Genomic DNA, 57,671 nt, shown 5'->3' with positions numbered 1-57,671 from the left:
CGTAAAAACGAACTCGTAAGGCCTCCGATTGCCAATATTGACCAAGCGATATTAATTTTTTCTTCGTCAGAGCCCGAATTTAGTCCTTTATTGCTGGACCGTTTCCTCTGTATCGTCGAATCAAGGGAAATACTACCGATTATTTGTGTAACGAAAGCAGATTTATTATCCGAAACTGAGAGATTACATGTTAACAGTTATTTAGAAAATTATCGCTCTATTGGATATGAAGTTATATTACTATCAGCAAAATCGGAAGAAGGGATTAACCAGTTACTCCCTTTATTATCTGGAAAAACGAGTGTATTCGCTGGACAATCCGGTGTGGGGAAGTCATCATTATTAAATGCTCTAAATTCTGATTTAGAATTAAGGACGGATGAAATATCAACTCACCTTGGCAGAGGTAAACATACAACTCGTCATGTAGAATTAATTGATGTATGTGGTGGGCTTGTAGCAGATACTCCAGGATTTAGTTCACTTGATTTTACCGAAATTGAAGCAGAAGATTTAGCACATACATTCCCAGAAATCTCAAAAAAAAGTAAAGAATGTAAATTTCGCGGCTGCCTTCACGTAAATGAACCAAAATGCGCTGTAAAATCAGCTGTAGAAAAAAATGAGATCTCAACTGAACGATATGAGCATTATCTTCAATTTTTACAGGAAATAAAAGAGAGAAAGCCGAGGTATTGAGGATGATCAAAATTGCTCCATCCATATTGGCTGCTGATTTTTCCAAATTGGCTGAGGAGGTCAAAGACGTTGAAAAAGGGGGAGCGGATTATATCCATATTGATGTTATGGATGGCCATTTCGTCCCGAATATTTCGATGGGACCATTCATAGTCGAGGCTGTTAGAAAAGGAACAGATTTGCCTCTTGATGTGCACCTCATGATTGATAATCCTGACCAATATGTAAAAGCATTTGCAGATGCGGGAGCTGATATTATTACGGTCCATGTTGAAGCAACTCCTCATTTACATCGTACTCTGCAAGCCATCAGGAGTCTAGGAGTCAAATCAGGTGTTGTTTTAAATCCTGCCACTCCGGCATCCATGATTGAAAATGTATTGGAAGAAACGGATATGGTCTTGCTAATGACAGTTAATCCCGGTTTTGGCGGCCAAGCTTTTATTGAAGCAGTCTTGCCGAAAATCAGTGAAGTCCGATCGATGATTAAAGCTAAAGGCTTATCCATTGATATTGAGGTGGATGGAGGAATTCATGAAGGTACGATAAAAGCATGTCATGAAGCAGGTGCAAATGTATTTGTTGCCGGTTCTGCCATTTTCAGTAGAAAGGATCGACAGGCGGCTATTCAGGAAATCCGCTCTAAGCTGGAATAGTAAATGACTGAACAGAAAAAGATCATTCATATTATGGCGGGGGGGCCGCCCGAACTGATCCCCGATATAACACGATTTTCCGAAAATGTAATTTGGATTGGTGTAGATAGAGGTGTTTTTTATTTATTGGAAAAAGGAATTACACCGGATTTCTCTGTAGGAGACTTTGATTCTATTTCTAATGAGGAATGGTTGATTATCGAAAAAAAAGCACCTAATATTAAAACATTTCTCCCTGAAAAAGATGAAACAGATATGGAACTAGCTATGATATGGGCAGTGGATCAAAATCCGGATCTCATTTATATATTTGGTGCTTCAGGTGGAAGATTAGACCATTTTATGGCCAACGCTCTGATGCTTTCTCATTATCAAAATAAGAATCCCTTCATAAAAATTAAAATGATAGACAAACAAAATTCCTTATCCGTTTTCTATCCAGGTCATTATCCAATTGAAAAGGACATCGCAAAAAAATACATATCATTTATCCCGCTTACGGAGGAAGTCGTACATCTCTCATTAAATGGATTTAAATACCCATTATTTAATCGGACTGTAAATTTTGGTTCATCATTATGTATAAGTAATGAACTTATTAAACAATCTGGTAATTTTTCTTTTGAAAAAGGCATATTAATGATGATAAGAAGTACTGATTAACAATCGGCCCATTTTTCGATCGGGCGCGTACTTATCCATACATGGCGAATATAATACAATTGGGTGAATGGCGGGTATTTTAGATTAGGAGGGAATTTTAATGAGGTTTTATACAATTAAACTCCCTAGATTCTTGGGAGGAATCGTAAGGGCGATGTTAGGTACATTTAAAAAGGGTTAATATTAAAAATGGAAAAGGCACCTATGTATAGGCGCCTTTTTGTTTCGATTTAAATTACACTCTTTCAACTTTTCCAGATTTAAGTGCTCGAGCGGATACCCATGCACGCTTTGGTTTACCGTCTACGAGAATGCGTACCTTTTGAAGATTAGCTCCCCAAGTACGTTTATTTGCGTTCATCGCGTGTGAACGTTTGTTTCCAGTACTTGTTTTGCGGCCGGTAATAACACATTGTTTTGCCATATTAAATTCCCTCCCGTCGCTGAAGTAATACTATTAGTTGGTTCATCACTTCAATATTCCCTTAGTAAAAATCTACCTTTAATAATTTATCATACATGCCTTTATAATGCAATACTGCACGATTTTGAGTTTACGGATTTTCGTAAGACAGTCAGCTTTTTGAAGATCCTTCCACCTTCTAAATTAGAACCCTAACATCATTTTGTAATATGTGAATCAATTCCATAATTACTTTTTCAAAAAACTAAAGATAAACAGAATTTCCTGAAATTCACTTTAAAAACCATTGCACACTTTGAGTTAGGTTGCCCGCAGTCCGAATACACTTCGCTTTCCGCGGGCAAGTGTCAAGCCTCCTCGGGCTACGCCCTGTGGGGTCTCGACATTCTTGCACTTCCCGCGACGGACAGGACGTCCTAGTGTCGGCGATGGGCACAGGACGTGGCCGTCATTAGCCGACCAAGAGTCTACGTGTATTCGGACTGCTCAGCATATATCAACTGTGTTTTTCCCTAAGAACAATCTTCCATCACTGGATTATTATAAGGAGTATAGAGCATAAGAAAAGGACTTTTAGCATTATTAACGAATAAATAATTTAAGGTATTTTAATAATGAAAATTGAATTAGCGATGTGTAAGATCCGAATCAGTCAAGGTGCTTTTGAAAAGGAGGAAAAGACTTGCCACATAAAATTACAGTAATTAATAGGGAATAGATTATGAAGAATAGCTTAAATAGTAAAGTGTGTCGATTAATTTCTCTGATATCTAAAGACGCAAGGGATTATGTTAATAATGCTTTTAATAATCAAACTGTAAAACTTGTCCATTATGAAGAGTCACATCTAAATCATGGTGTATTTTGTATCGTTGAAAACGAAGATTGTATCATCGCATTCGCGGCCTTTACTCGTTACAGCCATGATGAATCCCTGCTAAATCTTATGGCGAAGCAGCTTAGTGGACATCTTAGCCCGAATGAAACAAAAGAAGTCTGTTTTAACGTATACGGAAAAAATAAGGACCTAGTTCAGTTTGTAAAAGAACTTGGCTTTGTGACCGATATGGAAGGCTTTCAGCTTCAGTATGATTTTAGCAAGGAGATGAAGATGCCTGCGATGTTTCCGCTTGTAGAGAAAGTAATTACCCCGGAAATGCTAAGTAACTTTATACAGTTATTTGAGAATGCTTATTATGACTTGAATGTTGAAAATGGCTGGAGAACAGATACATATCAAAAAGCTCAAGATAATTTCTTAAATTCCCTACAAAATTATGAATCCGCGGAACGAGTAAGATCTTTTTGGATTGATGGCAAATTGATTGGAGCCTATATTATAACCGGTGAATATATTCAAGATTTTGTTATACATCCTGAATACCAGAACCGCGGGTATGGAAGCATGATGTTGAAAAATTGTATTTATAGAATGACGGAACAGTTGGGAATAAAGAATATACTGCTGCGTGTTGCTCAATCAAATAGCGGTGCCAAGAGATTTTACGAAAGAAACAATTTTATTGAGCTTGCCAATTTCGCTGAGCATACTTTTGTATCAAGAACCTCTTAACTGATGACTTATCAACATTATTTTAGGAAGGTAAGGGGAACTTTCCGCGTGTAGATGAAAGCCTAGTTGATTGAAGTGGAAGGCGGCGACTCCGAGGGGATCAGCGTGACAGGTGAGACCCCGCAGGGCGCGAAGCGACCGAGGAGGCTTACCGCACGCCCCCCGGAAAGCGCGCGCCTGGAACCGAAATCAACGGTTTCTAACCTCAAATTTTGTGTGGTGGTTAATCTTCTCCCAATATAGATATACACATGAAGTAAAACTTTAAAAAACTTATATAGTATAGTAAAATAGCCTTATCTATGTTATGAAGGCGATAACAAATTGTATTACATATTTTCATGGATATTTCGACCAATAAGGAGGAAATTACATGTCTATTGAAATGAAAACGAGGTTTGGCCAGATTGATATATCCAATGATGTCATTGCGACTATTGCGGGTGGAGCTGCGGTGGATTGTTATGGCATCGTAGGGATGGCTTCGAAAAACCAAATAAAAGATGGTTTAACTGATATTTTGCGCAAGGAAAACTTTACACGAGGCATTATAATCCGGCAGGAAGATCAAGCATTGCACATAGACATGTATATTATTGTGAGCTACGGTACAAAAATTTCAGAGGTTGCCCATAATGTGCAATCCAAGGTAAAATACACACTTGAACAGACTATTGGTATATCTGCCGATACAGTTAATATTTTTGTTCAAGGGGTTCGTGTCACGAATCCGTGACGGAGGAGGAAAAGTACGTGTCTATTACATCATTAGATGGAAATCAGTTTGCCGAGATGATCATAATAGGAGCCAATCATTTATCAGCAAATGCAAAAATGGTTGACGCATTAAATGTATTTCCGGTACCTGATGGAGATACTGGAACAAATATGAACCTTTCGATGTCGTCAGGCTCGAAAGAAGTACAAAATAATAGGCAAGAACATATAGGCAAGGTTGCCGCCGCTTTATCAAAAGGTTTATTAATGGGAGCGCGTGGTAATTCAGGAGTTATTTTATCTCAGCTTTTTCGTGGATTTGCAAAAGATATTGAAGCAAAACCATTTCTTTCCGCAGAAGAATTTGCACATGCCCTCGAGGCAGGGGTAAATACAGCATATAAGGCTGTCATGAAGCCTGTAGAAGGAACGATTTTGACTGTTGCAAAAGATTCTGCGAAGAAAGCCGTCGAAATAGCAAAAAATGAGTCGAACATCGTCATAATTATGGAAAACACATTGCAAGAGGCAAAAGCCTCTCTACAAAGAACTCCTGATTTGCTTCCTGTCTTAAAAGAAGTTGGAGTTGTTGATAGTGGAGGGCAAGGTTTAGTTTGTGTGTATGAAGGGTTTTTAGCTGTATTAAAAGGTGAAAAGCTGCCTGACACGCCTTTACTCGCACCTTCAATGGACGAGCTGGTAAGTGCCCAGCACCATCAAAGTGTACAAAGCTTTATGAATACAGAGGATATTGAATACGGCTACTGCACAGAATTTATGGTGAAATTTGAAAAGGATAAAAAAGCATTTTCCGAAATTGATTTCCAAAAGGATTTAAGTGAGTTTGGAGATTCTTTACTCGTTATTTCTGATGAAGATGTCGTAAAGGTTCATATTCATGCTGAGCATCCGGGTGAAGTTTTATCGTATGGTCAACAATATGGAAGCTTAATTAATATGAAAATCGAGAATATGAGAGAACAGCATAGTTCTATTGTAGATCAAGATCATCATGTTGATGCTAAAACTAATTCTAAAGAAAAACAGGAATATGCCATTATTGCCGTATCAATGGGTTCAGGCATTGCGAGTCTTTTCAAAAGCATCGGCGCCACTGAAGTGATTGAAGGCGGGCAAACAATGAATCCGAGTACGGAAGATATCATGAAGGCAATAAAGGCAGCGAATGCTAATAAGGTCATTATCCTGCCAAACAATAAAAATATTATTATGGCTGCTGAACAAGCTGCCGAAATTGCAGAAGAAGAAGTGATAGTTGTACCAACAAAAACAGTGCCCCAAGGTCTAGCCGCTGTTTTGGCATTCAATCCGACTCAAACTTTAGAAAAAAATGGACAAGGTATGAAGGAAGCCATTTCAGCAATCAAAACAGGGCAAGTTACTTTTGCCGTTCGTGATACAATGATCGATGGCCTTCAAATTGCTAAAGATGATTATATGGGCATAAATGATGGGAAAATCGTTGGAACCAATAAAGATTTAGTTAAGGCAGCATATCATCTGTTAACAAATATGATTGATGAAGATTCAGAAATCCTTACCATTATATATGGTGAAGATACGAAGCAGGATGAACTTAATCAACTCTTGGATTTAATAAATGAACAATACGAAGACATCGAAATTGAAGTTCATAATGGTAAACAACCTTTATATAACTTTATTTTTTCAGTTGAATAAACATAAATAAGAAAAAGAAATAGAAGGGTCAATCCCTTCTATTTCCTTGTAAAAAGGAAGGTATCAATGAAATATAAAAGCGTCTTTGATATCATAGGTCCAATTATGATTGGTCCTTCCAGCTCCCATACAGCAGGTGCAGCTAGGATTGGAAGAGTTGCACGCAGCTTGTTTGGAAGAGAGCCAGAGTGGGCTAAAATTTCTTTTTATGAATCTTTTGCCAAAACATATAAAGGACACGGAACAGATGTAGCAATCGTTGGTGGACTCCTTGATTTTGATACAGATGATAAGAGGATTATTCAAGCCCTTGAAATTGCCAAGGATCGGAATATTCATATTGAATTTGTTGAAGAGTCGGCAAATGCCGAACACCCTAATACAGCACGTATCCAAATTGGCGATGAAAAAGGTGAACTGGAGCTTGTAGGAATCTCCATCGGTGGTGGTAAAATAGAAATTACCGAGCTAAATGGTTTTCACTTAAAATTATCCGGTCATCATCCCGCCATTCTCGTAGTTCATGATGATCGTTTTGGAGCAATTGCGGCTGTATCTAATATTCTCGGATCTCATGAAATAAATATTGGTCATATGGAAGTTTCCAGGAAGGAAAAAGGCAAAATGGCTCTTATGACGATAGAAGTGGATCAGAATATTAATGAGTCAATTATTCAAGAAATCAGCAAACTTCCAAATATTACACAAGTGGCTAGAGTAGTCGATTAGATAACAGCAAAGAGCTTTTTAGGGAGGCTTGAGAACATGTTTAAAAATGTTGCGGAATTAGTCCATCTTGCGGAATCGCAAAACAAACAAATATCGGAAATCATGATTGAACAAGAAATAGAGGTTACGAATCGAGCACGTGAAGAAATTTTGGCGCAAATGGATAAAAGCCTGACTGTGATGGAAGAAGCAGTAGAGCGTGGTATAAAAGGAGTTACATCTCATTCGGGCCTTACGGGCGGAGATGCCGTTCTTTTACAAAATTACATTAAAAAAGGCACTTTCCTATCAGGAGAAACAATCCTTGATGCAGTCAGTAAAGCAGTTGCAACGAACGAAGTTAATGCTGCAATGGGAACGATTTGTGCAACGCCAACAGCGGGATCGGCTGGTGTAGTTCCAGGGACATTATTTGCTGTCCGCGATAAATTAAACCCGACAAGAGAGCAAATGGTTAAGTTTTTATTTACATCCGGAGCTTTCGGGTTTGTAGTAGCTAATAATGCATCGATTTCAGGTGCAGCAGGTGGCTGTCAAGCAGAAGTAGGTTCAGCTGCAGGTATGGCTGCGGCTGCTATTGTAGAAATGGCGGGTGGTACTCCTTCCCAATGTGCAGAAGCGATGGCTATTACTTTAAAAAATATGTTAGGACTTGTTTGTGATCCTGTCGCTGGTCTTGTTGAGGTACCATGCATAAAAAGAAATGCGATGGGTGCTGCTAATGCAATGGTTGCGGCAGATATGGCCCTTGCCGGCATTACAAGTCGAATCCCTTGTGATGAAGTCATTGATGCCATGTATCGAATCGGCCAACAAATGCCTAAATCTTTAAGAGAAACTGCTGAAGGAGGGTTGGCGGCTACTCCAACGGGTAAAATGCTTGAAGCTAAAATTTTTGGGGTCCCGCGTGTAAAACGTGACTAACTCTTTAGAACAGCCTACAACAATTTTAAAAGGTGTAGGCGAAGAAACTGCTGAAAACCTTATAGCTATGGGTATATATAATATTGATGATTTGCTGCAATATCTTCCATTCCGATATGATGACGTCAGGCTCCGGGATTTAGCAGACGTATCGCATGATGAAAAAATAACTGTAGAAGGAAAAGTCCACAGTGAGCCTTCAGTCATGTATTATGGCAGGAAAAAAAATAGAATTACCATCCATCTCTTAGTTGACCGCTATTTAATCAAAGTTACATTCTTTAATAGAGCTTATTTAAAAGGGCAATTATCCCCCCAAGATGTAATCACCGTTACTGGAAAATGGGACAAGCATCGGCAAACAATTACGGGGCAGGATATAAAAATTGGTCCCCAATCACAATCTGCTGATTATGAACCAGTATACCCTGTAAAATCCCCTATTACTGTAAAGGCTCTTCGCAGATACATCATTCAGGCTTTTAATGAATATGGTGATGAAGTAGAAGAAACATTGCCTTTTCATCTTCTTAAGCAATATAAATTACCAGCAAAAAAAGAAGCATTAAGGATCATGCATTTCCCTCATTCACCAGACGACGTTAAACAAGCTAGACGCAGGTTTGTATATGAGGAATTTCTTTATTTTCAGTTGAAAATGCAAGCCTTTCGTAAGCTGGAAAGAGAACAGTCTAAAGGTGTATCCCAACACTATGATTTAAATAAAATTAAAAATTTTATTTCTTCTCTTCCATTTCAACTGACCAATGCCCAGAAAAAGGTTGTAAATGAAATATGTGCGGATTTGAAATCTCCTATAAGAATGAATCGACTCCTTCAAGGTGATGTAGGCTCGGGGAAAACAGCTGTGGCAGCCATTTCCCTATTTGCTAGTGTAACTGCAGGATATCAAGGTGCGTTAATGGTACCTACTGAAATTCTTGCAGAGCAGCATTTTCAATCACTGAAAAACTTACTCTCACAAACAGACGTAAACATTGAACTGCTTACGAGCTCTGTTAAAGGTAAAAGGCGGAAAGACATTTTGGAGCGACTGAAAAAAGCTGAGATTCATATATTAATAGGGACACATGCTCTTATTCAGGATGATGTAGATTTTCAAAAACTAGGTCTTGTTATAACGGATGAACAGCATCGATTCGGTGTGGAACAGAGAAGAATTCTCCGTGAAAAAGGAGAAAGTCCGGATGTACTTTTTATGACTGCTACCCCGATTCCGAGGACGCTTGCGATTACGGTGTTTGGTGAAATGGATGTGTCCATTATTGATGAGATGCCATCAGGACGAAAAACAATTGAAACACATTGGGCGAAGCATAATATGTTGGATAGAATATTAGACTTCGTTGAAAAGGAATTAAGTAAAGGAAGACAGGCTTATATTATTTGCCCATTAATAGAAGAATCAGATAAACTTGACTTTCAAAACGCAATAGATGCATATGACCTCCTATCCAATTACTTTCAAGGTAAATTCAAAATTGGACTCATGCACGGCAGGCTGCCTGCGTCTGAAAAAGAAGAAATTATGCGTGAATTTAGTGAAAATCATATACAACTCCTTGTTTCCACAACGGTCGTAGAGGTTGGGGTCAATGTTCCGAATGCAACGGTTATGATCGTGTATGATGCTGAAAGGTTCGGGCTGTCGCAGCTGCATCAGCTAAGAGGTCGGGTAGGTCGCGGAAGTGAACAATCTTATTGTATTTTATTAGCAGATCCTAAAACAGACATAGGGAAAGAACGAATGCGCATTATGACCGAAACGAATGACGGTTTTGTTTTAAGTGAAAGGGATCTGGAGCTTCGAGGGCCAGGAGACTTTTTTGGTAAGAAACAAAGTGGGCTGCCAGAGTTTAGAGTTGCCGATATGGTTCACGATTATCGTGCTTTGGAAACAGCAAGAAATGATGCAATAAAATTAATTGAACAAAAAGAGTTTTGGAATGACATAGAATACTCGCATATGCGAAAATATCTTCATGATTCCGGAGCGTTGTCCGGTGAAAAATTAGATTGATATACTCTTTTTTTTAGGAGTAAATCTGCAGAATTTCCAAAAAAATTAGGAATTAAGCTTTATTGAATATTTGGAATTCGTTTTCTAAACCTTTAAAATGAATACATGCCAAAGTAGCGTCACATATTAGTTTTTTTTAAAGGATACTTTTATCAACATTGTTCTAACAAAGGTAGTGCATGGTTGATTTCCGCTACAGTTGCTCGCTTTCCGCGGGGCGGGCGGTGAGCCTCCTCGGCGTAAACGCCTGTGGGGTCTCACCTGTCCCGCTGATCCCGCAGGAGTCTCGCACTTTCGCTCCAATCAACCTTCAAAGAATTTTGTTTAAAAGAAACAATATCATAGAAAGCGTATTTAAAAATTTGGAATGATCTTTTTAATAGCCAAGATTGTAAGTTCCTAAGGTATATTTTCATCATTCCATCCACGATGCTCGTAAATTTATGTAATTTAAATCGAACTGTAATATACCAGATTGCGGCATAAAAAATTTGGGTAATCTTAAAATTATTTACGAATTTATGTCCTGATGATCAAAAATAAAAACAAGTATTTTGATTCTTTATGATCAAAATATTTTTTTATGCTTCTTAATTCAATTTTTATAGAATAATTTATTCAACAAGAATTGAATATTGTCTTTTTATTAGTTATAATGCTCTCAAACGAGGAAACATGCAACTAAAATAGCATATGATTCGTACCCGAATTGACAGTGGAAAAAGCAATAAAAAATGCTCAGGCATAATTAAACCTGGGCATTTTTTCTTGTCCTATCATTCGTTCTACAATCGCGCCAGTTTGCAGCAGATAACAGCACTATATTATCTTTGTGAAAAGTTGACTTTCTTTCTAAAAAGAAAATTACTTAGGATATAAAATAATGTAATGATGATTGCACTGACAATTGGATAACCGATATTAACTACCAAGCCCGTATGCTCAACTAAACTAAATTCTCCCCATTCAAGCCATAAACGCCAACCCATTCCTAGGCTGTTTAAGAATATACAAATCATAAAAACAAACCATATCCTATCTTTAAATAAACCTACAAATATGTTTGCCGCAATGAAATACATTAATAATGTCAAAACCATAAAAATCAAACTAAACCCTTTCAGTCCTGGAATTACAAACGTAAATGATATTCCTGAAAAGAAAAGAATGTTAATGGTGGCGAATATCAAAAAAGTATTTCGCGATTTTCCTATCTGATTATAGAACTGTTCCCCTGACAAGGGCTTCCCTCCATTGTATTCACATTTTTTATGGTTAATATATGTTTGGAACCTGTTTAACAAACATTAAATTATTGTTCCGTTAAATGGTCCGATAATAAAAATTTGGGGCGCCTCCTTCTTCGGTTAAAGCCCGTTACTTTAATAAAAAACCTTCCACAGAAACGTAGAAAATAAAAATGGCAACAATAATACTGATAATACCCATTTTCTTTCGCGATTCTTTGATTTCGACTATGCCCATAACTAAAAACATTGCTCCCATAAAAAACATCATATATGGCATTGTTTCGTGGTTACCAGATATCAAGCTATATCCTGCTAAAACCATAATAATGATCGATAATACAATTCTAAGTATTTTTAGCAATATGTTCACTCCCTGTCGCCCAACATTACATTTACTCCATAAAATGGCCCGTTTGCTGATCAAGCTGTCTTCTTATATCTCTATTTTAGCACAAAATCTTTTGTTCCCTTTAATGTCTTCAGATATTTCTAAAACACTTTCTCAACCTTCAATCAACAATCTTATTAGCAGTGCAATTGGCAGAGGCACATAAATTTATGTGCTGTTGTTAATTGGTTTACCAATTGCATTGCTATTTTCTATCCAAAATTTCCTTAAACATTGATATAGAACAAAAATGGGAACGCCAATTCAAGTGTGAATTGTGTCTCCATTTGCTATGCTTTTTAACATTTTCTCCCCGTGTACCGAACCCGTCATTAATGAGCATATAGGGGTGGCTGGCATCTTTTTTTACCATAAGCAAAAGAATATCCCAGTTGGCGACTCCTGGGGGATTAGCGTGACAGGTGAGACCCCGCAAGGCGCGAAGCGACTGAGGAGGCTCACCGCACGCCCCCCGGAACGCGTCCGCCTGGAACGGAAGTAGGACACATTTTATGTGACTACTTATCTCATTCACTACAGAACGGGTAATTCTACTAATTAAAGTAACTACCCCTCTATTCAAAGTAGGTGGAGACATAAGAAAATGGCTTAAGAAAATCTGGCACCACATCAACTAATTTGTTTAATGTTTATAATCTGTACACATGGAAGAAGTGGCGTTATTTGTTGCGCTAAACTCCTTATTTTTATATACTACTGTTAATACCTAGTCTTAATATCGTGAATGGTGATGATAAATATGAGACCGTCAAAAAAAGATCGCCAAAGAATGTTGAGCCAAACAATTAATGAAAATCCTTTTATAACAGACGATGAATTAGCAGAAAAATTTTCAGTTAGTGTACAAACAATCCGGCTTGACCGAATGGAATTGGCGATACCTGAATTAAGAGAGCGAATCAAAACTGTGGCAGAAAAGCATGTTACCGATGAAGTCAAGGCTCTGCCCATCGATGAAGTAATTGGTGAAATTATAGATATTGAACTTGACCAAACTGCCATATCAATATTGGATGTTCAGCAAGAACATGTATTTAAACGAAATTCAATTGCGAGGGGGCATCATTTATTTGCTCAAGCTAATTCCCTAGCTGTAGCTGTCATTGATGATGAACTTGCTCTTACTGTAAAAGTAAATATTCATTTTACCCGACCTGTTAAAGCCGGGGAAAGGGTTGTAGCGAAAGCTAAGGTGCGAAATACTGATTGGCCATCTGATAGGACCATCGTAGACGTCATGAGCTATGTTGGCAAAGAATTAGTGTTTAAAGGAGAGTTTGAAATGTTTCGATCAAGTCTTAAAGAAGGTGGACCAAAATGAAAATAGCAATTGATGCTATGGGCGGCGATCATGCACCAGAACAGATCGTACTTGGAATAAATAGGGCAGTACAAGATTTTTCCGATACTGAATTTTTATTATTTGGTGATGAGGAAAAAATAAAAAGATATTTATCCACTGACAAAAACGTTCAGATCATACATACTACTGAAAAAATAGAAGCCACCGATGAACCTGTAAAGGCTATCCGGAGAAAGAAAAATGCTTCTATGGTTATGATGGCGCAAGCTGTTAAAAATAAAGAAGCGGATGCATGTATCTCTGCAGGAAATACGGGTGCGCTGATGGCTGCAGGGTTATTCATTGTTGGGAGAATTAAAGGGATTGATCGGCCTGCTTTAGCTCCTACATTACCTACCTTGGATGGAAAAGGCTTTGTCATGCTTGATCTTGGAGCGAATGCGGATGCGAAAGCAGAACATTTACTGCAGTATGCAATTATGGGGAATATTTATGCTGAAAAAGTAAGAGGGATAAAATCACCTAAAGTGGCTTTGTTGAATATTGGCTCCGAAGAAAACAAAGGAAATGATCTGACTAAGAAGACATTTGAATTATTAAAATCCACTGATTTGAATTTCATTGGAAATATAGAATCCCGCGACTTATTAGATGGACATGCCGATGTCGTCGTAACTGACGGTTTTACTGGAAATGTTGTATTAAAATCAATCGAAGGAACGGCGTCAGCGGTGTTTTCCATGCTTAAAAGTGTGTTGACAGGAAGCCTTAAAAATAAACTTGCAGCAAGCTTAATTATGTCCGATCTTAAAGGCTTAAAAAGTATGATGGATTATACAGAATATGGTGGAGCGTGTTTATTTGGACTGGATGCGCCTGTGATCAAAGCTCACGGTTCATCAAATGCAAATGCAATATATCACGCTATACGCCAAACTCGAGAAATGGTAAAACATCAAATATCTGAAACGATTAAGAATGCTGTAGATGAGGAGAGATCATAAATATGGGAAAAATAGCATTTGTTTTTCCAGGGCAAGGCTCGCAAACGGTAGGAATGGGTTTAGCCGCTGCCAACGAAAACGAACAATCCAAGGAAATATTTGAGATGGCGGATAAGCGTTTAGGCAGGGAGCTTTCCTCGATTATTTTTTCTGGACCACAAGATTTGCTCACTAAGACAGTGAACGCTCAACCCGCTCTTTTAACAACGAGTATTGCTTTATTGGAATATTTGAAAGAAGCAGGAATAACACCTGATTACACTGCCGGACATAGTCTTGGAGAATATTCTGCACTTGTGGCGAGCGGTGCCATAGAATTTACAGATGCCGTTTATGCTGTGGCAAAACGCGGTGAATTCATGGAGGCAGCCGTTCCAAACGGTGAAGGGACGATGGCAGCAGTATTAGGGTTAGATAGGAACATTCTAAAAGAAATTACTGATACCGTTACGAACGAAGGCCATTCTGTTCAATTGGCGAATTTAAATTGTCCTGGACAAATTGTTATTTCCGGAACTGTAGCTGGAGTAGAAAAAGCCGGGGAACTCGCGAAGGAAAACGGGGCAAAGAGAGTATTGCCATTAAACGTAAGCGGTCCTTTTCATTCTGAATTAATGAAGCCGGCAGCAGAGAAATTCACTTCCATATTAGATGAAATAACAATAAATAATGCCTTAATTCCCGTGATTGCAAATGTTACTGCAAGTCCAATCGATAAAAAAGATGAAATAAAGGAAAAATTAATCGAACAGCTCTATTCACCGGTACTATGGGAAGATTCAGTCGAGAAACTGATTGAACTTGGAGTTGATACATTTGTTGAAATTGGTCCAGGAAAAGTATTATCCGGTCTTATCAAAAAAGTAAATAAAAATGTACGTATTTTTTCAGTACAAGACCCAGAAAGTTGTAATGCAGCTTTAAATGCACTCGGAGGTGAAGAGGTATGAAGCTAGAAGGGAAAATAGCAATCGTGACAGGTGCTTCACGTGGCATTGGCAAAGAAATCGCAATTGCATTCGCAAGAGAAGGTGCAGATGTCGTTGTAAACTATGCTGGAAGTGAAGAAAAAGCGAAAGAAACTGTAAAAGAAATAATGAACCTAGGTAGAAGAGCATTCGCATACAAATGTAATATTTCAAATAGTGAAGCGGTCCAAGATATGGTTAAAGAAACCATTCAGCAATTTGGAAAATTGGACATCTTAGTGAATAATGCAGGCATTACCCGTGATAACTTACTTATGAGAATGAAGGAAGATGAATGGGATGATGTAATCAATACAAACTTAAAAGGTGTTTTTCTTTGCACGAAAGCTGTATCGAGGCAAATGATGAAACAAAGAGCTGGAAGAATTATTAATGTATCATCGATTGTAGGAGTAAGCGGCAACCCTGGGCAAGCTAATTATGTCGCCGCAAAAGCTGGTGTTATTGGCTTGACGAAAACAAGCGCTATGGAGCTCGCTCCAAGAGGTATTACTGTAAATGCTATTGCTCCAGGTTTCATTACGACAGATATGACTGATCAGCTTCATGAGGATGTAAAAGAATCCATGCTAAAGCAAATTCCACTTGGGCGTTTTGGTGAAGCTGAAGATATTGCAAAATTAGCGATTTACCTCGCTTCAGATGACTCAAAATATATGACAGGACAAACGCTTCATGTTAACGGCGGAATGTTCATGTAAATACGATTATTCACTTTACTATAAAATTTCTTATAGGCTTGTTTATCTTTAATAGGATATCCTATATAATGTTTTGAGGGGAGGTGAATCAAATGGCAGATACACTTGAACGCGTAACAAAGATTATTGTTGACCGTTTGGGCGTCGAAGAATCTAAAGTAACGCTTGAAGCTTCTTTTAAAGATGACTTAGGAGCGGATTCCCTAGATGTTGTGGAACTTGTCATGGAATTTGAAGATGAATTTGATATGGAAATTTCCGATGATGATGCAGAAAAAATTGCAACAGTAGGCGACGCTGTCAATTACATAGAAAGTAAATAACTAGTCGCTTAAGTAAGAAGATGTCCCGCCTGAAAGCAGACGGGGCATTTCTGCTTTAAATAAGGCTTTTTTCTTAAACTTTGTTATATTCGGTTTTTTGAAAATCTAACAATCTTTGCGAAAAAAGCTTTGAATAATAAGTAAGGTGGATAGCATATGCGGAAATCATATCGTGAAAAAAACCCAAAGAATAAAATGATTCGTAACTTTAAGGAGTTCCAAACAAAAAACGATCTGCATTTCAAAAATGAAAAATTATTAATGCAGGCTTTTACTCATTCATCCTATGTGAATGAGCATCGAAAAAAACCATATGAGGATAATGAAAGATTGGAATTTTTGGGTGACGCAGTGTTGGAACTATCGGTTTCACAATTTTTATATAGAAAATTTCCTATGATGAGTGAAGGAGAAATGACCAAACTAAGAGCGGCAATCGTTTGTGAACCTGCATTGGTCGGATTTGCGAATGAGTTGAATTTTGGTGAATTCGTTTTACTCGGAAAAGGCGAAGAAATGACTGGTGGTCGCTCGCGGCCTGCTCTTCTCGCTGATGCATTTGAAGCTTTTATAGGAGCTTTATTCCTTGACCAAGGATTGGAAACCGTTATTTCATTTCTAGATAAAGTTATTTTCCCAAAAGTTGATTTAGGAGCTTTTTCTCATGTGATGGATTTTAAAAGTCAATTGCAAGAATATGTCCAACGAGATGGTTCGGGTGCCTTGGAGTATACAATACTTCAGGAGGAAGGCCCTGCTCATAACCGTATATTTGTATCGCAAGTCTCCCTTAACAACGAGGTACTAGGAGAAGGTTCTGGACGCTCTAAAAAAGAAGCCGAACAGCATGCTGCCCAAATGGCTTTAGGAAAATTAGAAGAATAAGAATCTAATCAGTTTCTTAGGGAGTGATGCTAATGTACCTTAAACAACTAGACATTATCGGATTTAAATCATTTGCCGAAAAAGTTACGATTGAGTTTGTTCCTGGCGTCACAGCTGTAGTAGGTCCAAATGGAAGCGGCAAAAGCAATATAACTGATGCCATTCGCTGGGTTCTCGGTGAGCAATCGGCAAAATCATTGCGCGGCGGCAAAATGGAAGATGTTATTTTCGCCGGAAGTGATTCTAGAAAACAGCTAAATTTTGCTGAAGTGGCTTTGACATTAAATAATGAGGATGAGGCTTTACCAATTGATTTTAATGAAGTTTGTGTAGCTAGGAGGGTATTCAGGTCAGGGGATAGCGAGTATTCCCTAAATGGACAAAACTGCAGGCTGAAAGATATCATCGATCTTTTTATGGATTCAGGGCTCGGAAAAGAAGCTTTTTCTATTATAAGCCAAGGAAAAGTTGAAGAAATCTTAAATAGTAAGCCGGAAGAAAGACGGACTATTTTTGAAGAAGCGGCTGGTGTATTAAAATATAAGACGCGCAAAAAGAAAGCGGAGGTTAAGCTTGCTGAAACAAGTGAAAATCTCAATCGTGTAAATGATATCCTCCATGAACTCGAAAGCCAAATTGAGCCGCTAAAAATTCAAGCATCGATCGCAAAAGAATATCTTGAAAAGAAAAAAGAACTTGAAAATCATGAGGTTGCGCTCACAGTTTACGAGATCGGGGCCTTACATGAAAATTGGGAGACCTCTAAACAAGAATTAACAAAATTGCTAAGCCGAGAAGCAGAACTGTCAAAGAATATACAAACTTATGAATCAAAACTGGAAAATGAAAGAAATGATCTTTCTTTATACGATGAAAGAATTGCAAACTTACAATCCGAGTTGCTAAATGCAACTAAGGACTTGGAGAAACTTGAAGGAAGACGTGAAGTTTTAAAAGAAAGAAAACGGAATGCATCACAGAATACTGAACAATTGAAAAAAAACATCTACGATGCGATTGCAAAAGTTGGCCAAATTACTGAAAAATGCAATCAAACTAAAAATGAAGTGAGCCAAAAAGAAGCGGAAGTACGGAAATTACAAAGAGAACTCGATGAGAAAAGAAAAAAACTAAGTGAATTAGATGACACGATTGAAGACACGATTGAATCTTTAAAAAGTGACTATATTGAAGTACTGAATGAGCAAGCGTCTGCAAAAAATGAAATGCATTATTTAGAACAACAGTTAAATCAGCAAATAGCCCGCAGTAATCGTTTAGATGGCGAAAATGAGAAATATATTGCGGAAAGAACTAATATCGCAGGGCAGCTGAAAGAAAAGCTTGAGGAAGTACAGCTTCTTGAAAAAGATATATCAGATCAATTAGTTCAATTTAAAGAAACGAAGAGTAATATTGATTCTTTAACACTAAATTTGGAAAAACAAACGGCTATGCTGAATCAAGCAAATCAGTTTATCCAAAAGGCGCAGTCTCGCAAAGAGGCCTTGGAAGAAATGGAAGATGAGTATACCGGATTTTTCCAAGGTGTTAAAGAAGTTTTAAAAGCGAAAGACAATACTCTTCAAGGCATTGAAGGGGCAATTCTTGAATTAATTCAAGTACCAAAGGAATACGCTAAAGCAATCGAAACGGCACTTGGAGGCTCAATGCAAAACATTGTTGTCAAAACTGAGAAAGATGCCAGGGAAGCCATTCAGTTTCTGAAAAGAAAACAATATGGAAGGGCGACTTTTTTACCTTTAAATACGATAAAAGAAAAAAGTGTACAGCCCAGTCAGGAAGCAATCATCGCCTCACACCCTTCATTCATCGGAATAGCCGCATCCCTTGTAGAATATAAAAGTGAGCATACTCCTGCAGTAAGGAGCCTCCTTGGGAATATCATTATCTCAAGGGATTTAGCTGGTGCTAACGAGCTGGCTAAATTACTTCAATTTCGATTTAGAATTGTTAGTTTAGATGGTGATGTAGTCAATCCAGGTGGCTCAATGACGGGTGGTGCTTCAAAACAATCAACCAGTTCCTTACTCGGGCGTAAAAGTGAGCTGGAGGATTTAAGAAATAAGCTAGAAGATATGAGGGAAAAAACAACCACACTTCAGGAATCTTGGGAAATGGCGAAAAACAATTTGACGAGCGAGGAGAAGCTACTTGAATCGATTCGATCAAAAGGTGAGGAGCTTCGGATTAAACAAAGAGAAGTTGAGTCTTCTCTAGTTCAAATTGAGATGAATAAAAAGAATGTCGATGATCGACTAGCTGTTTATGATCTTGAAACATCGGAACTAAAAACGGAAAAAAACAAAATTAACGATAGAATAAAGGCGCTCTCTGAGATTATTTCCACTTGTGAGGGGAAAATTCATTCTTTAAACGAGAGAATCGAACGATTAACTGCGCAGCGAAATGATGAGAGGCAATCAAAAGATTCGTTGGCAAAAGAGATATCTGACCTTTCCTCGTTGTTTGCAGTTGCAAAAGAACAACTATCGTCTACCCGCAATCATTTCCAAATGTTAAATAATGAATTAACTGAATGGGAAGCGCAAAAAAATGCTTTAATGGAAGACCTTCAATGGCTTGAAAATGAAATGACAGGCCACCATTCAAGTGAAGACGAGCTTGTAGGGGAGACGGAGAAGAGAAAAGAAGAAAAAGAAAGTATTGAAAAAAAACTAGCTGTTCAAAGAGAAAAAAGACTTCAATTACAAATCTCCATTGAACAAAGGGAAGCGGAACTGAAAGAGTTCAAAAGAATATATAGCGGAATTAATGTCATGCTTAAAAATGAAGAGGTAAAGAGCAATCGTCTTGATGTTGAACTCGATAATCTTCTGAATAAATTAAGAGAAGAGTATACATTGACTTATGAAGGTGCAAAGGAAAAATATCAATTATCTTTATCTGCTGAAGAAACGCGAACGAAGGTAAAGCTTATAAAGATTGAAATTACCGAGCTAGGTACTGTAAATATGGGTGCAATCGAAGAATATGATAGGGTTTATGAACGGTATCATTTTCTTGAGGAGCAACGAACAGACTTGTCGAGTGCTAAAGACCATCTATTCCAGGTCATGGATGAAATGGATAGTGAAATGGAAAAAAGGTTTAGTATCACTTTCTTCGATATTCAAAGTGAATTTGAAGGTGTCTTTCAAGCATTATTTGGTGGCGGAAGGGCGGAATTAACGCTCACAAATCCAAATGATATGTTAAATACAGGTGTTGATATTGTCGCTCAGCCCCCCGGGAAGAAACTGCAAAATTTAAGTCTTCTCTCAGGAGGAGAACGTTCTTTAACAGCAATCGCCTTGTTATTTTCGATTTTAAAAATTCGCCCCGTTCCTTTCTGCGTACTTGATGAAGTTGAAGCTGCATTAGATGAAGCAAATGTTCAAAGATTTAGCCACTACCTTCAAGAATTCAGCAAGGAAACACAGTTTATTGTCATCACCCATAGACAAGGGACAATGCAGGGAGCAGATGTTTTATACGGTGTTACGATGCAAGAATCTGGTGTTTCGAAAATTGTTTCAGTCAAGCTGGAAAAAACAAATGAAATAGTGCAAATATAATGAATCGAGGTTGTGTATTGTGAGTTTTTTTAAGAAATTAAAAGAGAAATTCACCTCTTCTTCTGATCAAGTCTCTAACAAATTTAAAGATGGGTTGGCAAAAACAAGAAATCAGTTCTCCGGAAAAATAAATGATCTTGTATCTCGTTATCGAAAAGTGGATGAAGATTTTTTTGAGGAACTTGAAGAAATCTTAATTCAAGCTGATGTTGGGTTTGAAACGGTTATGGAGATTGTCGAACAGCTGAAAATTGAGGTAAAGAGAAGAAATATTAAAGATCCTGTGGAAGTTCAATCCGTCATCTCAGAAAAGTTAGTCGAAATTTATGAATCTGGAGAAGAAAAATCAAATAAGTTAAATTTACAGGACGAGGGTTTAACCGTCATTTTAGTAGTTGGAGTAAATGGGGTAGGAAAAACAACTACGATTGGGAAACTCGCCCATAAGCTTAAACTAGATGGGAAAAAAGTGATGCTTGCGGCAGGTGATACGTTTCGTGCCGGTGCAATTGAGCAATTAGAGGTTTGGGGAGAACGGGTAGGGGTGGATGTGATCAAGCAAGCCGAGGGCTCTGATCCCGCTGCAGTTATGTATGATGCATTACAAGCGGCAAAATCACGAAAAGTAGATGTGCTCCTTTGTGATACAGCTGGAAGACTACAAAATAAAGTTAATTTAATGAAAGAATTAGAAAAGGTAAAGCGTGTAATTGAAAGAGAAGTTCCAGGAGCCCCCCATGAAGTGCTATTAGTCTTAGATGCAACAACAGGTCAAAATGCATTAATTCAAGCTAAAACCTTTAAAGAGGCAGTTCGAGTAAGTGGGATTGTTTTGTCTAAGCTTGATGGTACAGCTAAAGGCGGAATCGTCCTAGCTATTCGCAATGAATTGCAAATTCCTGTAAAGTTTGTTGGTCTAGGTGAAAAAATGGATGACCTTCAACAGTTTGATGCCGAAAAATATGTGTATGGACTTTTTTCAGATGCAATTGAATCATCTGAAAACCTTGATTAAGTAAATGGGAGTTTTTGTTTCATATCATATGGATGTTGACTTTTTTAATTGAGATATGTATGATTTGTGTGTAAAGGATTTTAACTTAACAAGGGGGATTAATATGACAATGCTAGAGAAAACAACGCGCATGAATTATTTAATCGATTTTTATCAAGCGTTGTTGACTCCTAAGCAACGTAGTTATATGTCCCTATACTATCTGGATGATCTTTCACTTGGGGAAATTGCAGATGAATATGAAGTAAGCCGCCAAGCGGTGTACGATAATATTAAACGGACGGAAGCCATGTTGGAGGAATATGAAGATAAACTGCGATTGTTTCAAAGGTTTCTTGCGCGCGGTAAAATTATCGAGCAAATGGAAGAATGTATGGCTGTTGGGAAATTGGACAGTCCTAAGCTGGAACAATTTTTAGTATTGCTTAAGGAATTGGATTAGGGGGCGGCAATATGGCATTTGAAGGATTAGCCGACCGGTTGCAGGCGACAATGCAAAAAATCCGGGGAAAAGGAAAAGTGACGGAAGCTGACGTGAAAGCAATGATGCGTGAAGTTCGTCTCGCATTGCTTGAAGCGGATGTTAATTTCAAGGTCGTTAAGCAATTTATTTCAAAAGTTAGTGAAAGAGCAGTCGGTCAAGAGGTAATGAAGAGCCTTACACCTGGCCAGCAAGTCATTAAGGTTGTAAAGGAAGAGCTGACAGAATTGATGGGTGGCGAACAAAGCAAAATTGCTGTAGCAAATCGTCCACCAACCGTCATTATGATGTCAGGGCTTCAAGGTGCCGGTAAAACAACGACAACGGGAAAATTGGCCAATTTATTGAGAAAAAAATACAATAGAAAACCATTGCTTGTTGCCGCTGATATTTATCGTCCTGCTGCGATTAAACAGTTGGAGACAATTGGAAAACAATTAGACTTACCTGTTTTTTCTTTAGGGGATAAAGTGAGCCCTGTAGAAATTGCTCGACAGGCCATCGAGAAAGCAAAGGAAGACCATCATGATTACGTTCTCATTGATACAGCTGGAAGACTTCATATTGATGAAGAACTAATGGATGAACTGAAAGAAATTAAGGAAGTCGCAAAACCTGATGAGATCTTCCTTGTGGTCGATGCCATGACCGGACAAGATGCGGTGAATGTTGCACAAAGTTTTAATGAGATGCTTGAAATCACCGGAGTTGTTTTAACAAAGCTTGACGGTGATACTCGAGGAGGTGCAGCATTATCGATTCGTTCGGTTGCTGAAAAACCGATTAAGTTTGTAGGTATGGGCGAGAAAATGGATGCATTAGAGCCTTTCCATCCTGAGCGAATGGCTTCAAGGATACTTGGAATGGGTGACATGCTTACATTAATAGAAAAGGCACAAGCGAATGTAGATGAAGAGAAAGCAAAAGAGCTAGAGCAAAAATTCCGTACTGCTTCATTTTCATTGGATGATTTTCTCGATCAATTAGGGCAAGTAAGAAATATGGGACCACTTGACGAGTTATTAAAAATGATGCCGGGTGCCAATAAAATTAAAGGCATGAACAATCTGCAAGTCGATGAAAAGCAAATTGGCCATGTTGAAGCCATCATTCGTTCGATGACATCGAAAGAAAAAGAACAGCCAGAAATCATTAATGCAGGAAGACGCCGCCGCATTGCAAAAGGAAGCGGTACAACTGTACAGGATGTAAATCGTCTTCTAAAGCAATTTGATGAGATGAAAAAAATGATGAAACAAATGACAGGCATGCAGCAAAAAGGAAAGAAGAGAGGCGGCTTTAAGCTCCCTTTCATGTAAAAAAATTAGACTGTAAAGAAAAAACACTTTACAAACAAAGCAAACATTTGATATTATACTATCTTGTGTGAAACTATTCGGAGGTGCTATTAAAATGGCAGTAAAAATTCGCTTAAAACGTATGGGAGCAAAAAAATCTCCTTTCTATCGTATCGTAGTAGCTGATGCTCGTTCACCACGTGATGGCCGCATCATCGAGGAAATTGGAACATATAATCCAATCTCTCAACCAGCTCTAGTAGCAATTAATGAAGAAACAGCATTAAAATGGCTACAAGATGGTGCAAAACCATCTGACACTGTTCGTAACTTATTTTCTAAGCAAGGTATCATGGAAAAATTCCATAACGCAAAGAATAGTAAGTAATAGTGATAGTCATGAAAAAACTTATTTTGTCGATTGTAAAGCCGATTGTTGATTATCCCGATGAGGTTCGGGTACGTGAAGTAGAAGAAGATCAGCGTATTACTTATCATCTTTCCGTTCATGAAAGAGATATAGGAAAAGTGATTGGAAGACATGGTAGAGTTGCAAAAGCAATAAGGACAGTAGTCTATGCCGCAGCAGGATTAAAACAACATAAGAAGGTTTACATGGAAATCGACGAATAGGGAGGCTTAAACACCTCCCTTTTTTGTTTATAAATACATAGACTCTTGGAATTTCGTGGGATACATCTGCTGAATTTCCTAAGACCTACTGGGAAATGAGTTTTATTGAAGATTTGGTATTCGTTTTTAAGATCTTTTGAATAAAAAAATAGGACAAATATGCATCACATATTTATTTTTTTAAAGGATGCACTTGCAAACAGGTTCTTTACCAAGGTGTGCGTGGTTGATTTCCGCTACAGTTGCTCGCTTTCCGCCTGGAACGGAAATCAACGGTGGCTATTTCTCACGTTGTATGTAGGCTTTTAACTCGTTCAATATAGAACCAATGAAAAGGGAAATAACCCCCTATAAAATAGAGGGAGAAATAAAAAACGGTACTAGAAAACTTTGTGCCGGCGGTGAATTCCGATAGTCTATTACATAAATAGGAGGATGGTAATCATGAGAATTCTCCAAACTGTTTCTGTTAAACAGGTTTTAACGGAAATGAGTAAGTATAAACTACTTAATAAATATAAAAATAATAAACAACAGCTGAAAAAAGAATGTGATCAGCTCCTCTTTGAGATGAAAAAGTTGGAAAGAACCCGCAAGTATACTTCCGGCGGGCTCAAGACGCAATTCGATAAAGAAATTGATATGCGCAAGGAAAAAATTAAGCTTATTGATTTTCAAATTGAACAGCTTGATATGCTGCCAATCGGAAGTGAACTTCACGATCAGGATATACAAGCAGTTATTGACGTTAAAATCGGAGATAATTGGGAAGAATTAACAAAGGGGAAGACAATTGTCATAAAAGATGGCATCATCACAGATATACGGGAGAGGTGAGACTATGAATTGGTTTAATGTAGGAAAAATCGTAAATACACACGGAATAAAGGGTGAAGTAAGGGTCATTTCTAAAACAGATTTTCCGGAGGAACGGTACTCCCCAGGAAGTCTACTTTATCTTTTTTTACCGAAATCCAAAGAGCCTATCAAACTAATTGTAAAAAGCCATCGTACACATAAAAACTTTGATTTACTGACGTTTGAAAACTATTCAAATATAAGTGATGTTGAAATGTGGAAAGAAGGCATATTAAAAGTTTCCGAAGAACAATTAAATGAATTGTCTGAGGGAGAATATTATTTCTATGAAATTATTGGCTGCACCGTCGTTACAGTGGATGATGAAGAAATTGGTATTGTGAAAGAAATTCTTACTCCTGGAGCAAACGATGTTTGGGTCGTTAAACATAAGGATGGCAAGGAATTTCTGATCCCCTATATTGATGATGTAGTCATTAACATTTCAACAGAAGATCAGAGAATAATTATTAATCCAATTGAAGGGTTATTAGAATAATGAAAATCGATATTTTAACATTATTCCCGGAGATGTTCTCAGGAGTGCTCGGTTCATCCATTTTGAAAAAAGCTGCAGAAAAAGAGGCAGTTTCTTATAATGTTGTCAATTTTCGGGAATTTTCAAATGATAAGCATAAAACCGTCGATGACTATCCATATGGCGGCGGAGCAGGAATGGTATTAAAGCCCCAACCAATCTTTGATGCAGTGGAATATTTGAAAAAAGATTTTAATACGGATCCGCGCATCGTTTTACTCTGCCCTCAAGGGGAAACGTATACTCAGAAAAAAGCAGAAGAATTAGCCAACGAGGAGCATTTAATTTTTATATGCGGCCATTATGAGGGATATGATGAGAGAATAAGGGAACACCTCGTTTCAGATGAAATATCGATTGGAGACTATGTTTTGACAGGCGGTGAGCTTGGCGCCATGGTTGTAATAGATTCAGTCGTACGTCTACTTCCAGGGGTGCTGGGAAATGACGATTCCCCTATTTATGATTCTTTTTCCTCGGGGTTATTAGAACATCCTCATTATACACGTCCAGCTGAGTTTAGAGGCATGAAAGTCCCAGAGGTTCTTCTATCTGGGAACCATAAGAAAATTAATGAATGGCGTGAAGCTGAATCACTAAAAAGAACAAAAACTAGACGCCCTGATTTACTGGAAAAATATTTGATTGAACAAAATAAAAAAGATAAAAATCTGGAGTAATCCTTTCGCTGTCTAGCTCCAGCGCCTATCGACTAGCAAACTTCCTGTCCTCTTCCCTACGATAAGTCAACATCAATTCGCCTTTCATGCTCATTGTGTTTCCTTTATCTCAGTACGAGGCCCTGAAGTTTGTACGTCGATGAGCAAGGCGTTTTTGCTTTTCTAATAAAGTTACAATTGCAATCAATATTTGTGTATGTTATTATAGTTTTTGTGGCTAAGGCTGATAAGCCTCTTTAAGCCTGTAACAACGTTGTTCCGCTGCATTGGGTTTGTTTGCAAGAGCATCGGTTGGAAGGAGATGAATACGATGCACAAAATTATTGAAGAAATCACAAAAGAACAACTTCGCAATGATCTTCCGGCATTCCGCCCTGGTGATACTGTACGTGTCCATGTTAAGGTAGTAGAGGGTACACGTGAAAGAATCCAGCTTTTCGAAGGATTAGTCATTAAGCGCCGCGGAGGCGGAATCAGTGAAACTTTCACTGTCCGCAAAATCTCTTATGGTGTTGGAGTTGAGCGTACATTCCCTGTACACACTCCAAGAATTGCGAAACTTGAAGTCGTGCGTCGCGGTAAAGTTCGCCGTGCGAAACTTTACTATCTACGTAAACTACGTGGAAAAGCAGCTCGTATCAAAGAAATTCGATAATTTATGTTTGAACGTTAAAAGGAGCTTAAATATAAGCTCCTTTTATTTATTTGAGGTAATTTTATATGAAAATGTTTATTTTTCCTATACAATAGTGTATACATAAATAAAAGCTGTATTGACCTTTATTGGATGGTGAAACGATGACTAAAGAAAAAAATGAACTATGGGAATGGACAAAGGCTTTACTTATCGCAATTGGCTTAGCAGCAGTTATTAGATATTTTCTTTTTGCGCCAATCGTAGTTGATGGATACTCAATGATGCCTACTCTACATAATGGGGATCGAATGATAGTAAATAAACTCGGAAAACCTGAGCGATTTGATATCATCGTATTCCACGCACCTGAACAAAAAGATTATATTAAAAGGGTAATCGGGTTACCGGGAGACACTGTTGAATATAGAGATGATACATTATATATAAATGGTAAACCTTATGCGGAACCATATTTGGATAGCTATAAGAGCCAGATCGTTGAAGGGCCATTAACGGAAGATTTCACATTGGAAGAAACGCCTGTTGGGCAAAAAACTGTTCCAAAAGGCGAATTATTTGTAATGGGCGATAATCGAAGGTCGAGTAAAGATAGTAGACATATTGGTTCTATTTCAATTAAAAAAGTAATTGGTGATACTAATATGGTATATTGGCCCTTTAAGGATATAAGATATGTTAAGTAGATAGTTGGAGGAAAAGATTCATGACAATTCAATGGTTTCCAGGACATATGGCAAAAGCTCGCAGGGAAATAACAGAAAAACTTAAATTAGTTGATATTATATTTGAACTGGTTGATGCTCGCATCCCTGAATCATCCTCAAATCCTATGCTAAAGGAAATCATTCAACAAAAACCACGACTTATTTTATTAAATAAAGCGGATATGGCAGATCGTACGATAACTAATAGATGGATTGACCATTATGCCGAGCAAGGTCAAACCGCCTTGTCCATCAATTCGCATGCCGGAATGGGTTTGAAGGAAATTGTGAAAAGTGCTGAGAGGCTTCTGCATGAAAAAATTGAGCGTCAAAAGGCAAAAGGATTAAAGCCAAGGGCTATAAGAGCAATGATTATTGGTATTCCGAATGTAGGCAAATCGACATTAATCAACCGATTGGCGAAACGAAATATTGCAAAAACGGGGAATACTCCAGGTGTTACAAGAGCTCAACAATGGATAAAAGTAGGTAAAGAGCTTGAGCTACTAGATACACCAGGAATATTATGGCCAAAATTTGAGGATCAAGAAACAGGATATAAGCTTGCCTTAACTGGCGCAATCAAGGATACTTTGCTAAATATGCAGGATATTGCCGTATTCGGTTTGACTTATTTGAAAAACTTTTATCCGGAACGAATGGTAGAACGTTATCAGTTAACCGATATTCCAGAAGAAATATCCGTATTATTTGATAAGATTGGTCAACTCAGAGGGTGTCTTACTTCCGGTGGAGCAGTAGATTATGACAAGACAGCTGAAATTGTTATAAGAGATCTTAGAATGCAAAAGCTTGGAAACATTACATTCGACTTTCCGGAAAGAAAAGCGTAAGCGCCTGTTTATCGACGTACAGGCCCGCAGGATGCGGTTCCGTCGACGAAGACATAAGGACGTGGCGGTTTTAGTCGATGTTCCTATTTCTGCCTAAGACTCGCGATAAAGGAACATCGACGAGGAACGAGTTAGTGAAATTGGCACTTCAAATTTCACCTGATGTTGACTACGCAAGCGAAAAGGACAAGAAGTTTGCTAGTCGATAGGCGATGAAGCTAGACAGAAAGAGAGCCAATATGAGATCCCGTTATGGGGTCTTACATTTTTTTTATGGGGTAATAAAATGAAAAAAACATCAATCCAAGAAATCAGAAAATTAATAGAACAAATTCAAGATGAACATGATCCATTCTTGATTCAACTAGCAAGTGATTCTAGAAAAGGCGTACAAGATTTACTTGAAAAGTGGCATCATAATAAGAAACAAGAACATGCAGATTATGAATATTATAGGCAAATGGAAGCATATGAAATTAACGCGAGGAAGCAAGGATTTACATTCATAGCTGGCATTGATGAAGTTGGACGGGGTCCACTTGCAGGTCCAGTAGTATCAGCTGCTGTAATACTGAATGAAAATTCGTATATACGAGGACTTAACGATTCCAAAAAATTGACAGAGAAAAAACGTGAGGAATTATACACTCAAATTATGGATGCAGCAGTTGCTGTGGGCATTGGTGTTATTTCGGCTGAGGAAATTGATGAGATAAATATATATGAAGCTACTAAAAAATCAATGTTGGCCGCGGTCCAAAATTTAAGTGTTCAGCCGGATTATTTATTAATAGATGCAATGAAAATAAATAGTATCTATCCTGAAACCTCAATTGTAAAAGGGGATGCCAAAAGTGTGTCGATTGCAGCAGCGTCAGTTATAGCTAAGGTGACGCGTGATCGCATCATGAAGGATTATCATAATAAATATCCCGAGTACGGTTTTCATTTACATATGGGCTATGGAACTAAACTTCATCTTGCTGCACTTAATGAACACGGACCATGTTCAATACATAGAAATACATTTGCTCCAATAAAAACATTGTCTGATTTGAGGTGACATTTTGATGGTCATGCAAGCAGTCATGAGGGGTTTGCTTCAAAATCAAGAAACAAATTCTAGAAGCACCCTTCAATTTCGATCTGGGCAGATTTTTTTTGGAACTGTTCAAAGACTGTTTCCTAATCAATATGCAGAAATTAATCTAGGAGCCCATAAAGTAATAGCAAAGCTTGAAGTGCCACTATCCAGTGGAAAAGGGTACTGGCTTCAAGTCAACTCAAATGAGGGCGCTCCCAAATTAAAACTGCTTAATCCATCTTCCCATTATGGTATAGCTGAAAAAGAATTTTCAGCTAGTCTATTGCAACAATTAGGTCTACAAAATGGAAAAATAAACCAATCGTTAATCAGACATATTAAAGACGATTCTTTTTTCTTAACGAAGGAAGAGATGATTCGTGCTAGTCAGCTTCTAAATCAATCAGATAATCTGGAAGAAGGACTGCAAATCATAAAACTAATGTCTCAAAAAAATTTGCCTTTTAATGAAGGGATCTTTAAGTCGTTGTTAGCTGCTGGAAGTAATGAATCTACAACCGAGTTAGTGAAAGCTTTACAGGCAACTTTGCTTGCAGATAAAAATCTGAGTGATACAGGAAAAGATATATTAAGACTGTTGCAATCATTGGATTCTGATGATACTGAGCTATTATTAAATAGACGTGAAGATGTATTAAGCCTCTTAAAACAATCGATAAAAAGAACAGGTATTTTTTATGAAAATAGGATGCTTGACCGTGAGTTTAGTAATGAATTAATAAAAGATTCGATAAAACCGTTGTTAGTGGCGTATTTACAAGAATTTTCACAATCACCTAAAAGTGAAGCGAAAAACATTGTAGAACAATTATTATTTAGAATGAATGGTTTTCAATTATTATCTTCAGAAAACGGCCCGATTCATCATCTATTATTTGAAATTCCAATTAAACTAGGGGTTTATCAATCTGAAATCGTTATGCAATGGTCTGGGAAACGAACAGAAAATGGAAAAATCAATTCTGATTTTTGTCGCATTATTTTTTATTTAGATTTAGAGCATTTGAAATAGACCATGGTTGATATGCAAGTACAAAACCGAATCGTTACTGTAACGATTTTAAATTCAAGTGATGAATTACAAAAACTTTCTGTAGATCTGCTGCCTACCGTTGCGTCTGGATTAAAAGAAATGGGCTATCATTTATCATCTCTACAATTTAAATTACCGGAGGACTCCAAGAAACAAGATGCAAATAAACATTATTATCATTCTAATCAATCCTATACTGGAGTGGATATTAGGATATGAAAAATAATAGAAGGGATAGTTCAATTAAAGAGGCAGTGGCACTCCACTATCAGAGTGATTTGCATGAGGCGCCTAGTGTTATTGCAAAGGGAAAAGGGATGATAGCGGATAATATTATGGCGAAGGGGAAAGAACATAATATACCCGTTCAACAGGATTCCACACTTGTAGAGTTATTGGGTCAATTAAATATTAACGAAACAATTCCGGAAGATTTATATAATGCTGTTGCAGAAATATTTGCCTTTATATATAAATTAGATAAAAGCAAAGGAAAAGAACGGCAATAATATTGGACAACCGATAAGCGTTTTAATACAATATATAAGGCAATCTATTTTTGACAGAGTGATTGGAGGATGAAAAATGAATATCCACGAATATCAAGGTAAAGAAATCCTCAGAAAATATGGGGTTACTGTACCTAATGGAAAAGTAGCTTTCACCGTTGAAGAGGCAGTTGAAGCGGCGAAAGAACTTGGTTCAGATGTATGCGTTGTAAAAGCTCAAATACATGCAGGTGGACGCGGTAAAGCTGGTGGTGTAAAAGTAGCTAAAAACTTGGAAGAAGTGCGTACATATGCCGATGAAATTTTAGGGAAAACACTTGTGACCCATCAAACGGGACCGGCCGGTAAAGAAGTTAAGCGCCTTTTGATTGAAGAAGGCTGCGATATTAAAAAAGAATATTATGTAGGTCTAGTTGTTGACCGTGCAACTGATCGCGTTGTATTAATGGCTTCTGAAGAAGGCGGTACTGAAATTGAAGAAGTAGCAGAAAAAACACCCGAAAAAATCTTTTATGAAGTAGTAGATCCGGTTGTCGGGTTAACAGGGTTCCAAGCACGCAGAATCGCTTTTAATATTAACATTCCAAAAGAACTTGTCGGTAAGGCTGCGAAATTTATGCTTAGTCTATACCGCGCATTTGTAGATAATGATTGCTCAATTGCAGAAATCAATCCTTTAGTTGTTACAGGTGATGGAAATGTTATGGCTCTTGACGCTAAATTAAATTTTGATGCAAATGCTTTATTTAAACATAAGGATATTGTTGAATATCGCGACCTCGATGAAGAAGATGAAAAAGAAATCGAGGCGTCTAAATATGACCTAAGTTATATTTCACTTGATGGAAATATCGGCTGTATGGTTAATGGTGCGGGTCTTGCAATGGCTACTATGGACATCATTAAATATTATGGCGGAGATCCGGCAAACTTCCTTGATGTTGGGGGCGGTGCAACAGCAGAGAAGGTAACGGAAGCTTTTAAAATAATCCTTTCTGATCAGAATGTAAAAGGAATTTTCGTCAATATTTTCGGTGGAATAATGAAATGCGACGTTATTGCAACTGGTGTTGTTGAAGCTGCTAAACAAGTCGGTCTTGAGGTGCCACTTGTTGTAAGATTAGAAGGTACAAATGTCGATTTAGGCAAGAAAATATTAAATGAATCTGATATAAACATCATTGCTGCAGAATCAATGGCAGACGGTGCTCAAAAAATTGTTAAATTAGTAGGATAAAACGTCTCCACGAAAGAAACAGAAAGGTAGGGAAAATAATGAGTGTTTTTGTCAATAAAGATACGAAAGTAATCGTGCAAGGAATTACAGGATCTACCGCTCTTTTCCATACGAAGCAAATGCTTGAATACGGCACAAAAATCGTTGGCGGCGTAACACCAGGCAAAGGTGGAACTGAAGTAGAAGGAGTTCCTGTATTTAATACAGTAGAGGAAGCAGTTAAAGCTACTGGAGCAAATGCTTCTGTCATTTATGTTCCTGCGCCTTTTGCAGCAGATGCGATTTTAGAAGCTGTAGATGCTGAACTAGATCTTGTTATTTGTATTACAGAGCATATCCCTGTTCTTGATATGGTAAATGTAAAACGTTATATGGAAGGCAAGAAAACGCGTCTAGTTGGTCCTAATTGCCCTGGAGTTATTACTCCCGATGAATGTAAAATTGGCATTATGCCAGGATATATTCATACGAAAGGCCATGTTGGAGTTGTGTCCCGTTCCGGAACATTAACGTATGAAGCTGTTCACCAACTAACTCAAGCTGGAGTCGGCCAATCTACTGCGGTTGGAATAGGCGGAGACCCAGTCAACGGCACAAACTTTATCGATACGTTGAAAGCATTTAACGACGATCCTGAAACAGAAGCTGTTATCATGATTGGTGAAATTGGCGGTACGGCTGAAGAAGAGGCTGCAAGATGGGTAAAAGCTAATATGACGAAGCCGGTTGTTGGGTTTATCGGTGGACGCACAGCTCCTCCAGGAAAACGCATGGGACATGCTGGAGCCATCATTTCTGGTGGTAAAGGGACAGCGGATGAAAAAATTCGTGTTATGAATGAGTGTGGTATTCAAGTTGCAGATACACCATCTGTGATTGGAGAAACGCTAATTAAAGTGATTAAAGAAAAAGGCCTTTACGAAAAATGTAAAACACACTAAAATATTATCCACAAAAATAGCCTCTCCTAAAAGAGGGGCTATTTTACAAAAAAATAAAGGGGTTTGGTTAATATCTTTAATGAAAAACTATTTCACCTCGTTCACTCCAAGTATGTAACGAATGCGTCGATAAGAAACCTTCTTAAACATGATCCTCAATTAAGCCATCTTTACAACATGCCCACACATAAACTACAACAAATTTTTAAAATGAATTCTAACAAAATGGAAAAGTTCAAAAATGAATTCCTTTCCATCGATGTGCATAAACTTATTAAACTATATGACTCAAAAAACATAACCTATATTACTTTAAATGATCCCGAATATCCTAAATCTTTAAAGGAGATTCATGACCCGCCACTTGTATTATTTTTAATCGGAGACAAATCATTATTATCAAAGCATGCCATTGCAGTTGTTGGGGCGAGAGCCGCTAATCATTATGCACATACAGCATTGGATTTTATTTTACCAGAATTAATTAAGAATAACATTGTCATAATAAGTGGTCTTGCAAAAGGTACGGATACGTACGCCCATGAAAAAACGCTTGAATATGGAGGTAAAACGATTGCTGTTCTTGGGGGAGGATTCTTTCATTTATATCCTTCTGAAAATAAAGCGCTTGCATCAAAAATAGCAAAAAATCATTTACTATTATCTGAGTATCCCCCTATAATCAAACCTGAAAGATGGCATTTTCCGATGAGAAATCGTATTATAAGTGGGCTTTCAAAAGGAACTGTTGTCGTCCAGGCAAAAAAGAAAAGCGGTTCGTTAATTACAGCTGATATGGCACTTGAAGCAGGCAGAGAAGTTTTTGCCTTGCCGGGTCCAATCGACGATTCACTATCTGAGGGAACGAATCATCTCATTCAGCAAGGCGCTAAGCTAATTGTTTCAGGAAAGGATATTTTGGAGGAATTATATTTAGATTAAACATATAATTGTAGTTTAAAAAATAAAAAGCTTGCAATTACTTATATTGTAGGATAGATTTTTCATAAACATTTTATTGACAAATTACAAAGATCATTTGTCAGCTTGAGCGACTATCGACTAGCAAACTTCTTGACCTTCTCTTTTGAGTAAGTCAACATCAGGTGAAATTTGAAATGCCAATTTCACTTGCTCGTCCCTCGCTGTGTTTCGTTTAGCTTAGTCGAAGGCCAATAAAGGAACGTCGACTAAAAGCTGCCACGTCCTTATGTCTTCGTCGACGGACCCACATCCTATGGGCCTGTACGTCGATGGGCAAGGCGCTTACGCTTTTCGATTTGACAAATTGATCTTTCCCATATAGTATTTACTCTGATTTATAGGGAGGTTTATGCATGTCGGATTACTTAGTAATTGTGGAATCGCCGGCAAAGGCGAAAACGATAGAGCGTTATCTTGGAAAAAAATATAAAGTAAAAGCGTCCATGGGGCATATAAGAGATCTTCCAAGAAGCCAAATGGGTGTTAATGTAGAGGATAATTACGAACCAAAATATATAACTATTAGAGGAAAAGGTCCAGTTCTGAAAGATTTGAAAACCGCGGCTAAAAAAGCAAAAAAAGTATTTCTAGCGGCTGACCCTGACAGAGAAGGTGAGGCAATTGCCTGGCATTTAGCGCATAGCTTGGATGTGGACATATCATCTGATTGCCGTGTCGTATTTAATGAAATTACAAAAGATGCGATCAAGGAGTCATTTAAACATCCTCGCCCAATTAATATGGACCTAGTCGATGCTCAACAGGCGAGAAGGATTTTGGATAGGCTAGTAGGATATAATATAAGCCCTCTACTTTGGAAAAAAGTAAAAAAGGGACTCAGTGCTGGGAGGGTACAGTCAGTAGCCGTCCGATTAATAATAGATAGGGAAAATGAAATTAAAAAATTTATTCCTGAAGAATATTGGTCAATAGTAGGAAATTTTAAAAAAGATAAAGAAAGTTTTCAAGCAGCTTTTTACGGATTAAACAATAAAAAGACTAAGCTTAATACTAAAGATGACGTCGACGCCATAATGAATACGTTAAATGGAGACATGTATGTAATAGAATCTGTTGAAAAAAAGGAGCGCAGGAGGAATCCAGCTTTACCTTTTACGACTTCATCCTTACAGCAAGAAGCAGCAAGAAAATTAAATTTTCGTGCTAAAAAGACGATGATGCTAGCGCAGCAATTATATGAAGGAATAGCGATTGGGAAAGAAGGTACGGTCGGTTTAATCACATATATGAGGACCGATTCTACGAGAGTTTCCGAAATCGCTCAGAAGGAAACAGCCGAATATATAGAAGCTCAATATGGGAAGAGCTTTCTAAAATATGAAAATCAAAAAGATAAAAAACAAACGAATGCCCAGGATGCCCACGAAGCGATTAGGCCTACAAGTACTTTAAGGGACCCTAATTCCGTAAAAGCATACTTAAGCAGGGATCAGCATCGCCTATATAAATTAATATGGGATCGCTTTGTTGCTAGCCAAATGGCTCCGGCAGTCATGGATACAATGGCTGTTACATTAAAAAATGGGGAAGTTTACTTCCGTGCTAATGGCTCAAAAATTAAGTTTCAAGGCTTTATGAAAGTGTATGTTGAAGGATCTGATGATCAACAAGAAGAGAAAGAAAACATGCTTCCGGATTTAGCTGTCGGAGATATAGTTAAAGCAGAAAAATTAGATCCGAAACAACATTTTACCCAGCCGCCTCCGCGATATACAGAAGCTAGATTAGTTAAAACTTTGGAGGAATTAGGAATTGGAAGACCTTCAACATATGCTCCTACACTTGATACAATTCAAAAACGTGGTTATGTCGCGCTGGATAATAAACGATTTATTCCTACTGAGCTAGGAGAGATTGTTCTTGATTTAATTATGGAGTTTTTCCCTGAAGTAATTGATGTAGAGTTTACTGCTAAAATGGAAAATGAGTTAGATGAAGTTGAAGATGGTAACATTCAGTGGGTTTCAATCATTGATGAATTTTATAAAGGCTTTGAGATAAATTTAAAAAAAGCTGAAATAGAAATGCAAGAAGTGGAAATAAAAGATGAGTATGCAGGCGAGGATTGTGAAAATTGCGGAAATCCAATGGTTATAAAAATGGGACGTTTCGGCAAATTTATGGCCTGTAGCAACTTCCCGGATTGCCGCAACACGAAGCCAATTGTAAAGCAAATTGGTGTAAAATGTCCTAAGTGTAAAGAAGGAAATATCATTGAGAGAAAAAGCAAAAAGAAAAGGATTTTTTACGGATGCGACCGCTACCCATCTTGTGATTTTGTGTCATGGGATAAACCGCTTGAGCGACCATGTCCTAAGTGCAGCGGTGCTTTAGTTGAGAAGAAACTAAAAAAAGGGATTCAAGTCCAATGTATGGAATGTGACTATAAAGAGAAACCCGTCCAATAGTTAAACGTAAAAGCTATCTCCTGATATTAGGGAATGGCTTTTTGTATTTTGTTCTAAAAAATTTTCTTTATGTGGCGAATGGTGTAAAATGCAATAAGGATGTGTTTAGCTTGAAAATTCGGTTTAAAGAGATTCTTTAAATATGGTATTTTTTGAGAACAATTCGAAACTTTGTGAAAAATGTGTAACATTCATTGCATAGAGGGTTAAATTGTGTTAATATTTAGTAGCCTTTGAGAGGTGAAGCGATGATTAAGTTTTCAGATGAATCAGTTTACTTGTTTATTGAATACTTGCAAATTGAACGCAATTATTCTGAGTACACAATCGACTTTTATAAAAAGGACATTGAGCAATTTACTTTGTTCATGAATGCACAAGGTATAAGGTCGTTTTCTGATGTTGAGTATTTTGATGCCCGACTTTATGTAACAGAACTTTATAATCAAAAATTAGCACGGGCAAGTGCATCTAGAAAAATTTCTAGTCTTAGAAGCTTATATAAGTTTCTTTTGAGAGAAGAATTGGTAAAGGAAAATCCTTTTTCTTTAATTATTCAACCTAAAGCTGGGATAAAGATTCCAAGTTTTTTCTATGAAGAAGAAATCAATATACTTTTCGAAGCGTGCATGGAATCAACACCCTTAGGCAAAAGAAATCTTGCATTGCTTGAATTGCTGTATGCTACAGGTATAAGGGTTAGTGAATGTGCAAATATTCAACTTAAAGACCTTGATTTTGATTTTTCGACCATCCTTGTAAAAGGAAAGGGCCGAAAAGAACGATATGTTCCTTTCGGGAGTTTCGCATTTGACGCATTACAAACATACATACACGATGGGGCAAGAAATGAATTAATACGTGGCCTAGAAGATCATCAGTATTTATTCGTCAATTCACGGGGTGGACCGCTTACTGCAAGAGGAATCCGACATATCTTGAAAAAGGTGATAGAATCTGCTTCCTTAACTGGAAAGATTCACCCGCATATGATTCGCCATTCCTTTGCAACTCACTTGCTTAACAATGGGGCGGATATGAGAACCGTCCAAGAACTATTAGGTCATGCCCATTTATCGTCCACTCAAGTGTATACACATGTAACGAAAGAGCATTTGCGAAAGACGTATATGAATCATCATCCTAGAGCATAAGCAAAGTTAAGGGAGGAAAAGGAAATGAACCAATTTCATGCCACAACCATATTTGCTGTCCAGCATAATGGAAAATGCGCAATGGCTGGAGACGGTCAAGTAACATTTGGCAATGCAGTAGTGATGAAACATACAGCAAGAAAGGTCCGTAAGCTTTTTAATGGGAAAGTCTTAGCTGGTTTTGCTGGTTCTGTGGCGGATGCCTTCACTTTATTTGAAAAATTTGAGAGTAAGCTGCAAGAATATAATGGGAACTTACAACGTGCTGCTGTTGAGCTGGCAAAAGAGTGGAGAAGTGATAAAGTATTGCGAAAACTCGAAGCCATGCTCATTGTAATGGATAATGAGAATCTTTTACTCGTATCTGGAACAGGAGAAGTTATTGAACCTGATGATGGAATTCTTGCCATAGGTTCAGGTGGTCACTATGCATTAGCGGCGGGCAGAGCCTTGAAAAATTATGGAGCCGATCACTTGACGGCAAAAGAAATGGCGCAAGCCGCTTTAGAAATTGCAGCAGATATTTGTGTGTATACGAATAGAAATATTATTGTGGAAGAACTGTAATACAAAAACTTATTACATCGCTTTTAAAGGAGGGTACGGCTTGGCAGCTGAAAAAAAAGGGTTTAACATGACCCCTAGAGAAATCGTTGAAAAGCTAGACCAATACATCATTGGTCAGAAAGATGCGAAAAGGGCTGTTGCGGTTGCACTTAGAAACCGATATCGAAGAGGATTATTAAGTCCTGAAATGAGAGACGAAATCATTCCGAAAAATATTTTGATGATCGGTCCTACAGGCGTGGGTAAAACAGAAATTGCCCGACGTATGGCAAGGCTTGTGGGTGCACCTTTTATTAAAGTAGAAGCAACTAAGTTTACTGAAGTAGGTTATGTCGGCCGTGATGTTGAATCGATGGTTCGCGATTTAATGGAGACCTCGATTAGAATCGTTAAAGAGGAAAAAGTAGAAGAGGTAAAAGATCAAGCAGAGAAGCAAGCAAATCATCGGTTAGTGGAATTGCTCGTGCCTGCTAGGAAAAAAGCAGAAGGATTTAAAAACCCGTTTGAAATGATATTCGGGGGCGGGCAGCAAGAACCAGAGGATGCTATGGAAAAACAAGAGGAAATGAGCATCCGTGAAAAAAGAAAGATCATCGCTCAAAAATTAGCAAACGGTGAACTGGAAAACGAGATGGTGCAAGTGGAAGTGGAAGAACAACAGCCATCTATGTTTGATATGCTGCAAGGCTCCGGTATGGAACAAATGGGTATGAATATGCAAGATGCACTAAGCAATCTCATGCCGAAGAAAAAGAAAAAAAGAACATTGCCGGTTAAAGATGCACGCATTGTTTTAACAAATGATGAAGCACAAAAATTAATTGATATGGATGAAGTTTCTCAAACTGCCATCAGTAAAGCTGAACAAACAGGGATTATTTTTATTGATGAAATTGATAAAATTGCAAGCAAAGGAAACTCTGCTTCTAATGCCGATGTTTCACGAGAAGGGGTCCAACGTGACATTTTACCCATTGTAGAAGGTTCAACCGTTGTGACGAAATATGGGCCGGTTAAAACAGATTACATTTTGTTTATTGGAGCGGGAGCCTTCCACATTTCCAAGCCATCTGATTTAATCCCCGAGCTGCAAGGCCGTTTTCCAATTCGTGTAGAACTCGGAAAGCTCTCTGTCGAAGATTTTGTGAGTATTCTTACAGAGCCCGATAATGCATTAATTAAACAATATATTGCATTACTGGAAACAGAAGGTATACAAATCGAATTTTCTGACGATGCTATTTACAGGCTGGCTGAGATTGCATTTAATGTTAATCAAGAAACAGATAATATCGGTGCTAGGCGCCTCCATACCATTATGGAGAAACTTCTTGAAGATTTATCTTTTGAGGCACCTGATGTTGCAATGGGAACAATTAAAATTACGAAACATTATGTAGATGAAAAGCTGGCTGTCATTTCCAAAGATAAGGACCTAAGTCAGTTTATCCTCTAAAAGTTTTATGAAAGATTCGTACGGGAATGCTATGAATAATGGCTATTTACGCATCAGTGACTTTAATATAAAAAAGGTAGTATTTATTTTAGGAGGAGAATCAATTGGAATTATTATCTAGAACAAGAACAATTAATGCTATGTTGCAAAAAGCGGCAGGGAAACCTGTGAATTTTAAAGAGATGTCTGAAACACTTAGTGCAGTTATAAGAGCGAACATTTTTGTATTAAGCCGTAGAGGAAAACTATTGGGATATGCAATCAATCAAACGATTGAAAACGAAAGAATGAAAAAGATGCTTGAAGACAGACAATTCCCTGAAGAATATACAAAAAGCTTATTCAATATCGTTGAAACCTCATCTAATCTGGATGTTGAAAGTGAATATACTGCTTTTCCTGTTGAAAATAAGGATCTCTTTGGAAGTGGTTTAACAACAATCGTACCGATTATCGGTGGAGGAGAACGTCTTGGTACGTTAATCCTTGCCCGTTTGGAAGAAGAGTTTCAGGATGATGATTTAATCTTAGCTGAATATGGCGCGACTGTTGTAGGAATGGAGATATTACGAGAAAAATCAGAGGAAATTGAAGAAGAAGCAAGAAGTAAAGCTGTCGTTCAAATGGCAATCAGTTCATTGTCGTACAGTGAACTAGAAGCAATCGAACATATTTTTGAAGAGCTAAATGGTAATGAAGGATTACTCGTTGCATCAAAAATAGCTGATCGAGTAGGCATTACACGTTCAGTCATTGTAAATGCATTAAGGAAACTTGAAAGTGCTGGTGTAATTGAATCTCGTTCATTAGGAATGAAGGGAACGTATATTAAAGTATTAAATTCCAAATTCCTTAAAGAATTAGAAAAAATTAAATCAAATTAATTTGTATATTACAAAAAAGTTACTAGATAATAAAATCTAGTAGCTTTTTTTTTGAGTCTAAAGAACCATTTTGTCTAAATTTGGCGGATTTCCTGTTAAAAGTGTAGTGCCAAGTATAGACGTAATATGACAAAAACATTACAATATAGTTGGTGTTGTAACAGAAGACATTTAGAGAAAAATAGAAAGTGGTGTCGAAATTGGAATTATTTTCTGGTAATTTTCAAACACTTGAAAAAGCCTTAAATTATTCGTCACTTAAGCATAAAACAATTGCTCAAAATATCGCAAATGTAGATGTCCCTAACTATAAATCTAAAGCTGTAAGTTTCAAGGAAGTTATGGCGGGTGCATCCCACCAAATTGAAGCAAATAGAAGCGATCCTCGCCACTTCCAATTTACAATTGGGAATGGGAATCCGCAGATTTATACGAAAAAGAATACTGAATATAACCATAATGGAAATAACGTAGATATTGACAATGAAATGTCTGACTTGGCTGCTAATCAGATTTATTATCAAGCTTTAATAGAAAGATTGAATGGGAAATTTTCTACCCTGCAAAATGTAATAAAAGGAGGAAGATGACTTTGTCTATGTTTCAAAGTATTGGAATCACGTCTTCCGCGCTTACTGCGGGGCGTTTACGGATGGATGTTATATCCTCGAATATGGCAAATGTTGATACAACGCGAGGCAAACTCGTGGATGGAGTGTGGCAGCCTTACACTAGGAAAATGGTAGTGATGCAGCCAAAGGAATCTTCATTTTCAGCGGTATTAAATAATGCGATGCATAGCGATGTGAAAAACAATTTAAATGGTGTAAAAGTTACGAAGATTGTAGAGGACGATTCACCTTATCGTTTAGTATACGATCCCGAACATCCAGATGCGAGTGGAGATGGGTATGTTCAAATGCCAAATGTGGATCCCCTTAAAGAAATGGTGGATTTAATGAGCGCAACTCGTTCTTACGAAGCAAACGTAACAGTGTTTAATGCATCAAAATCAATGTATATGAAGGCATTAGAACTCGGAAAGTAAATTTAGGAGGCAGAATACATAATGCCAATCAATAATGTTAATTTGACAAATCTTCAACTTAATCCCGTGAAAAGTAGCTTTAAACATGAAGATATTTCTGTGCAAAATAGTACAAGTTTTAAAGATTTATTAAAAACGGCCATTCATGAGGTTAACAACGCCCAAGTACAGTCTGATATGGCTACAGAAAAATTAGCACGTGGAGAAAATATTGAGTTGCATGAAGTGATGATCACTGCTCAAAAAGCATCAATCACAATGCAAGCAGCAATTGAAATAAGGAATAAGGCTGTAGAAGCATATCAAGAAATGATGAGAATGCAAGTTTAAATATAGGGCTTATAGTGATTGCCTTTTTAGATTTGCTTGATGGTAAGGGGCTTATAAATGAAAGAGACATTAATAAAGAAAATAGCTAGTTTAAAAGAATACTGGACAAACAGAACTGGTAATCAAAAATTCATCATACTTGGTTCTATTCTTACTGCCCTTATTTTAGTGGCTGGCATCTTCTATTTTGCCTCTAAGACCACATTAGTCCCATTGTATACTAATTTAAAACCTTCGGAGACTGGCTCAATTAAGGAAAGTCTTGATGCAAAAGGAATTAAATCTGAAATTGTAGATGGTGGATCAACGATAAAGGTTCCTGAGGAACAAGTTGATACATTATTAGTAGAACTGGCTGCAGAAGGGATCCCTAAATCAGGAAATATTGATTATTCCTTTTTTGGCCAGAATGCCGGTTTCGGTATGACAGACAATGAATTTAATGTACTAAAACTAGACGCAACCCAAACAGAGCTAGCTGAACTTATTAAAAGTATAGATGGAATCGATCAGGCTAAAGTGATGATAACCCTTCCTGAAAAAGGGGTCTTTGTAAGTGAATCAAATGAACAGGCATCCGCTTCGATCATTTTGCAAACAAAGTTAGGCCATGAATTCAGTGAAAAGCAAATCAAATCACTCTACCATTTAGTTTCAAAAAGTATTCCCAATTTACCTGTTGATAATATTGTCATTCGGAATCAATTTCTCGAGTATTTCGATTTAAATAATGAACAGTCTGCTGATAATGGATATACACAGCAAATGCAAATAAAAAGTCAGATTGAAAGAGATATACAGCGTCAAGTTCAAAATATGCTTGGTACATTAATGGGTTTTGATAAAGTCGTCACATCCGTAACAGCTGATATTGACTTTACCCAAGAAAACAGGGAAGAAAACCTTGTAACACCTGTTGATGAGGAAAATATGCGTGGGATTGCCATCAGTGCACATCGCATTACGGAGACGTTTACGGGTAATGGAGATCAGGCAGGTGGACCACCTGTAGATCAAACTGATACAAATACTGGATATGAAGGTATTACCGACTCAAACGGTGACTACGAAAAAACAGAAGAAACAATCAATAATGAAATTAATCGAATTCGAAAAGAAATAGTAGAAAGTCCTTACAAAATCCGGGACCTTGGTATTCAAGTAATGGTAGAACCGCCTAATCCGGAAGACACCAATTCATTTCCTGAAGATAGGAAACAAGATATTCGGGAACTATTATCCACCATTGTCAGGACATCCATCGATAAGAATACTGGGACTGATATTTCTGACGATGCCATTCAAAATAAAGTTGTAGTATCTGTTCAGCCATTTAAAGGAAAAGTAGACATTCAGGACATGCCGTCTCAAAAACTACCTTGGTACATTTATGTAGTAGGTGGGATTTTACTCGTAGTAATTGGGGTTTTACTATTCTTGATGTTACGGGCTAGAAGAAATGAAGTAGAAGAAGATGAAGGATTCGAAGAGATGATCGACGAACCGATTGAAATTCCCGATTTAAATGAAGAAGTTTTGACAGAAGCTGGATTGCGCAAGAAACAGCTTGAAAAATTAGCGAAGGAAAAGCCAGACGAGTTCGCTAAACTTTTGCGTACATGGTTAGCAGAGGATTAGGAGGAGTTACGATTGTCTAGAAAAGGATTGACTGGAAAGCAGAAGGCAGCCATTCTTTTAATTTCGCTTGGACCCGATGTTGCATCATCTGTGTATAAGCATTTGACAGAAGAAGAAATGGAAAAATTAACATTGGAAATTTCAAGTGTCAGAAAAGTAGACTCCTCCGCAAAAGAAGATGTGATGGACGAGTTCCATAATATCGCCATTGCTCAAGACTATATTACCCAAGGCGGAATTGGCTACGCAAAGACGGTTTTAGAAAAAGCACTTGGACCTGATCAAGCAATGACGATCATTAATCGGCTTACTTCATCCTTACAAGTTCGACCATTTGATTTTGCAAGAAAAGCAGATGCTGGTCAGATTTTAAACTTTATACAAAATGAACATCCGCAAACAATTGCACTTATTTTATCTTATTTAGATCCTGAAAAAGCTGGCCAAATTTTATCAGAGCTGCCTCAGGATAAGCAAACAGATATTGCTAAAAGGATTGCAGTGATGGATCGTACCTCGCCTGAAGTCATCAGTGAGATTGAGAGCATACTTGAACGGAAGTTATCAGCTACAGTCACACAAGACTATACTCAAACTGGCGGAATTGAAGCAGTTGTTGATGTGTTAAATGGAGTCGATCGTGCAACGGAAAAAACAATTTTAGATGCGTTAGAAATTGAGGATCCTGGACTGGCAGAAGAAATTAAAAAGCGAATGTTCGTATTTGAGGATATCGTCACACTTGATAGTAGGTCAATCCAGCGGATTATTCGGGAATGTGATAATGAGGACTTATTGCTTTCACTAAAAATATCTAGTGATGAAGTAAAAGAAGTTATTTATCGTAATATGTCTACGCGTATGGTTGAAACGTTAAAAGAAGAAATGGAATTTATGGGGCCAGTCAGATTAAGGGATGTAGAGGAAGCACAAACAAAAATTGTTAGTATTATACGAAGACTAGAGGAGTTAGGTGAGATCATCATTGCCCGTGGTGGAGGAGATGATATCATTGTCTAGGCTTATAAAACATGTTTTTACATCACAGGAAAAAGATTTAAAGGTAATTAAGGTTAAAAGTATTCAAATTCCAAACCAAGAGGATGAAGAATCTTTAAGTGAATCATTGTTTATCGCTGAAAGGGAAGAAATCCTACGTGATGCAAAAATAGAAGCCAAAAAACTTCTTGATGACGCAAAGTTGAAAGCTAATCAAATATTGGAGCAAGTTGAAGTGCGGCGATCTGAATGGGAATGTGAAGAACAGAGACTGATTCACGAAGCAAATGAAAAAGGACTGCAAATAGGGATAGATGAGGGTAAGCAAATTGGTTTAGCTGAATATGAAAGCTTAATCGAAAAAGCAAAGTTGATTGTTGATTCATCGAAGGAAGCTTTTCAAAGCCATCTCGAAAGTTCCGAAGCGACGATTGTTGAAATTGCCATGCAATCCGCAGAACGAATTATTCATACATGCTTAACAGAGCAGCAGGAGAGATTTCTTCCTCTTGTTAAAAAGGCCCTTAAAGAGGCTAAGGATTTTAAAGAAGTTCAGATTCATGTACACCCGTTGCAATATGAACTTTTAATTTCGGAAAAGAATGAACTGGATGCTATTTTTCCACATGGGATACAATGTTTTATTTATCCAGACGAAGATTTGGAAGAATACTCATGTTTTATAGAATCAGAGAATGGCAGAATTGATGCGAGCGTATCAAGCCAGCTTATAGAGTTAAAAAAGACCTTGATGGAACTACTTAAGGACGATGATTAATGGAAGCAAAAGAACTCATTCCATATATAAAAAACCTTCCGACTTTCAAACGTTATGGGCGTGTTAGCAGGGTTGTAGGGCTAATGATTGAATCCCAAGGACCTGAAAGTTCCATCGGCGATGTATGTTTGATCCATATTGGCGGGAAAGCGAAAAAAAGAAAAATAATGGCGGAGGTAGTTGGTTTTAAGGAGCAGCATATCATACTGATGCCATATACAAATATACAAGAAATTTCTCCAGGGAGTCTCGTTGAAGCAACGTCAAAACCACTGCAAATTAAAGTTGGCCAAGAATTAATAGGACGAGTGGTTGATTCCTTAGGAAACCCTATGGATGAATTTCAAATGCCAATCCGGATGAAAACAATACCGACTGATCGAACTCCGCCAAATCCATTAAGCAGGCCTCCTGTCTCAGAGAAATTGGAAGTAGGAGTTAAATCAATAGATAGTCTCCTTACAATCGGAAAAGGGCAGAGAATGGGGATTTTTGCCGGTAGTGGAGTTGGGAAAAGTACGCTGCTTGGAATGATTGCAAGGAATACGACCGCCGATATTAATGTAATTGCACTTATAGGTGAACGAGGCAGGGAAGTAAGGGAGTTTATCGAACGGGACCTTGGTCCCGAAGGTATGAAAAAGACAATAATCGTAGCAGCGACCTCTGATATGCCGGCACTTATGAGAATAAAGGGAGCCTTTACAGCAACAGCAATAGCTGAATATTTTCGTGATAAAGGTAATGATGTCATGTTTATGATGGATTCTGTCACGAGGGTAGCGATGGGCCAGAGGGAGGTTGGACTGGCAGTCGGTGAACCTCCCGCGACAAAAGGATATACCCCTTCAGTATTTTCTATTTTACCTCGACTTTTGGAACGGACAGGAACGAATGAACATGGTTCTATTACGGCATTTTACACTGTTTTAGTGGATGGCGATGATATGAATGAACCAATTGCTGATGCAGTTCGAGGTATTTTAGATGGACATATTGTTTTAGATCGTGAATTAGCGAATAAAGGTCAATATCCCGCAATCAATGTATTGAAAAGTGTAAGTCGACTTATGAATCATTTAGCAAGTATTGATCATCGTCATGCAGCAGAAAAACTAAGGGACTTATTAAGCATATATTCTACCTCGGAAGATTTAATCAATATTGGAGCATATAAACGTGGTGCATCGAGAGAAATAGATGAAGCAATTTCGGCATATCCAAATATCATTTCCTTCCTTAAACAGGAAACAGATGAAAAATTTACAATTCAACAAAGTATAGATTCTATGATTGACCTGATGAAGATAGGTGAAATGAATTGAGATACGAGTATAAATTTCAAAAAATCTTAAATCTTAAAGAACGTGAAAAGGATGAAGCATTGTCCTTATACCAAGATTCTGTCAAGAAATTTGAAGTGGTGGCGGAACAGCTTTTTGATTTATTAAAGAAAAAGGAAAATCTAGAACAACATCAGCTTCGTGAACTTTCGAGCGGCCTCTCTATTCATAAAATCCGCCATCATCAACAATTTATAAGTAATTTGGAAAAAACGATTAGCCATGTGCAAAGACTTGTGATGAATGCACGTAACACAATGAATTGGTATGAGGAAAGACTGAAAGAAAGTAATATTGAAGTGAAAAAATATGAAAAGCTGAAAGAAAAAACGTATCAATATTACTTGCAAATGATTGAAAAGACAGAAAATATGCACCTTGATGAATATTCATCTGTACAATATTTTCATCGAGGCGGAAATTAGGTGAAAAAGTGGAAAAAACCTTCAAAAATCAAAATATGGAAAAAGAGCCGGGAATGTTTCATCGGTTTATCTTTTGGTTTTTAATTCCGCTTCTATTCGCTCTCTTTTTAGGTTTGCTGATTGCTTCGGTAGCTGGGGTAAATATATTCCAAAAAGCAAAAGAAATCAGTGAAAAAGTTCCTGTTATTGCAAATATGATTGATGATAAGGAAAAATTTAATGCACTTGAATACGATGAAAAAATCATCAGTTTAGATGCTGAAATACTAAATAAAAATGCACAAATCGATCAACTAAAATCACAGCTTGAAAAGTATGATTTTGACAAAGAACGTTTTTTGCTTGAAAAGGAAAGACTTGAAAAAACGATAGAGGAATTGAGGCTAATACAGGACGAAAATAAACGTGCTTTTAAAGAAATCATTTCAACCTATGAGGCGATGACGCCAAAAAGTGCAGCGCCGATTATTTTAGAAATGAGTGATGATGAAGCTGTAAAAGTTTTATCTAATATTAGTACCGAATCACTAGCCAAGATTATGGAAAAAATGCCACCTGATAGAGCAGCAAAATATTTAGAAAAGCTTTCAGCCAAAGCTGAGTAATGCATCCACACTTGAGAGGGGGTGATAAATTTGAAAATTGGTGGATTTGAATCAACTTTATTACAAGGCACAAATATGTATACTAGCCCAGAGTCTAATAATACAAGTTTTCAAATGATTTTAGGAGCAACATTAGCTAACGATGGACAACTCCTTTCTGAGACTAATTCCGCTCCAGAAATGGGATCAATAATGGAGGTAATTGATACATTAATAGGATCCTCCGAAATTGAAGAAACAGTTGAGAATTGGGCTGAAAATGTTCAAGAAATATTTGATTGGCTTAAAGAGAACGTGGATCCTATTCATTTGCCAGAATCAATAAAGCTGGGAGAACAACTTCCTGAGGAATTTTTAGCGGCTTCTGTTTTATTATTCCAAGTTATTACAGGAATAAATAATGAAGAATTAAAAAGCTTACCTTCGAACAAAATGTCTTCCTTTATAAAATCGGTTAAAGTGTTTCTGTTTACAAGTCATGTCGTCAACCTTCGAGAAATGCAACAGGTTGAAGAGCTGGAAGACTCCATGGAATATTTATTAAAAAGGCTGCAGGATATGGCTAAAGATACAAAATATCAAAATATAAGAAATTCATTAGATAACGCGTTTTTTAAAGGAAAAGAAGGTATTGATTTCAGAACCGATAGTAATAGCTCTAAAATTATGGTACCAAGTCATTTGTCGAATTCGAATCCAGTTATTCGAAACGAATCCTTTATTTTGAATGTTAGTGAATCAGTAAACAAAGAAACTGTGATGCGTGGGTTAATTAGGGAATTTTCCAATATTCTAGCCAGGTCCAGTCTTACACAAGGGATAAATACAACGAAATTATTAATTAGACTACACCCGGAAGAATTAGGGTCATTAAGAGTAGAGCTTTTGCAAAAAGATGGGCAATTAACAGCTCGAATTTTAGCATCTACACAAAAAGCAAAGGAAATGCTAGATTTTCAACTTAATAGTTTAAGACAAGCTTTTACACAGCAAAATATTTCAGTTGATCGAATAGAGGTTACATACAATCAAGGTGACATAAATAGGTATACAAATCAAGATAGCCGCGGAAATGGACAGCAGCATCAACAACAAAATCAAGATCATGGTCAATCCCAAAATGAAACCAATGATAACTTCAAAGATGCTTTAAGTGATATTTTATTTGAAACGGAGGTGTAAGGATAAGATGTCAATTTCAATCGACTCAGATTTGTTGTATTCGTCTGTTCAGAAAAGGGAAGCTAAAGCAGGCAATGATATTTTAGGAAAAGATGATTTTCTTAAACTATTAATGGTTCAACTGCAAAACCAAGATCCTATGAATCCAATGCAGGACAAAGAATTTATTGCGCAAATGGCAACCTTTTCCTCATTGGAACAAATGACGAATATGGGCAAATCTATTGAAAAGTTAGTTCAGTTTGAGTCACAGTCTAGTTTAATTGCTCTGAGTCAATTTGTTGGTAAAGAAGTAACATGGCATAAAATCAATGATGAATCTGATACTGCTGAACAAAGTTTTGCCAACGGAAAAGGAATTGTAAGTTCGGTTCAATTTGTTGCTGATACTGTAAAGTTCACTTTGGAAGATGGAACAGAATTAACTCCTGCTAACATCTCTCAAGTTAATAACATTGCAGCTGAAACACCTCTTATTTATGCAACATCCATGATTGGAAAAAATATTACATGGATGGAGGATGAAGAAGAGCATAGTGGAAAGGTTCAATCAGTTTCAATGAAGAATAACATCGTGTTTCTTCATACGGAAGATGGGAAATCAATTAAAACAAATGAGGTAATAAAAATAAGCTAGTGAAGGAAGTTATTCAAATGAAAAATCATATGATTCACAAGCTTCCTGTCCAGCCAATTGCAATAAATACTAAGGCTAAATCCAACAAAACCGAAAAATCGAATCAACATTCATTTTCCCAAGTGTTGGGACAAGCAACTGCAAAACAGTCTTCACTAACGATAAGTAAACATGCAGAGTTAAGAATGAGCCAACGTAATATTTCCTTAGAGCCTCATACTTGGGAAGAAATTGGCGTGAAAGTGAATGAAGCGAAAAAACAAGGTGTTAAGGATTCACTTGTTTTGTTAAAAAATGCTGCATTAATCATAAGTGCGAAAAATAATACAGTTGTTACAGTAATGGACAGGCAGGAAGCGGGAAGTCATATCTTTACGAATATAGATGGAACCATTGTTCTAGATTAAGACAATAATAAACGATATCAGCTGGACCTTAACGGAGGCTGAGAACCGCTGACTGACAGAGGCGGTTCAGAAGGGAGATCATTTTACATGATTCGTTCGATGTATTCTGGTATAAGCGGTATGAAAAACTTCCAGACAAAACTAGATGTAATAGGTAATAACATAGCCAACGTCAACACTTACGGATTTAAAAAAGGTCGTGTTACGTTTAAAGATATGGTCAATCAAACGATATCAGGGGCTAGTGCTACTACACAAAATAGGGGTGGGACTAATCCGAAACAAGTTGGATTAGGCTCACAGCTTGCATCAATCGATACGATTGATACTCAAGGAAGCTTGCAAACAACAGGGAGAGTCCTTGATCTAGCTATTCAAGGTGATGGTTATATTACAGTAGCGGAAGGGACACCAAGTGGAGATACTTTCTTTGCAACTTCAACCTACTATACGAGAGCAGGCAATCTTTATTTAAATAATGATGGATATGTCGTCACTGGTACGGGACATTATGTATTAGCAACTGACCCTAGTAGTAATACTCTACAGCCAATCCACATTAATGGCGGCAAGATTAACGAAATTCAAAGTTTCAGTATTTCTGAAAATGGTAAGATTAGTTTTATTAAAAGTACAAATCAAACATCGGTAGATAAAGTACGTGAATTGATTGGGAGTATAGCAGGTACTGCAAAAAATCTCGTTGAAAATCCAACTTCAAAGAAACATCTTGATTCCTTAGTGAAATTAACGAAAGAACTAGACGAAATGGTACGTGAAGCCGAAAAAGAGGCACAATTGCTTAAGGTAGAAGCAGATAATTTAGTGTCAAAAGCTGCTGGTGACCCAAGAGCAAAAGCTGATGCAGAAGCTGCACAAATAAAAGCTGACACTGCAGAAACAGAAGTGAAGAATATAAAAACCTTCATAGATACACTAAAACCTTCTGTAACTAGTGTAGATACAGCATTTAATACGTATCAAGGCGATAAAACAAATGCAAATAAAACAGCAATTGAAAATGCAGCAACAACCGCATTAACAAATGCAAATAGTGCTTCAGCGCAAATTACAGTAGCTTCTGAGAGAGTGGCAGATGCATTGGATGCTATTGATTATATCCATGCGACAGAGCTTGGCCTAACGAAGGACGGAGATTTATACACAACTAATTTTTCGATTACCCTTGCTCGTTTTGCCAATAATGGTGGACTTCAAAAAGTTGGGGAAAATATGTTTGCACAATCCGCAGCCTCTGGGATAGCAACTTATACTGTACCTGGAAACGATGGTTCGGGTACTCTCGTATCTGGTTCACTCGAAATGTCCAACGTGGATCTTTCCGAAGAGTTTACGGAAATGATTGTTGCTCAGCGTGGGTTCCAAGCAAATACAAGAATCATCACAACATCCGATGAAATATTACAGGAACTCGTAAACTTAAAACGATAATGTAAGGGGGGAGCAGGGCCAGGCACCTTTTACAACCTGGTCCTGATCATTCATTGATCACAATTACTAGATTAAATGGAAAGACCTTTCAGCTAAATGCTTTATATATCGAAAAAATAGAGTCGTTTCCGGATACTACCATAACCCTCACAAATGGACGTAAATATGTAGCAGCAGAATCAGAGGAGGTAATATATAGACGTATCTTGGATTTCTATCAGTCCATTAATCTCCTCGGCCGCAAAGAATTGGAGGATTAGAAAGATGAGTAAAAGATTATTTCCAACCATGATGGTTCTTTTAACGGCAATATTGCTGCTTGCTACATTAGCCTTAATCATCATAATGAATCTAGGTGGTAAAGATCATAAAAAAGAACCTACGATTGATGAGGTCATAAAAGTATCTGTTGATGTTCCAGAGGTTATGACAAATATAAAAAATGGTGATTACGTAAAGATTTCCTTTAAGGTGCAGACGAATGGTAAAAAAGCAAAGGAAGAGTTTCAAAAAAGAGATTTTCAGATAAAAAATTTAATCATATCCGAGCTTTCTGAAATGGAGCCTTCTGATTTAGATGGCAAGGATGGAAAACAAAAGCTGGAAGAAACGATGAAAGAAAAAATAAACGAGCTTATGCAAGGTGGAAAAGTGGTCAGAGTCTATATCACCTCCTATGTCATCTCTTAAAAAGTACTAGATTACTAATTTGAAACGGAGGTGTAGCCATGCCGGATGATGTATTATCTCAAAGTGAGATCGATGCTTTGCTTTCCGCTATATCAACGGGGGAAATGTCAGCTGATGATTTTAAGCGGGAAGAAGACGTAAAAAGGGTTAAAATATACGACTTTAAACGGGCGTTGAGATTTTCTAAGGATCAAGTAAGGAGCTTGACAAGAATTTACGAGAATTTCGCCCGCTTATTAACAACTTACTTTTCTGCTCAACTTAGGACTTATGTCAATATTACTGTAGCGACAGCGGATCAAATACCATATGAGGAATATATTCGTTCTGTACCGAATATGACGATTTTAAATGTCATAGAAGTGCCTCCTCTGGATGGAAGAATGATCATGGAAATACATCCCAATATCGCTTATGCCATGATTGACCGCATCCTTGGTGGAAAAGGAACATCCTTAAATAAAATAGATAATTTAACTGAAATCGAAACGCGGCTTATGACAAATTTATTTGAGAATACATTGGAACATTTACAAGAAGCTTGGTCAGGCATCGCGGAAATTGATCCGATATTAACCGAACTCGAAGTGAATCCGCAATTTTTGCAAATTGCGACTCCTAATGAAACAGTTGTTGTCATATCAATGAATGCTAGTGTAGGAGATACTAGTGGGATGATTAATATTTGTATTCCACATGTACTGTTAGAGCCAATTATTCCAAAACTTTCAGCGCATTATTGGATGGAAACAAATGCAAAGGTGAGGAAGCCAGAAGAGGTTGCTTTGCTCGAAGAGAAAATAAAAGAAGCTCATATCGAGTTAACCGTTGAACTGGGAGTATCCACTATTACAATCCATGACTTTCTATCTTTGAGTTTAGGAGATGTCATTGAATTAAACAGCCGTATTGATGACCCTCTGACCATTAAACTTGGTGAAAAGCCAAAGTTTATAGGACAGCCTGGCAAACGCAATAAAAAAATGGCTGTGCAAATAATAGATAATATAAAGGAGGGTGAAGGAGACAATGAATGGTGATATGCTTTCACAAGATGAGATTGATGCGTTATTACGGGGGGAACCTATAACCGAAGAATCAATTAAACAAGAAGAGGTCCATGATGTATCAGATTTTTTAAATGCTATGCAACAGGATGCTATAGGAGAACTCGGAAATATTTCAATTGGAAGTTCAGCAACTGCTTTATCTACATTACTGAACCAGAAAGTAGAAATAACGACTCCCTCCGTCTCCATTATTGATAATGCGAAACTGGAAGAAGAGTTTCCACATCCATATGTTGCAATACAAGTTAAATATACATCAGGTTTCTCCGGAGTAAATATTCTTGTTATTAAGCAAAGTGATGCTACCATAATAGCAGATTTAATGCTGGGGGGAGATGGGAATTCGCCTGCAGAAATGTTAGATGAAATTCATTTAAGTGCTGTTCAAGAAGCAATGAATCAAATGATGGGATCAGCTGCTACTTCGATGTCTTCTATTTTCGAGAAAAAAGTTGATATTTCCCCACCTTCAATTGAGTTATTGAATATTTCCGAAGGAGAAGGAAGAGATACGATTCCTCAACAAAATCTTCTTGTAAAAGTATCGTTCAGACTAAAAATCGGAAATTTAATAGATTCAGATATTATGCAGGTTCTTCCAATTGATTTTGCGAAAAAGCTTGTAGAGGATTTATTGGCCAACAACGGAAGTTCACCTTCTGAGATGAAACCTGCAACTAGTCCAAATGCAAATAAGATTCAAACATCAGAGAATGCCGAGAATCCACAAAGCCAATCCATAAGAAATAGTATGGAAGAGCCAAAAATGGAAAAAAGCAAAGCAGCTGTTGATGATAATGATAAAAGTCAATTAAATGTACAAACGGCAAGCTTTTTAGAGTTGAATCAACCTAATGCTCCTGTTCCTGAAACAAAAAACCTTGATATGCTTCTCGATATTCCATTGCAAGTAACAGTCGAGCTTGGAAGAACAAAAAAATCTGTTAAAGATATTCTTGAACTTGGTGCAGGTTCCATTATTGAACTGGATAAACTAGCGGGTGAACCAGTTGAAATACTAGTAAATAGCCGTTTAATCGCTAAAGGCGAAGTAGTTGTAATTGATGAAAACTTTGGGGTAAGAGTAACTGACATCGTCAGCCAAACAGACAGATTAAAAAAATTGAATTAATATTTAGGAGGAATTACTATGGCCAATAGAATTTTAATTGTGGATGATGCCGCATTTATGAGAATGATGATTAAAGATATTTTAGTGAAAAATGGTTTTGAGGTAGTTGGTGAAGCTGTGGATGGCATTCAAGCTGTAGAAAAATATAAAGACCTAAAACCAGATCTGGTTACAATGGATATTACCATGCCTGAAATGGATGGAATTACAGCATTAAAAGAAATTAGATCTGTTGACCCGGCTGCAAAAATTATAATGTGTTCCGCAATGGGGCAACAAGCAATGGTCATTGACGCCATTCAAGCTGGTGCAAAAGACTTTATCGTTAAGCCGTTCCAAGCGGATAGAGTAATTGAAGCTATCCAAAAAACATTAGGTTAATTCACCAAGATGAATTTGATTATGAAACGATCGCTATTTGTTTTTACTATCATGTTTTTACTTCTTAGCCAAGCGGATCAATCGATTGTTTTTGCTGAAAACAATCCGCCTAGTGGAATGGTGGACGAATGTTTTTCGAATAATTGCGATGAAGAGAAAGACAAAACGCAAGTAACCGACGATACCATAAAACCAATATTAGATGGTTCAGATAGTATAGGAATATCGGATATTGTAAAAATGGTTTTTGCACTTATATTTGTCATAGCAATTTTATATTTCTTATTGAAATTCATTAGTAAAAGAAGTCAGTCTTTCGGACAAAATCGACTTGTTCAAAATATAGGTGGTACGCCATTAGGCGGCAACCGTTCAATACAGATCATAAAAGTGGGTAATCGTCTCCTCATTCTTGGGGTTGGAGAGAATGTACAGCTTTTAAAAGAGATAGCTGATGGCGAGGAATATGAGAATTATATGCGGCAATATGAAGAACAGCTGGAACAAAGTCTTCAACCTGTTGATATGATTACGAAATGGATAAAACGAATAAAGAAAACAAATGAAACAAGTGAAATGTCGCGCGAGCACTTTTCTGCCCATTTGAAAAAACAACTAGATGAAATCAAAAGGGAGCGCAATAAAACAATGAATAAGCTTGAAAACAAGGGGTCAGACTTAGATGAATGAGTTTATGGAGTTTTTTAATAGTAGTTCATCCGAATCAGTTTCTACCTCAGTTAAGCTATTATTATTGCTTACTGTTTTATCTATTGCTCCGAGTATTTTAATTTTGATGACATCATTTACTAGAATTATCATTGTTCTTTCTTTTGTCAGAACATCTCTTGCAACACAACAAATGCCGCCTAACCAGGTTTTGGTGGGACTAGCTTTATTTTTAACTTTTTTTATAATGGCTCCCACATTTAGTCAGGTGAATGATCAAGCTCTAACTCCTCTATTTAATGATGAAATCAACTTAGAAGAGGCATATGAAAAAGCAGCTATACCTTTTAGAGAGTTCATGAGTAAGCATACTAGGCAAAAAGATTTAGAGCTATTTCTAACATATTCAAAAGCGGAAAGACCAGAAACAATACAGGATATTCCGTTAACCGTGTTTGTACCCGCTTATGCATTAAGCGAACTTAAAACGGCTTTTCAAATTGGATTTATGATTTTTATACCTTTTTTAGTGATAGATATGGTTGTAGCTAGTATTTTAATGTCAATGGGGATGATGATGCTGCCGCCAGTCATGATTTCACTCCCATTTAAAATATTGCTTTTTGTACTTGTTGATGGTTGGTATTTAGTAGTTAAATCGTTGCTGCAAAGCTTTTCATAAATTTAGATTCTGAAAGTAGTAGATTAATGGAGTGATCATATGAGTGCCGAAGCCGTCATCTCGCTAGCGGAAAAAGGGGTATATACGATTTTAATTGTAGCAGGTCCATTGCTTGTTATTGCTTTGGCTGTGGGGCTAGCTGTCAGTATTTTTCAGGCTACAACTCAAATCCAAGAACAAACATTGGCATTTATTCCGAAAATTGTAGCAGTTTTAGTAGGTGTCGTATTTTTAGGACCTTGGATGTTGAGCAGGCTGCTATCATATGTTACAGAAATCTTTCAGAATTTAACGCGGTTTGTAGGTTGATTGAATGGAACTAGTCCCAAATTTATCAGTTTTCATGCTAGTTTTTATGAGGGTATCGGCATTTTTTGTTACACTGCCGCTTTTTTCATATAGAACACTTCCTGCACCTTATAGAATTGGCTTCGCCTTCTTTTTATCTTTATTGATGTATTACACAATTGATGTGCAATCCATCGAAATTAATGGAGAGTATTTCTTACTTATTCTTAAAGAAGCTTGTGTCGGTCTTTTTATCGGTTTTACTGCGTATATGATTCTTTCCGCTATACAAATTGCAGGTGGTTTCATTGATTTCCAAATGGGTTTCGCCATTGCCAATGTGATTGATCCGCAGACTGGAACGCAAAGTCCCCTTATTGGTCAATACTTATACATGTTTTCTTTGTTATTTTTACTTGCTGTTAATGGTCATCATTTAATTTTGGATGGGATTTTCTATAGTTATCAATTTATTCCGATTGACCAAGTATTTATCCCTTTTGGAAACTTTTCTATGGCAGAGTATATCGTTAAATCATTCAGTATGATGTTCGCTATTGCTTTTCAAATGGCGATCCCAGTTGTCGCCTCGCTTTTTCTCGTGGATGTAGCCTTAGGAATTGTGGCACGGACTGTTCCACAGTTGAATATTTTTGTCGTTGGGTTTCCAATCAAAATTGCAGTAAGTTTCATTATTTTATTTATCGTTCTTGGAGTTATGTTTGGTGTTGTGCAAAATTTATTTGAAACGATGTTGCATGTTATGAGAAATGTTATGAGGCTTATAGGAGGAACGGGATGAAACAGCTGAATCTGGATCTCCAATTCTTTGCCGGAGAAAAGACGGAAAAGGCAACTCCAAAAAAGCGCCTGGATGCCCGAAAAAAAGGACAAACAGCAAAAAGTCAAGATGTAAATACCGCAATAGGGCTATTAGCTGTCTTTTTATTTCTCTCATTCTTTGCATCCAATATGGGAAAAATAGCTGTAGACACATTTCGACACTCCTTTAATGAGTTTTTATTAATGGAAGTTTCAGAGGATAATATTCAACTAATTTTATTGGATATATTGAAAGAACTAGTCTTTTTAATTGGCCCGGTCATGCTGATAGCACTTATTGCCGGAATTGCTTCGAACCTTGCACAAGTCGGATTTATGGTAACAGGTGAACCATTACAGCCTAAATTGGAAAAACTTGATCCAATCAAAGGGATGAAGCGCATTTTTTCGATTAGAGCAATTGTAGAATTATTAAAATCTATATTAAAAATCGGTTTTGTAGGGAGCATTACTTTTTTTGTTCT

The 57,671-nt window shown here is 37.3% G+C and carries 66 protein-coding genes (2 of these 66 running past the window's edge); 63 read left to right on the top strand and 3 right to left on the bottom strand.

Features of this window, described 5'->3' with window-relative positions:
• The 4 genes from rsgA to spoVM form a co-directional block, all read left to right on the top strand.
• Window positions 1–699, top strand: the 3' portion of a protein-coding gene (rsgA, locus tag NQ185_RS03755; protein WP_257580211.1) for a ribosome small subunit-dependent GTPase A. It extends 183 nt beyond the left edge of the window; the window shows 699 of its 882 coding nt (coding positions 184–882); its start codon lies beyond the left edge, outside the window; it ends in the stop codon at window positions 697–699.
• 2 nt (window positions 700–701) lie between these two features.
• A complete protein-coding gene (gene rpe / locus NQ185_RS03750; RefSeq protein ID WP_257580210.1) occupies window positions 702–1,355 on the top strand; it encodes a ribulose-phosphate 3-epimerase in 654 nt (217 codons plus the stop codon).
• A gap of 3 nt (window positions 1,356–1,358) precedes the next feature.
• Window positions 1,359–2,018 (top strand): thiamine diphosphokinase, encoded by a 660-nt coding sequence (locus NQ185_RS03745; RefSeq protein WP_257580209.1) that lies wholly within the window; start codon window positions 1,359–1,361, stop codon window positions 2,016–2,018.
• 100 nt (window positions 2,019–2,118) lie between these two features.
• Window positions 2,119–2,199, top strand: coding sequence for a stage V sporulation protein SpoVM (gene spoVM / locus NQ185_RS03740; RefSeq protein ID WP_144920313.1), 81 nt, complete (start codon window positions 2,119–2,121; stop codon window positions 2,197–2,199).
• A 54-nt stretch (window positions 2,200–2,253) separates the two neighbouring features.
• Here spoVM and rpmB read toward each other — a convergent pair whose 3' ends face one another.
• Window positions 2,254–2,442: a 50S ribosomal protein L28 gene (gene rpmB, locus NQ185_RS03735; protein WP_213123172.1), complete on the bottom strand. Its 189-nt coding sequence runs from the start codon at window positions 2,440–2,442 to the stop codon at window positions 2,254–2,256.
• A gap of 721 nt (window positions 2,443–3,163) precedes the next feature.
• On the opposite strand from rpmB, the gene NQ185_RS03730 reads away from it, so the two are divergent.
• From NQ185_RS03730 to recG, 6 genes are all read left to right on the top strand, one after another.
• Window positions 3,164–4,015: a GNAT family N-acetyltransferase gene (locus tag NQ185_RS03730; protein ID WP_257580208.1), complete on the top strand. Its 852-nt coding sequence runs from the start codon at window positions 3,164–3,166 to the stop codon at window positions 4,013–4,015.
• Between the two features lie 373 nt (window positions 4,016–4,388).
• On the top strand, window positions 4,389–4,751 hold the full coding sequence (locus NQ185_RS03725; protein WP_257580207.1) for an Asp23/Gls24 family envelope stress response protein: 363 nt from the start codon (window positions 4,389–4,391) through the stop codon (window positions 4,749–4,751).
• 17 nt (window positions 4,752–4,768) lie between these two features.
• Window positions 4,769–6,433 (top strand): DAK2 domain-containing protein, encoded by a 1,665-nt coding sequence (gene fakA, locus NQ185_RS03720; RefSeq protein WP_257580206.1) that lies wholly within the window; start codon window positions 4,769–4,771, stop codon window positions 6,431–6,433.
• Window positions 6,434–6,499: 66 nt separating this feature from the next.
• A complete protein-coding gene (gene sdaAB, locus NQ185_RS03715; protein WP_257580205.1) occupies window positions 6,500–7,162 on the top strand; it encodes an L-serine ammonia-lyase, iron-sulfur-dependent subunit beta in 663 nt (220 codons plus the stop codon).
• 36 nt (window positions 7,163–7,198) lie between these two features.
• Entirely contained in the window at window positions 7,199–8,086 is an 888-nt protein-coding gene (sdaAA, locus tag NQ185_RS03710) for an L-serine ammonia-lyase, iron-sulfur-dependent, subunit alpha (protein WP_257580204.1), read from the top strand.
• Window positions 8,079–10,127 (top strand): ATP-dependent DNA helicase RecG, encoded by a 2,049-nt coding sequence (gene recG / locus NQ185_RS03705; protein WP_257580203.1) that lies wholly within the window; start codon window positions 8,079–8,081, stop codon window positions 10,125–10,127. Before sdaAA ends, recG begins: the two co-directional genes overlap by 8 nt.
• Before the next feature lie 824 nt (window positions 10,128–10,951).
• On the opposite strand, the gene NQ185_RS03700 is transcribed toward recG, so the two are convergent.
• The gene (locus tag NQ185_RS03700) at window positions 10,952–11,368 is read right to left on the bottom strand and encodes an ABC transporter permease (RefSeq protein ID WP_257580202.1); all 417 of its coding nucleotides are present in this window, start codon (window positions 11,366–11,368) and stop codon (window positions 10,952–10,954) included.
• A gap of 136 nt (window positions 11,369–11,504) precedes the next feature.
• Window positions 11,505–11,747, bottom strand: a complete 243-nt coding sequence (locus NQ185_RS03695; RefSeq protein ID WP_257580201.1) for a DUF3953 domain-containing protein — start codon at window positions 11,745–11,747, stop codon at window positions 11,505–11,507.
• Between the two features lie 778 nt (window positions 11,748–12,525).
• On the opposite strand from NQ185_RS03695, the gene fapR reads away from it, so the two are divergent.
• The 53 genes from fapR to flhB all read left to right on the top strand — a co-directional run.
• The gene (gene fapR / locus NQ185_RS03690) at window positions 12,526–13,107 is read left to right on the top strand and encodes a transcription factor FapR (RefSeq protein WP_257580200.1); all 582 of its coding nucleotides are present in this window, start codon (window positions 12,526–12,528) and stop codon (window positions 13,105–13,107) included.
• Window positions 13,104–14,093 carry a phosphate acyltransferase PlsX gene (plsX, locus tag NQ185_RS03685; protein WP_257580199.1) on the top strand — a complete coding sequence of 330 codons (990 nt, stop codon included), beginning with the start codon at window positions 13,104–13,106 and terminating at the stop codon, window positions 14,091–14,093. The genes fapR and plsX overlap by 4 nt, the downstream gene beginning before the upstream one ends.
• A 2-nt stretch (window positions 14,094–14,095) precedes the next feature.
• A complete protein-coding gene (gene fabD / locus NQ185_RS03680; RefSeq protein ID WP_257580198.1) occupies window positions 14,096–15,043 on the top strand; it encodes an ACP S-malonyltransferase in 948 nt (315 codons plus the stop codon).
• The gene (fabG, locus tag NQ185_RS03675; RefSeq protein WP_257580197.1) at window positions 15,040–15,783 is read left to right on the top strand and encodes a 3-oxoacyl-[acyl-carrier-protein] reductase; all 744 of its coding nucleotides are present in this window, start codon (window positions 15,040–15,042) and stop codon (window positions 15,781–15,783) included. Before fabD ends, fabG begins: the two co-directional genes overlap by 4 nt.
• Before the next feature lie 92 nt (window positions 15,784–15,875).
• Window positions 15,876–16,106 (top strand): acyl carrier protein, encoded by a 231-nt coding sequence (locus tag NQ185_RS03670; protein ID WP_257580196.1) that lies wholly within the window; start codon window positions 15,876–15,878, stop codon window positions 16,104–16,106.
• A 156-nt stretch (window positions 16,107–16,262) separates the two neighbouring features.
• On the top strand, window positions 16,263–16,991 hold the full coding sequence (gene rnc / locus NQ185_RS03665; RefSeq protein ID WP_306999989.1) for a ribonuclease III: 729 nt from the start codon (window positions 16,263–16,265) through the stop codon (window positions 16,989–16,991).
• A 32-nt stretch (window positions 16,992–17,023) separates the two neighbouring features.
• The gene (smc, locus tag NQ185_RS03660; RefSeq protein ID WP_257580195.1) at window positions 17,024–20,590 is read left to right on the top strand and encodes a chromosome segregation protein SMC; all 3,567 of its coding nucleotides are present in this window, start codon (window positions 17,024–17,026) and stop codon (window positions 20,588–20,590) included.
• A 19-nt stretch (window positions 20,591–20,609) separates the two neighbouring features.
• On the top strand, window positions 20,610–21,605 hold the full coding sequence (ftsY, locus tag NQ185_RS03655) for a signal recognition particle-docking protein FtsY (RefSeq protein WP_257580194.1): 996 nt from the start codon (window positions 20,610–20,612) through the stop codon (window positions 21,603–21,605).
• Between the two features lie 55 nt (window positions 21,606–21,660).
• Window positions 21,661–22,047: a putative DNA-binding protein gene (locus tag NQ185_RS03650; protein WP_373370769.1), complete on the top strand. Its 387-nt coding sequence runs from the start codon at window positions 21,661–21,663 to the stop codon at window positions 22,045–22,047.
• Between the two features lie 11 nt (window positions 22,048–22,058).
• Window positions 22,059–23,405 carry a signal recognition particle protein gene (gene ffh / locus NQ185_RS03645; protein WP_257580193.1) on the top strand — a complete coding sequence of 449 codons (1,347 nt, stop codon included), beginning with the start codon at window positions 22,059–22,061 and terminating at the stop codon, window positions 23,403–23,405.
• Window positions 23,406–23,499: 94 nt separating this feature from the next.
• Window positions 23,500–23,772, top strand: a complete 273-nt coding sequence (gene rpsP, locus NQ185_RS03640; RefSeq protein WP_257580192.1) for a 30S ribosomal protein S16 — start codon at window positions 23,500–23,502, stop codon at window positions 23,770–23,772.
• An 11-nt stretch (window positions 23,773–23,783) separates the two neighbouring features.
• The gene (locus tag NQ185_RS03635) at window positions 23,784–24,017 is read left to right on the top strand and encodes a KH domain-containing protein (RefSeq protein WP_257580191.1); all 234 of its coding nucleotides are present in this window, start codon (window positions 23,784–23,786) and stop codon (window positions 24,015–24,017) included.
• A gap of 444 nt (window positions 24,018–24,461) precedes the next feature.
• Window positions 24,462–24,854: a YlqD family protein gene (locus tag NQ185_RS03630; RefSeq protein ID WP_257580190.1), complete on the top strand. Its 393-nt coding sequence runs from the start codon at window positions 24,462–24,464 to the stop codon at window positions 24,852–24,854.
• Window positions 24,855–24,858: 4 nt separating this feature from the next.
• Entirely contained in the window at window positions 24,859–25,374 is a 516-nt protein-coding gene (gene rimM / locus NQ185_RS03625) for a ribosome maturation factor RimM (protein WP_257580189.1), read from the top strand.
• Complete coding sequence (trmD, locus tag NQ185_RS03620) at window positions 25,374–26,093, top strand: tRNA (guanosine(37)-N1)-methyltransferase TrmD (protein ID WP_257580187.1); 720 nt, start codon at window positions 25,374–25,376, stop codon at window positions 26,091–26,093. Before rimM ends, trmD begins: the two co-directional genes overlap by 1 nt.
• Window positions 26,094–26,403: 310 nt before the next feature.
• Window positions 26,404–26,748, top strand: a complete 345-nt coding sequence (gene rplS / locus NQ185_RS03615; RefSeq protein WP_213123191.1) for a 50S ribosomal protein L19 — start codon at window positions 26,404–26,406, stop codon at window positions 26,746–26,748.
• Between the two features lie 143 nt (window positions 26,749–26,891).
• Complete coding sequence (gene lepB, locus NQ185_RS03610) at window positions 26,892–27,434, top strand: signal peptidase I (protein WP_257580186.1); 543 nt, start codon at window positions 26,892–26,894, stop codon at window positions 27,432–27,434.
• A gap of 20 nt (window positions 27,435–27,454) precedes the next feature.
• The gene (ylqF, locus tag NQ185_RS03605) at window positions 27,455–28,309 is read left to right on the top strand and encodes a ribosome biogenesis GTPase YlqF (protein WP_257580185.1); all 855 of its coding nucleotides are present in this window, start codon (window positions 27,455–27,457) and stop codon (window positions 28,307–28,309) included.
• Window positions 28,310–28,595: 286 nt separating this feature from the next.
• Window positions 28,596–29,372, top strand: coding sequence for a ribonuclease HII (gene rnhB, locus NQ185_RS03600; RefSeq protein WP_257580184.1), 777 nt, complete (start codon window positions 28,596–28,598; stop codon window positions 29,370–29,372).
• Between the two features lie 7 nt (window positions 29,373–29,379).
• Window positions 29,380–30,426: a TP0910 N-terminal domain-containing protein gene (locus tag NQ185_RS03595; protein WP_257580183.1), complete on the top strand. Its 1,047-nt coding sequence runs from the start codon at window positions 29,380–29,382 to the stop codon at window positions 30,424–30,426.
• Between the two features lie 3 nt (window positions 30,427–30,429).
• Window positions 30,430–30,666 (top strand): hypothetical protein, encoded by a 237-nt coding sequence (locus NQ185_RS03590; RefSeq protein WP_257580182.1) that lies wholly within the window; start codon window positions 30,430–30,432, stop codon window positions 30,664–30,666.
• Window positions 30,663–30,956, top strand: a complete 294-nt coding sequence (locus NQ185_RS03585; protein WP_257580181.1) for an EscU/YscU/HrcU family type III secretion system export apparatus switch protein — start codon at window positions 30,663–30,665, stop codon at window positions 30,954–30,956. Before NQ185_RS03590 ends, NQ185_RS03585 begins: the two co-directional genes overlap by 4 nt.
• A 76-nt stretch (window positions 30,957–31,032) precedes the next feature.
• Complete coding sequence (sucC, locus tag NQ185_RS03580; protein WP_257580180.1) at window positions 31,033–32,193, top strand: ADP-forming succinate--CoA ligase subunit beta; 1,161 nt, start codon at window positions 31,033–31,035, stop codon at window positions 32,191–32,193.
• Window positions 32,194–32,231: 38 nt separating this feature from the next.
• Window positions 32,232–33,134 carry a succinate--CoA ligase subunit alpha gene (gene sucD, locus NQ185_RS03575; RefSeq protein ID WP_257580179.1) on the top strand — a complete coding sequence of 301 codons (903 nt, stop codon included), beginning with the start codon at window positions 32,232–32,234 and terminating at the stop codon, window positions 33,132–33,134.
• 225 nt (window positions 33,135–33,359) lie between these two features.
• Entirely contained in the window at window positions 33,360–34,076 is a 717-nt protein-coding gene (gene dprA, locus NQ185_RS03570) for a DNA-processing protein DprA (RefSeq protein ID WP_257580178.1), read from the top strand.
• Between the two features lie 395 nt (window positions 34,077–34,471).
• Window positions 34,472–36,547, top strand: coding sequence for a type I DNA topoisomerase (gene topA, locus NQ185_RS03565; RefSeq protein WP_257580177.1), 2,076 nt, complete (start codon window positions 34,472–34,474; stop codon window positions 36,545–36,547).
• 248 nt (window positions 36,548–36,795) lie between these two features.
• Complete coding sequence (gene xerC / locus NQ185_RS03560; protein WP_257580176.1) at window positions 36,796–37,701, top strand: tyrosine recombinase XerC; 906 nt, start codon at window positions 36,796–36,798, stop codon at window positions 37,699–37,701.
• 24 nt (window positions 37,702–37,725) lie between these two features.
• Window positions 37,726–38,268 carry an ATP-dependent protease subunit HslV gene (gene hslV, locus NQ185_RS03555; RefSeq protein WP_257580175.1) on the top strand — a complete coding sequence of 181 codons (543 nt, stop codon included), beginning with the start codon at window positions 37,726–37,728 and terminating at the stop codon, window positions 38,266–38,268.
• 67 nt (window positions 38,269–38,335) lie between these two features.
• The gene (gene hslU / locus NQ185_RS03550; RefSeq protein ID WP_257580598.1) at window positions 38,336–39,724 is read left to right on the top strand and encodes an ATP-dependent protease ATPase subunit HslU; all 1,389 of its coding nucleotides are present in this window, start codon (window positions 38,336–38,338) and stop codon (window positions 39,722–39,724) included.
• Between the two features lie 104 nt (window positions 39,725–39,828).
• On the top strand, window positions 39,829–40,608 hold the full coding sequence (gene codY / locus NQ185_RS03545) for a GTP-sensing pleiotropic transcriptional regulator CodY (RefSeq protein WP_257580174.1): 780 nt from the start codon (window positions 39,829–39,831) through the stop codon (window positions 40,606–40,608).
• A 200-nt stretch (window positions 40,609–40,808) separates the two neighbouring features.
• Window positions 40,809–41,198: a flagellar basal body rod protein FlgB gene (gene flgB / locus NQ185_RS03540; RefSeq protein ID WP_257580173.1), complete on the top strand. Its 390-nt coding sequence runs from the start codon at window positions 40,809–40,811 to the stop codon at window positions 41,196–41,198.
• An 8-nt stretch (window positions 41,199–41,206) separates the two neighbouring features.
• Window positions 41,207–41,656 (top strand): flagellar basal body rod protein FlgC, encoded by a 450-nt coding sequence (flgC, locus tag NQ185_RS03535; RefSeq protein ID WP_257580597.1) that lies wholly within the window; start codon window positions 41,207–41,209, stop codon window positions 41,654–41,656.
• 21 nt (window positions 41,657–41,677) lie between these two features.
• Window positions 41,678–41,986: a flagellar hook-basal body complex protein FliE gene (fliE, locus tag NQ185_RS03530; protein WP_257580172.1), complete on the top strand. Its 309-nt coding sequence runs from the start codon at window positions 41,678–41,680 to the stop codon at window positions 41,984–41,986.
• A gap of 57 nt (window positions 41,987–42,043) precedes the next feature.
• Window positions 42,044–43,624, top strand: coding sequence for a flagellar basal-body MS-ring/collar protein FliF (gene fliF / locus NQ185_RS03525; RefSeq protein ID WP_257580171.1), 1,581 nt, complete (start codon window positions 42,044–42,046; stop codon window positions 43,622–43,624).
• Between the two features lie 12 nt (window positions 43,625–43,636).
• Complete coding sequence (gene fliG, locus NQ185_RS03520; RefSeq protein ID WP_257580170.1) at window positions 43,637–44,644, top strand: flagellar motor switch protein FliG; 1,008 nt, start codon at window positions 43,637–43,639, stop codon at window positions 44,642–44,644.
• The gene (gene fliH / locus NQ185_RS03515) at window positions 44,637–45,401 is read left to right on the top strand and encodes a flagellar assembly protein FliH (protein ID WP_257580169.1); all 765 of its coding nucleotides are present in this window, start codon (window positions 44,637–44,639) and stop codon (window positions 45,399–45,401) included. Before fliG ends, fliH begins: the two co-directional genes overlap by 8 nt.
• A complete protein-coding gene (fliI, locus tag NQ185_RS03510) occupies window positions 45,401–46,726 on the top strand; it encodes a flagellar protein export ATPase FliI (RefSeq protein ID WP_257580168.1) in 1,326 nt (441 codons plus the stop codon). The genes fliH and fliI overlap by 1 nt, the downstream gene beginning before the upstream one ends.
• Entirely contained in the window at window positions 46,723–47,169 is a 447-nt protein-coding gene (gene fliJ / locus NQ185_RS03505) for a flagellar export protein FliJ (protein ID WP_257580167.1), read from the top strand. The genes fliI and fliJ overlap by 4 nt, the downstream gene beginning before the upstream one ends.
• Window positions 47,170–47,177: 8 nt before the next feature.
• Entirely contained in the window at window positions 47,178–47,774 is a 597-nt protein-coding gene (locus tag NQ185_RS03500; RefSeq protein ID WP_257580166.1) for a MotE family protein, read from the top strand.
• Window positions 47,775–47,804: 30 nt separating this feature from the next.
• Window positions 47,805–48,956, top strand: coding sequence for a flagellar hook-length control protein FliK (locus tag NQ185_RS03495; RefSeq protein WP_257580165.1), 1,152 nt, complete (start codon window positions 47,805–47,807; stop codon window positions 48,954–48,956).
• Between the two features lie 7 nt (window positions 48,957–48,963).
• Window positions 48,964–49,593: a flagellar hook assembly protein FlgD gene (gene flgD, locus NQ185_RS03490; protein WP_257580164.1), complete on the top strand. Its 630-nt coding sequence runs from the start codon at window positions 48,964–48,966 to the stop codon at window positions 49,591–49,593.
• A 17-nt stretch (window positions 49,594–49,610) separates the two neighbouring features.
• Window positions 49,611–50,000, top strand: a complete 390-nt coding sequence (locus NQ185_RS03485; RefSeq protein WP_257580163.1) for a TIGR02530 family flagellar biosynthesis protein — start codon at window positions 49,611–49,613, stop codon at window positions 49,998–50,000.
• Between the two features lie 87 nt (window positions 50,001–50,087).
• Entirely contained in the window at window positions 50,088–51,452 is a 1,365-nt protein-coding gene (locus tag NQ185_RS03480) for a flagellar hook-basal body complex protein (RefSeq protein ID WP_257580162.1), read from the top strand.
• Between the two features lie 53 nt (window positions 51,453–51,505).
• Window positions 51,506–51,712: a flagellar FlbD family protein gene (locus tag NQ185_RS03475; protein ID WP_257580161.1), complete on the top strand. Its 207-nt coding sequence runs from the start codon at window positions 51,506–51,508 to the stop codon at window positions 51,710–51,712.
• A gap of 4 nt (window positions 51,713–51,716) precedes the next feature.
• The gene (gene fliL / locus NQ185_RS03470; RefSeq protein ID WP_257580160.1) at window positions 51,717–52,142 is read left to right on the top strand and encodes a flagellar basal body-associated protein FliL; all 426 of its coding nucleotides are present in this window, start codon (window positions 51,717–51,719) and stop codon (window positions 52,140–52,142) included.
• A 38-nt stretch (window positions 52,143–52,180) separates the two neighbouring features.
• Window positions 52,181–53,182, top strand: coding sequence for a flagellar motor switch protein FliM (gene fliM / locus NQ185_RS03465; protein WP_257580159.1), 1,002 nt, complete (start codon window positions 52,181–52,183; stop codon window positions 53,180–53,182).
• Window positions 53,172–54,344: a flagellar motor switch phosphatase FliY gene (gene fliY, locus NQ185_RS03460; RefSeq protein ID WP_257580158.1), complete on the top strand. Its 1,173-nt coding sequence runs from the start codon at window positions 53,172–53,174 to the stop codon at window positions 54,342–54,344. Before fliM ends, fliY begins: the two co-directional genes overlap by 11 nt.
• Window positions 54,345–54,362: 18 nt before the next feature.
• Window positions 54,363–54,725 (top strand): chemotaxis protein CheY, encoded by a 363-nt coding sequence (gene cheY / locus NQ185_RS03455; RefSeq protein WP_257580157.1) that lies wholly within the window; start codon window positions 54,363–54,365, stop codon window positions 54,723–54,725.
• A 21-nt stretch (window positions 54,726–54,746) separates the two neighbouring features.
• Window positions 54,747–55,415, top strand: a complete 669-nt coding sequence (locus tag NQ185_RS03450) for a flagellar biosynthetic protein FliO (protein ID WP_257580156.1) — start codon at window positions 54,747–54,749, stop codon at window positions 55,413–55,415.
• Complete coding sequence (gene fliP / locus NQ185_RS03445; protein ID WP_257580155.1) at window positions 55,408–56,076, top strand: flagellar type III secretion system pore protein FliP; 669 nt, start codon at window positions 55,408–55,410, stop codon at window positions 56,074–56,076. Before NQ185_RS03450 ends, fliP begins: the two co-directional genes overlap by 8 nt.
• 39 nt (window positions 56,077–56,115) lie before the next feature.
• Window positions 56,116–56,385: a flagellar biosynthesis protein FliQ gene (gene fliQ / locus NQ185_RS03440; protein WP_257580154.1), complete on the top strand. Its 270-nt coding sequence runs from the start codon at window positions 56,116–56,118 to the stop codon at window positions 56,383–56,385.
• A 4-nt stretch (window positions 56,386–56,389) separates the two neighbouring features.
• Window positions 56,390–57,166: a flagellar biosynthetic protein FliR gene (gene fliR, locus NQ185_RS03435; protein WP_257580153.1), complete on the top strand. Its 777-nt coding sequence runs from the start codon at window positions 56,390–56,392 to the stop codon at window positions 57,164–57,166.
• Window positions 57,163–57,671, top strand: partial view of a flagellar biosynthesis protein FlhB gene (flhB, locus tag NQ185_RS03430; RefSeq protein ID WP_257580152.1) — the beginning only. The gene runs 574 nt beyond the window's last position; only the first 509 of its 1,083 coding nucleotides appear in the window; the start codon lies at window positions 57,163–57,165; its stop codon lies beyond the right edge, outside the window. The genes fliR and flhB overlap by 4 nt, the downstream gene beginning before the upstream one ends.

The organism is Lederbergia panacisoli (assembly GCF_024626525.1).
GTDB classification, from domain to species: Bacteria; Bacillota; Bacilli; order Bacillales; family Bacillaceae_C; genus Lederbergia; species Lederbergia panacisoli.
This window is presented reverse-complemented; position numbering and strand designations above follow the sequence as displayed.

Coding starts and splice junctions, on each gene's coding strand:
- rpe (WP_257580210.1), top strand. CDS start 702: ATGATCAAAATTGCTCCATCCATATTGGCTGCTGATTTTTCCAAATTG.
- NQ185_RS03745 (WP_257580209.1), top strand. CDS start 1,359: ATGACTGAACAGAAAAAGATCATTCATATTATGGCGGGGGGGCCGCCC.
- spoVM (WP_144920313.1), top strand. CDS start 2,119: ATGAGGTTTTATACAATTAAACTCCCTAGATTCTTGGGAGGAATCGTA.
- rpmB (WP_213123172.1), bottom strand. CDS start 2,442: ATGGCAAAACAATGTGTTATTACCGGCCGCAAAACAAGTACTGGAAAC.
- NQ185_RS03730 (WP_257580208.1), top strand. CDS start 3,164: ATGAAGAATAGCTTAAATAGTAAAGTGTGTCGATTAATTTCTCTGATA.
- NQ185_RS03725 (WP_257580207.1), top strand. CDS start 4,389: ATGTCTATTGAAATGAAAACGAGGTTTGGCCAGATTGATATATCCAAT.
- sdaAB (WP_257580205.1), top strand. CDS start 6,500: ATGAAATATAAAAGCGTCTTTGATATCATAGGTCCAATTATGATTGGT.
- sdaAA (WP_257580204.1), top strand. CDS start 7,199: ATGTTTAAAAATGTTGCGGAATTAGTCCATCTTGCGGAATCGCAAAAC.
- fapR (WP_257580200.1), top strand. CDS start 12,526: ATGAGACCGTCAAAAAAAGATCGCCAAAGAATGTTGAGCCAAACAATT.
- plsX (WP_257580199.1), top strand. CDS start 13,104: ATGAAAATAGCAATTGATGCTATGGGCGGCGATCATGCACCAGAACAG.
- fabD (WP_257580198.1), top strand. CDS start 14,096: ATGGGAAAAATAGCATTTGTTTTTCCAGGGCAAGGCTCGCAAACGGTA.
- fabG (WP_257580197.1), top strand. CDS start 15,040: ATGAAGCTAGAAGGGAAAATAGCAATCGTGACAGGTGCTTCACGTGGC.
- NQ185_RS03670 (WP_257580196.1), top strand. CDS start 15,876: ATGGCAGATACACTTGAACGCGTAACAAAGATTATTGTTGACCGTTTG.
- rnc (WP_306999989.1), top strand. CDS start 16,263: ATGCGGAAATCATATCGTGAAAAAAACCCAAAGAATAAAATGATTCGT.
- smc (WP_257580195.1), top strand. CDS start 17,024: ATGTACCTTAAACAACTAGACATTATCGGATTTAAATCATTTGCCGAA.
- NQ185_RS03650 (WP_373370769.1), top strand. CDS start 21,661: ATGTATGATTTGTGTGTAAAGGATTTTAACTTAACAAGGGGGATTAAT.
- ffh (WP_257580193.1), top strand. CDS start 22,059: ATGGCATTTGAAGGATTAGCCGACCGGTTGCAGGCGACAATGCAAAAA.
- rpsP (WP_257580192.1), top strand. CDS start 23,500: ATGGCAGTAAAAATTCGCTTAAAACGTATGGGAGCAAAAAAATCTCCT.
- NQ185_RS03635 (WP_257580191.1), top strand. CDS start 23,784: ATGAAAAAACTTATTTTGTCGATTGTAAAGCCGATTGTTGATTATCCC.
- NQ185_RS03630 (WP_257580190.1), top strand. CDS start 24,462: ATGAGAATTCTCCAAACTGTTTCTGTTAAACAGGTTTTAACGGAAATG.
- rimM (WP_257580189.1), top strand. CDS start 24,859: ATGAATTGGTTTAATGTAGGAAAAATCGTAAATACACACGGAATAAAG.
- trmD (WP_257580187.1), top strand. CDS start 25,374: ATGAAAATCGATATTTTAACATTATTCCCGGAGATGTTCTCAGGAGTG.
- rplS (WP_213123191.1), top strand. CDS start 26,404: ATGCACAAAATTATTGAAGAAATCACAAAAGAACAACTTCGCAATGAT.
- lepB (WP_257580186.1), top strand. CDS start 26,892: ATGACTAAAGAAAAAAATGAACTATGGGAATGGACAAAGGCTTTACTT.
- ylqF (WP_257580185.1), top strand. CDS start 27,455: ATGACAATTCAATGGTTTCCAGGACATATGGCAAAAGCTCGCAGGGAA.
- rnhB (WP_257580184.1), top strand. CDS start 28,596: ATGAAAAAAACATCAATCCAAGAAATCAGAAAATTAATAGAACAAATT.
- NQ185_RS03595 (WP_257580183.1), top strand. CDS start 29,380: ATGGTCATGCAAGCAGTCATGAGGGGTTTGCTTCAAAATCAAGAAACA.
- NQ185_RS03590 (WP_257580182.1), top strand. CDS start 30,430: ATGGTTGATATGCAAGTACAAAACCGAATCGTTACTGTAACGATTTTA.
- NQ185_RS03585 (WP_257580181.1), top strand. CDS start 30,663: ATGAAAAATAATAGAAGGGATAGTTCAATTAAAGAGGCAGTGGCACTC.
- sucC (WP_257580180.1), top strand. CDS start 31,033: ATGAATATCCACGAATATCAAGGTAAAGAAATCCTCAGAAAATATGGG.
- sucD (WP_257580179.1), top strand. CDS start 32,232: ATGAGTGTTTTTGTCAATAAAGATACGAAAGTAATCGTGCAAGGAATT.
- dprA (WP_257580178.1), top strand. CDS start 33,360: ATGGAAAAGTTCAAAAATGAATTCCTTTCCATCGATGTGCATAAACTT.
- topA (WP_257580177.1), top strand. CDS start 34,472: ATGTCGGATTACTTAGTAATTGTGGAATCGCCGGCAAAGGCGAAAACG.
- xerC (WP_257580176.1), top strand. CDS start 36,796: ATGATTAAGTTTTCAGATGAATCAGTTTACTTGTTTATTGAATACTTG.
- hslV (WP_257580175.1), top strand. CDS start 37,726: ATGAACCAATTTCATGCCACAACCATATTTGCTGTCCAGCATAATGGA.
- hslU (WP_257580598.1), top strand. CDS start 38,336: ATGACCCCTAGAGAAATCGTTGAAAAGCTAGACCAATACATCATTGGT.
- flgC (WP_257580597.1), top strand. CDS start 41,207: ATGTTTCAAAGTATTGGAATCACGTCTTCCGCGCTTACTGCGGGGCGT.
- fliE (WP_257580172.1), top strand. CDS start 41,678: ATGCCAATCAATAATGTTAATTTGACAAATCTTCAACTTAATCCCGTG.
- fliF (WP_257580171.1), top strand. CDS start 42,044: ATGAAAGAGACATTAATAAAGAAAATAGCTAGTTTAAAAGAATACTGG.
- fliI (WP_257580168.1), top strand. CDS start 45,401: ATGGAAGCAAAAGAACTCATTCCATATATAAAAAACCTTCCGACTTTC.
- flgD (WP_257580164.1), top strand. CDS start 48,964: ATGTCAATTTCAATCGACTCAGATTTGTTGTATTCGTCTGTTCAGAAA.
- NQ185_RS03485 (WP_257580163.1), top strand. CDS start 49,611: ATGAAAAATCATATGATTCACAAGCTTCCTGTCCAGCCAATTGCAATA.
- NQ185_RS03480 (WP_257580162.1), top strand. CDS start 50,088: ATGATTCGTTCGATGTATTCTGGTATAAGCGGTATGAAAAACTTCCAG.
- fliL (WP_257580160.1), top strand. CDS start 51,717: ATGAGTAAAAGATTATTTCCAACCATGATGGTTCTTTTAACGGCAATA.
- fliM (WP_257580159.1), top strand. CDS start 52,181: ATGCCGGATGATGTATTATCTCAAAGTGAGATCGATGCTTTGCTTTCC.
- fliY (WP_257580158.1), top strand. CDS start 53,172: ATGAATGGTGATATGCTTTCACAAGATGAGATTGATGCGTTATTACGG.
- cheY (WP_257580157.1), top strand. CDS start 54,363: ATGGCCAATAGAATTTTAATTGTGGATGATGCCGCATTTATGAGAATG.
- NQ185_RS03450 (WP_257580156.1), top strand. CDS start 54,747: ATGAAACGATCGCTATTTGTTTTTACTATCATGTTTTTACTTCTTAGC.
- fliP (WP_257580155.1), top strand. CDS start 55,408: ATGAATGAGTTTATGGAGTTTTTTAATAGTAGTTCATCCGAATCAGTT.
- fliQ (WP_257580154.1), top strand. CDS start 56,116: ATGAGTGCCGAAGCCGTCATCTCGCTAGCGGAAAAAGGGGTATATACG.
- fliR (WP_257580153.1), top strand. CDS start 56,390: ATGGAACTAGTCCCAAATTTATCAGTTTTCATGCTAGTTTTTATGAGG.